This window comes from Thermochromatium tepidum ATCC 43061, assembly GCF_009664085.1.
In the GTDB taxonomy this organism is placed as follows: Bacteria; Pseudomonadota; Gammaproteobacteria; order Chromatiales; family Chromatiaceae; genus Thermochromatium; species Thermochromatium tepidum.
In genome coordinates, this window is sequence record NZ_CP039268.1 from 985,254 (window position 1) to 1,042,399 (window position 57,146).

Consider the following 57,146-nt stretch of genomic DNA (forward strand, 5'->3'; position numbering starts at 1 on the left):
CAGCCGCTGTCCCGGGGCCACGGCCCCAAGCAACCTCTACCGAATTACTCGCCAACCAACCTGAAGGAGCCGACCTTGAACGCCATGCCTGAATACATTGGAGACGTGCCCAATCTGTCCGGCCAGGAGGCCGAGGTCGCGCGGGTCGTTGCGCGCGGACGCGAGCGCGCGCTATTCGCCAAGCGGGGCGGGATCGATTTCGGTGCCATCCGGGCCGCTACCGCCATCGCGCTGCACCAGCATCAGCCGCTCATCCCCGCTGGCGGTACGGATCTGCGCACCGCTGCGCTCATCAGCAATCTCCAGTACATGATGGAGAACCAGCATATCGGCGACAACCACAATGCGCCGACCTTCGTCTGGTGCTACAAGCGCATGGGTGAATTCATCCCGCAGCTGATCCAGGAAGGCCGGTCGCCGCGGGTGATGCTTGAATACTCCGGCACCCTGCTGCATGGTCTGCGCAAGATGGGTGAGCATCATGTCATCGATGCCCTCAAGACCATCACCTGCAACCCGGACTATCACTGGGCGGTCGAGTGGCTCGGCATGCCCTGGGGTCATGCGGTCGCTCCCTCCACCCCAGTGCAGGACTACCGGCTCCATGTGCGCGCCTTCCAGCATCACTTCGCCGCCATCTTCGGCTGGGAGGCGCTGGAGCGGATCCGCGGCTTCTCGCCGTCCGAGATGGCGCTTCCCAATCATCCCGATGTCGCCTACGCCTTCGTCAAGACCCTGGTCGATTGCGGCTATCAATGGGTCCTGGTCCAGGAACATACGGTGCATCAGCTCGGCAGCGAGCGGCATCCCGAGCGCCCGCACATCCCGCACCGGCTGGTTTGCACCAACTCACACGGCGAGACGGCGAGCATCATCGCCATCATCAAGACCCAGGGGTCGGATACCAAGCTCGTGGCCCAGATGCAGCCCTGGTACGAGGCCCAGGGATTGAACCGGGTCGATCTGGCCGGGCACTCGATCCCGCCGCTCGTGACCCAGATCGCCGACGGCGAGAACGGCGGGGTGATGATGAACGAATTCCCGCCTAAGTTCATGGAGGTGGTGCGTGCCGCCAGCCATTCGCAGGTCCCGCTGATGAACGTCAGCGAGTATCTGGAACATCTGTTCGCACTTGGCATCCAAACGACTGATCTACCCGAGATTCAGCCGCTGTTCCACGCGCGCATCTGGTCGCGGATGCAGCCGGGTGAGGGACCCGAGAAACTCAATCGAGTGATCGAGGAGCTCAAGCGCGAGGATGGGCGCTTTCACATGGAAGGCGGGAGCTGGACCAACGATCTGTCTTGGGTCAGGGGCTATGAGAATGTGCTCGGCCCGATGGAAGAGGCAAGCTCGCGCTTCCATGAGCGGGTGTTGCGTCCCGGGATCCCGACCGATCACCCGGCCTATCGCAACGCGCTCTTTCATCTGATGGTCTCTCAGACAAGCTGCTATCGTTACTGGGGTCAGGGCCTCTGGACCGATTATGGGCGCGAGGTCTGCCGACGCACGATCGAGATCATCGAGCACGATTTTGCAAAACCTTAATGTTTCTTGGAGAAGATGATGGATGTCAAAACATCCTTGAAGAATCTGGACCTCGCCAAACAGCTCACCAATCCCTTCGGGCAGTTGATGAAGCTCTATCATCCCAGGGTCTGGCGTGAAAAGGGACTGATGTGGACCGGCGGGCTGTTCATCGTCACCTATCTGGTGGTGGTCCTAGTGCTCGGAATGATCTGGTCGCGCTCACCCAATACCTTTGACGTGCGTGCCAATGCGTTGGCGATGGTCGAGGGTGACGAGACGCGCCTGGTCACGGGCAGCTATACCACGGCGACCGCCATCCGCATCGCCAAGACCCTGCTGGACAAGCCGGGCGGCTATCTGAGCAACGACAGAACCCCGCCCGGCGTCTATCTTGACAACATCCCGAACTGGGAATTCGGCGCCCTGACCGAGCTGCGCGATCTGGCCAATGCGCTGCGCAATGAGCTCAGCCGCGCCCAGTCGCAATCGCTTGAGGACCGTGACCTGCAGATCGCCCAGCCACAGTTCAACTACAACTCAGACTCCTGGATCCTGCCATCGACCGAGTCGGAATACCGTAAGGGGATCGAGGCCCTTGAACGCTACATGCACCGGCTTTCCAGACGTGAGGCCCAGTTTTTTGCCCGTTCCGATAACCTGCGCGCCTATTTGCAGGTGGTCGAGAAACGATTGGGCAACCTGGCCCAGCGTCTGTCCTACGCGGTCGGTCAGGACGATCTAGATACCGATCTGGCCGGGGATCCGGGCGCGCGGCGCGCGAACGGCACCTCGGACCAGATGCACAGGCGCACGCCCTGGCTTCAGATCGATGATGTCTTCTTTGAGGCGCGCGGCTATACCTGGGCGCTCATTCACACCCTACAGGCCATGGCGCTGGACTTCGAGAACGTGCTCAAGACCCGCAACGCCCAGGTCTCGCTGGAGCAGATCATCAGAAAGCTGCAAAGCACTCAGGATCCGATCTGGAGTCCGCTCATCCTCAACGGCACGGGGTTCGGTCTCATGGCCAACCATTCGCTGGTGATGGCCTCTTACATCTCGCGCGCCAACGCTGCCATCATCGACCTGCGCCGGCTGCTGGAGCAGGGCTGAGGTTCGTCATCTGAGACCCGGGTCGCAGTCCCATGACGGCGGCCCAGACGGTCTCGTCCCCCTCGCCCGTGCGCGAGGGGCGGGTTCAATCAGCGCTTGCCAAGACGATGCAAGGTGTTTACAGAAAGGTCACACCGACCTGGAACAGCCGCTCGACCTCCTGGATACGGCGCTTGTCTTGCAAAAAGAGGATGACATGATCCTCAGACTCGATGACGGTCTCACCGTGCGCGATCAACACCTCGTCGCCGCGCACCAAGGCACCGATGCTGGCCCCCTTGGGTAGTTTCAGTTCTGAGATTCGCCGTCCGACCACCTTGCTCGAGGTCGGGTCGCCATGGGCGATGGCCTCGATCGCCTCGGCTGCACCACGGCGCAATGAATGCACCATGACCACGTCGCCGCGTCGCACATGTTTGAGCAGGCTGCCGATGGTGGCCTGCTGGGGCGAGATGGCGATATCGATGACGCCGGACTGGACCAGGTCAGCATAGGGTGGACGGTTGATGAGCGCCATCACCTTGCGCGCCCCGAGTCGCTTGGCCAGCATCGCCGAGATGATGTTGGCCTCGTCGTCGTTGGTGACGGCACAAAAGACATCCGTGTTCTCGATGTTTTCTTCCAGCAGTAGTTCCTGATCGGCCGCATCGCCATGGAGCACGATGGTGCGTTCTAAGTCCTCAGCGATCTGTTTACAGCGATTCAGGTCGCGTTCGATGAGCTTGACCCGGAAGTTTGGTTCGAGCGCCTTGGCCAGGCGGGTGCCGATATTGCCGCCACCGGCGATGATCAGACGCTTGTAGGACGGATCGAGCCGGCGCAGTTCGCCCATCACGGCGCGGATGTGTTCCGGCGCGGCGACAAAAAACACCTCGTCGTCGACCTCGATCCGGGTGTCGCCTTCGGGCTGGATGGCGTGGTCCTGACGATAGATGGCCGCGACGCGTGCCTGGATATGCGGCATGTGTTCGTGCAGGGTGCGCAGCTTCTGACCGACCAGTGGCCCGCCGTGGAAGGCACGCACCGCGACCAGACGGATCCGCCCACCGGCAAAGTCGAGCACCTGGAGTGTGCCCGGATTCTCGATCAAACGGATGATGTAATCCGTGACCAGGGCCTCGGGGCTGATGGCCACATCGATCGGCAGCGCCTCGGTGCCGAACAGCTTGGGCTGGTCGAGGAAGCTCTGGGCGCGCACCCGTGCGATCTTGGTCGGGGTATGGAAGAGCGTATGGGCCACCTGACAGGCGATCATGTTGGTCTCATCGCTGTTGGTGACGGCGATGATCATGTCGGCATCCTCGGCGCCAGCGCGCATGAGGACGTCGGGATGGGCGCCATGACCCTGCACCGTGCGCAGATCGAAGCGATCCTGGAGGTCGCGCAGCAGATCGGCGTCCTGATCGACCACGGTGATGTCGTTGGCCTCGCTGACCAGATTGGCGGCGACCGAGGAACCGACCTGACCAGCGCCGAGGATGATGATCTTCATGGAGTGATCGGTCTCCAGCGATCAGCTGGCAGTGGATCGCTGGCGGCTGGCGGTTGAACGCTCATCTCCGCTCCTTGATCTCGATCCCGAGCGAGCGCAGCTTGCGATAGAGGTGGGTGCGTTCCATGCCTGCCTCCTTGGCCATCTTGCTGACATTGCCCTGGTGCTTTTCGAGCTGATAGTCGAGATAGGCCTTCTCGAACTGTTCACGCGCCTGACGCAGCGGCTGATCGAATGAGACCAGGCCATCGAGTGTCTGGATCTGGATCGGCGGTGGGGCGCCGAGTGCGCTCTCGACCTCCTTTTGGGTGATCTCATCACCGGCCCCCAGGATCAGCAGCCGCTGGACGAGGTTCTTGAGCTCACGCACATTGCCCGGCCAGCTATAGTTGCGCAGAAAATTCTGGGCACCGACACTGAAGCGGCGGTAGGGCAGCTTCTCGTGGGTGGCAAAATAGTCGAGATAGAAATTGAGCAGATCTGGCACATCCTCGGCATGTTCGGACAGCGGCGGGATGTGCAGTGGCACCACGTTGAGGTGATAGAACAGATCCTCGCGGAAGCGTCCGGCGCGCACCTCATCTTCCAGATTGCGCTGGGTGATGGCGATGATGCGCACGTCGATGCGCACCGGCTCACTGCCGCCGACGCGCAGAAAGGAGCCGCTGTCAAGCGCCCCAAGCAACTTGGACTGGGCATCCCATTCCATGTCCGCCACCTCATCGAGCAGCAGGGTTCCGCCGGCGGCCTTCTCCAGGCTGCCGTAATGGGTGTGGTCGCCCTCCTCGACGCCGAACAGCTCGCGCGCGGCGTTGCCGCCGGCCAGTGATGAGACACCCAGATCGATGAAGGGGCGCTCGCGGCGGGCGCTCTGCGAGTGCAGATAGCGTGCGAAGGTCTCACGCCCGCTGCCGGCTTCGCCTGTGATCAGCACCCAGGTGTCATGCTGGGCAATGCGCTTGACCTGCTCGCGCAGACGCTGCATGACCGCGCTGCGTCCGACCGGCTCATGGACCAGGGGTGCACGCCGCTTGAGCCTGATGTTTTCCTGCTGGAGTTTGGCCGCCTCGAGCGCACGCTCGACCGTCAGCAACAGCTTGGCCATCGACAGCGGCTTTTCGAGGAAGTCATAGGCCCCGAGCCGGGTGGCCTCGACCGCCGTCTCCACGGTACCATGACCCGACATCATGATGACCGGACAGGGCAGGCCATCGTCCTCGGCCCATTCCTTGAGCAGTGAGATGCCGTCGATGTCGGGCATCCAGATGTCGAGCAGGATCAGGTCGGGACGGCGGTCGCGCAGGGCGTGTCGCGCGGCCTCGCCGTTCTCGGCCACGGCCACGGCATAGCCTTCATCCTCGAGGATCTCCTTGACCAGGCCGCGGATGTCGGGTTCGTCGTCGACGACCAGGATATGGATTGCGCTCATGCTTCGTGTTGCTCCCGAGCATGGACCGCCGGGGTAGCGGTCGCTTGCCAGACTGGGATCCGGACCCGGATCAGGGCGCCCGAATCGCGATTCTCGACGCTGATCATACCGCCATGTTCCTCGATGATCTTCTTGACGATCGCCAGACCCAAACCCGTGCCCTTGGTCTTGGTCGTGACATAGGGTTCAAACAGCCGGTCCATGAGCGAGGGGTCAAATCCCGGACCATTGTCGGCGACACTGAACTGCACATAGGGCTTGTCATCGGCCTGGATGAGCTCAGTTCTGACCTCGATCAGCGCCTCGGCACGGCCTTCCAGGGCCTCTTGGGCGTTTTTGATCAGATTATGGATGACCTGTCGCAGTCGCAAGGGATCACCCCGCACCCGGGCCTCGGGGGCGTCAAGCCTGATCCTGAGTGCCGGCACGCCAGCGCTGCGATAGAGATCCAGTACTTCGCGCGCCAATTGGTCGAAGACCAGGGGTTCGGCCTGGGGCCTGGGGCTCTTGGCATAGTCCGAGAAGTCGTTGACCATCGCCTTCATGGCCTCGACCTGTTGGATGATGGTACCTGTGGCGCGCTCGATGATCCGTGCGTCGGTCTCATCGGCCTTGGCCAGCAGCTTGTGACGCAGACGCTCGGCCGAGAGCTGGATCGGGGTGAGCGGGTTCTTGATCTCGTGGGCGAGCCGGCGCGCGACCTCGGCCCAGGCTGCATTGCGTTGGGCGATGATCAATGAGGTGATGTCGTCGAAGACCACCACGTGACCGCGCTGGTCTGAGTCTGGGAGTGGCAAGGGGCTGCCGCGGCACAGGAGGGTCTGACTGGTCTCGTCGCGCTGTAGCGTCACCTCGGCGCGCCAGGGCTGGGCCGCGGCGAGATGGCGGCGCACCGTCTCGGTCCAGGGCAAGAGCCAGGGGGCGACGCGCTCCAGAGACTCGAGCCCGATCGGTTCTGCGGTCTCTGCAAGCCCCAGGATCTGGAGCGCGGCCGGATTGGCGGTACGCAGTCGCTGCCGTTCGTCAAGGGCCACCACACCCGAGGATAGACGCCCGAGGATGGTCTCCAGATAGTTGCGCTGGGTCTCGATCGCCTGTTTGCTGCGGGCCGCGGCATCGCGGGCCTGGGCGATGCGCTGCGACATGGCGTTGAAGGAGGCGACCAGGAAGGTCAGTTCGTCGTCGTGACTGGGGAGTCGGATCTGCTGTCCATACTCGCCCTCTGAGATCGAGCGGGTGGCGCGGGCGATGTCGGCAATGGGGGCGACCAGCCGACGCGCGGTGTGGAAGGCAGCGATGAGCGCGGCCATGAGTCCGAATACGAGCACCAAAGAGAGCGTGAGCGAGAAACTCAGCTTGAGCGATTGGCGCAGATAGGCCAGCTCCGTATAGCGGTTGTAGGCGTTCTCAAGCCGGGTAGACAGCTCGGTGATGCGCTCCGAGGTCGGAAAGACGCCCTGGATCAGCATGTCCCGCCCGCGCGGATCCCGGACCAGGGTGCGCACCACCAGCTCGTTGCTCGGCGTGGTCTCGAGCCCGACATAGTTGGTGCCGGCCCGCACGCTGTGATGGATCTCGCGTTCGGTCTGACTGGGAACCAGTTGGGTCGGGTCTTCGTTCGCGGTCCCCAGCATCTGACCCCCGGGGCCATAGACGGTCAGTTCGATGGCCCCGGCGCGACGGCGCAGGTCGTTGAGGCTGAGCGCGATGGCGGTGGCCGAACGGTCCTCGATCCCGGCCAGCAATTGCTCGCTAATCTTGACCAGGAGGCGTTGATTGAGGTCGAGCGAGGCCTGATTGAGCACGAGGGCGTCTTGCATGGCGCGCCCGATCTCGACGTCGAACCAGCTATCGATGCCGCGCAGCAGGAACCCGAGCGAAAAATAATAGACCGCGCCCACCGGCAGCAGCGAGATCAGCGAGAACAACACCAGGATGCGGGCGGTCAAACGCGAGCCGGCCGCCTGCCGCCGATAGCGGCGCACCAGCTTGACGATGTTGACGATCACCAGCACCGCCAGTGCCAAGAGTCCGGCCAGGACCATCGACAGCAGCGGCAGGAAGGCGCGGCTGAGTGTCTCGGAGTTTTCCACCGCGTCGCGCATCAAGACCAGCACGACGAAGAGTCCGAGGATCAGCAGGGCGACCGGCAGGGTGCCGAGTCCACGATGCCAGTTTAGGGTTTTAGAGGCCAAGTCGTCCAACCGCTCGAGAGCTTCCAGGAGGGCTTGAGATAGGCCATGGGGCGCAGCGGGAGGGGCAGTTCCTCGATGTCCAGAAAGACCTTGATCTGGAGCTCATACTCTTCGTTCGGGTCGAGCCGATCGAGTCTGATGAGGGGCTGGTCGGTGAGCTCGCCTAAGGCGCGGATGGCCGCGTCGCGGGTGACGAAGTCACGCCCGTTGAGGCTCGGCAGACGATGGACTTCGTAGCGTTCGGAGAGCGGTCTGTAGCGGATGGTATAACGCCACTGTTCATCGACCAGACTGTCCTCCCAGAGCCAGGCTCTGGCGCGACGCACCTGGATGTGGAAGACCAGCGTCAGAGGCACGCCATGATCGAGTGCCTCGAGCACGGTGTCGTTGAACCCGAGCTCGACACCGGCGTTTAGCACCAATTGCCCGGACTCGGGCCGGATCTGGACCTGTTTGATCAAAAAACCCGAGCGTGCCTGGGGCGCACCGACGGCGAGCGCGGGCAGGAGGCTTAGAACCAGGATCAGCGCGACACGAGAGACCTTGCGCGGGGTCATGGTGTGTCCTTGGCCAGCAGGGCATAGAAGAAGCCGTCGTGCCCCCGGGCGGTCGGCAGAAGCTGGCGTCCAGGTGGACGCGGGCAACCCCAGTCGGTCGCGAGCTCAAGTGCGTGGGCCTCGGGATGGCGTGCGAGGAAGGTCTCGACCTGACACTCGTTCTCTGCGGCGAGCAGCGAGCAGGTGGAATAGAGCAACCGTCCGCCTGGACGCAGCAGCGACCAGACGGCCTCCAGGAGGCGCGACTGGGTGGCGACGAGTGCACCGATATCGTCGGGGCGGCGCAGCCATTTGATGTCGGGGTGACGCCGGATGACGCCGGTCGCCGAACAGGGGACATCGAGCAGGATGCAGTCGAAGGGGCGGGCGGTCCAGTCCCCGTGCGGAGCGGACGCATCGCCGACCCGTACCTGAGCGCTGAGTCCGAGTCGGTCGAGCGTCGTGCCGACCCTGGCCAGACGTGCGGCATCGTTGTCGATGGCGACCAGGTCCAAGGCGTTGCCGGCGCGTTCCAGGATGGCGGCCGTCTTGTTCCCAGGTGCGGCACAGGCGTCGAGCACCCGCTCGCCGGGCTGGGCGTCGAGCAGGCGCGCGGCCAGCTGTGCCCCGCTGTCCTGGATCGAGACCCAGCCATCGTCAAAGCCCGGCAGTTCGCGCATGGGTCGGGGCTGATCGAGCAGGATGCCGGTCTCCAATCCCGCGATGGCGTGCGCGCCGATGCCGGCGGCCTTGAGTTGGCCCAGATAGTCAGCACGCGTCACCCGCAGCGGGTTGACGCGCAGGGCCATAGGGGCACGTTCGTTGCTGGCTCGGACGATCGACTCCCAGTCATCCGGCCAGTCGTTCCTGAGCCGTTCGAGCAGCCAGTCGGGATAGAGCCAGCGTGACTCGGGTTGGGTATCGATCTGGCGGAGCAGGGCTTCATACTCGCGCTGGAAGCGTCGCAGGAGTGCGTTGACCAGGCTGGCCATCCGGGGCTTGCCAAGCACTCGGCTCGCCTCGACCGTGGCCGAGACGGCGGCATGTGGCGGTGTGTGCATGAAGCCGAGCTGATAGAGTCCGATCAGGATCAGCGCCTGGATGTCGCCATCGCGCGGCTTGAGCGGGCGTTCGAGCAGACAGCCGGCAATCAGCTGAAGACGCGGCAGCAGACGCAATGTGCCATAGACCATCTCCTGCACCAAGGCCTGATCGGCCGCTGAACCTGGTGTCGTGTCGGTTTGTCGGAGTCGCGCGAGCGACTGGCCGTGTTCGAGCACCGACTGTAGGGCGCGCGCCGCTGCGGCGCGCGGCTCGGCCCCCGGCGAGACGGCGATTGGAGGCGGGCGATGTCGGCGTTCAGTCAAGACGCGCTCCATCCAACTGTCGCGCATTGAGGTAGTCTGCCGCGCTCATGGGCCTTTTGCCCGCCGGTTGCAGGCAGGTGATACGCAGTGTGCCCGATCCGGTGGCGACCCGGATCCCGGTGCGATCGGCCCCAATGACGGTGCCTGGGGGTAGCGAGTCACTGGCGTCGCCCTCGGCCTCGGCCGTCCAGATCCGTAGTGTCGCACCCTCTAGCGTCGTCTGGGCAACCGGCCAGGGATTAAAGGCCCGCACTTGACGCTCGATGGCCTCGGCGGGCGTGTTCCAGTCGATCCTGGCTTCGTCCTTGCTGAGTTTGTGGGCATAGGTGGCCTGCGTTTCGTCCTGAGGTTCGGGGGCTGGCGAACCCGCGACGATTGTGGGCAGGGCCTCCAGGAGTGCGCGCGCGCCGAGTTCGGCGAGCCGATCATGCAGGGTGCCCCCGGTCTCGTGGCGTTCGATCGGTGTGGCGATCCGATGGAAGACCGGTCCGGTGTCGAGTCCGGCCTCCATGCGCATGATGCAGACGCCTGTCTCCGTATCACCGGCGAGGATGGCGCGTTGGATCGGCGCGGCGCCGCGCCAACGCGGCAGCAGCGAGGCATGGACGTTGACGCAACCGAGCCGGGGCGCTTCCAGGACTGCGCTCGGCAGTCGCAGACCATAGGCGACCACGACCATCAGGTCAGCCCCGAGCTTGCGCAGCTGCTCGATGGCCTCGGGATCGTCCTTGAGTCTCTCGGGCTGATACACTGCCAGACCGCGATCGAGCGCCAGTGTCTTCACTGGGCTCATCTGGAGTCTGCGTCCGCGTCCGGCCGGGCGGTCGGGCTGGGTATAGACACCGATCACTTCGTGCCCGGCATCGAGCAGGGCAGCGAGGCAGGGGACAGCAAAGTCCGGCGTGCCGGCGAAAATGAGGCGCAGCGGTTTCATCAAGTGGCTCGGCGGTCGGTGGATGGGCGATGAGGCGGCTCAGTGCTCAAATGACGCTGCGCTGTGGCTCGGTGTTCTGGCGCGTGCGTGCGGCCTCCTTGCGCTGTTTTTCGAGCTTGTGACGGATGCGCTGGCGCTTGAGGATGGAGATGTGATCGACAAAGAGCTTGCCGTCGAGATGGTCGATCTCGTGCTGGATGCAAACGGCGAGCAGTCCTTCGGCGTTGAGTCTGAAGGGGTTGCCGTTACGATCGAGCGCCTCGACGCTGACATGTGCGGCGCGGGTCACGGTTTCGAAGAAACCGGGGACCGACAGACAGCCCTCTTCCATCTGTTCCGTGCCCTCGCGCGCCAGGATGCGCGGGTTGATCAGACACATCGGGCTGTCGTGTTCCTTGGAGATGTCGATGACGAGGACCTGGCGCTGGACATTGACCTGGGTCGCTGCCAATCCGATGCCCGGGGCGGCGTACATGGTTTCGAACATGTCGTCGATGAGTCGGCGGATACGGTTATCGACCTGCTCGACGGGCTGGGCCTTTTGGCGCAGTCGCGGGTCGGGGAAGACGAGGATATCGAGTATGGCCATGCGAATTCTTGAGTCCAGCTTGAGTCAACGGGTGGTCGGGACGAAGCGGTGTGCGCTACTATCTCTCAGGATACTACATCCCATCGTGGGGACGGGAACATCCCGTTTCGACCATTGCGGAGGGTCCATGTGCGCCATGCAACGCCGTTTTGCCGTCATTTCAATCCTCATCGGCTCCCTGGCACTCCTGGCGCCGGGGGTGTTTGCGGTCGAGTTGGCGCCTGATGCGCCTCAGACCTATCGGGTGCGTCCGGGTGACACGCTCTGGGACATCGCCGGACACTTTCTGCGCGACCCCTGGCGCTGGTCCGAGGTCTGGCGCGCCAATCCGGACATCGAGGACCCCAATCGCATCTATCCGGGCGACCTGCTCGAACTGACGATGATCGATGGCCGTCCAGTGATCGGACGCGCCGGCCCGCCCCTGGTCAGGCTCAGCCCGCAGATGCGCGCCGAGGCCATCGAAGCACCCGTGCCGACTATCCGCATCGGCCCGATCGCCCCTTTCCTTTCCCAGCCCCATGTCACTGAGTCTGATACGCTCAAGCAGGCCTCCTATGTGGTCGGCTTCCCGGACGAACACCTTGTTGCCGGTACCCATGATGCGATCTATGTGCGCAAGATCCGCACGAGCGAAGTCAGCCAGTTCCAGGTGCTGCGTCCAGGCGATGCGTTGCGCGATCCCGATAGCGGCGATCTGCTCGGTTATGAGGCCGCCTTCGTTGCCAACGCCGTGCTGGAGCGCACGGGCGATCCTGCCAAGCTGCGCGTGACCCGGATGGAACGGGAGGTAGCGGTCGGCGATCGGGTCATCCCAGCCGACGCCGATCGACCGCTGACCGACTTCCAGCCACGTCCGGCCCCGCCGGAGACGCGCGGGCGTATCCTCTCGGTGATGAACGGTCTCGCGCAGATCGGACGGTACGACGTGGTCATCATCAATCGCGGCGCGCGTGATCGAATCGAACCCGGCCATGTATTCGAAGTCTTCAGCGGCGGCGATAAAGAACGCGATCAGGTCCGCAGTGGGCTTGCCAACACCGACTGGCTGATGGAGAGTCCCTTTTCGAGTGCGTTTTGGCTCGGTCGCGACTTTGAATTCAAGGGCTGGCGCACCGACGAACCCTCGCGCGACGCGAGCCTTCCGCTGCATCCGGAGTATCGGCGTAACAAGGCCGAATATGTCAAGCCTTTCGAGCGCGCGGGTGTGCTGATGGTGTTCCGGGTCTTCGATCGGGTCAGTTTCGGTCTCATCCTCGAAGCCACGCGCACGCTGCGGGTGGGCGACTGGATTGCCCCGCCGCCCGCCTGATCCCGTGCCGTCTCAAGCGCGCGACTGGTCGAGCGCGTCGATCGGTGACTGGCTCGCGCTTGTCCTGGCTCCAGGCATCGGGCCGCGCACCTTTGAGCGATTGATGGAGGGCTTCGGCTCACCGAGCGCGGTGCTGGCGGTCGATGACGAGCGTCTCGAGCGGATGGGGCTCAGGCCCGAGACCATCGCCGCCCTGCGTCGGCCCGATCAGGCGAGGATCGAAGGCATCCTCACCTGGGCCGAGCATCCAGACGCCCATCTCATTACGCGCGCCGATCCGCGCTATCCGCCACTCCTGACCCAGATTGCCGATCCACCGCCGCTGCTCTACGCGCGCGGCGATGTCGCTCTGCTGAGCGAGCCGCAGATCGCCATCGTTGGCACCCGCCATCCGACACCCGGCGGAGCCGAGATCACCGGTACCTTTGCGCGCCGGCTGGCCGGTCAGGGTCTAATCGTGACCAGTGGCCTGGCCGTCGGCATCGACGGCACGGCCCATGCCGCCGCCCTGGAGACAGGGCACAGTATCGCGGTGCTCGGCACGGGTCCGGATCTGGTCTATCCGGCCGTGCATCGCGATCTGGCGCGCCGCCTCGTCGGGCGTGGTGTGATCGTCAGCGAACTGCCGCCGGGGCAGGGGCCGCTGGCAAGCAGCTTTCCACGTCGCAACCGGCTCATCAGCGGTCTGAGTCTAGGGGTACTGGTGACAGAGGCGGCGATCAAGAGCGGCTCGCTGATCACGGCCCGACTGGCGTTGGAACAGGGACGCGAGGTCTTCGCGGTGCCGGGCTCGATTCGCAATCCGCTGTCGCGCGGCTGTCACGCTCTGATCCGCGAGGGCGCCAAGCTCGTCGAGGAACCCGAGGAGATCCTGGCCGAACTGGCCCCGCAGTTGCGCGCGCTGCTGGTCGAGCCCCAGGCCGAGCCTGCGCGCGCTGCCGAGGCGCCCGCTGCGATCCTGCCGCCCGAGCAGGCGCGATTGCTGGAGGCCATTGGCCATGATCCGGTCAACCTGGACGAGCTGACTGAACGCACGGGCTTGGCGGTCGAGCAGATTTCATCCATGCTGTTGCTCATGGAGCTCGAGGGTCATGTATCATCCCTGCCAGGTGGTCGCTATGCCCGCGCGCCGACTGTCGCCCTGACCCGTCAGCCCCGGGGCTGACACCATCCGTCGAGATTGCCGATGAACGAAAACATGGTCGATGTACTGATCTATCTGTACGAGAATTACATGCACGGCGAGGAGCGTCTGCTGCTCGAGCAGAGCGACCTCGAGGATGAACTGAGCCAGGCCGGTTTCTCTCAAGGCGAGATCGACAAGGCGCTGCGCTGGCTCGACGAGCTGGCGCTTGGGGTCGAGGCGGCCCATGAACATGGCCCCGTCACTCGCTCGATCCGTGTCTACAGCGAACGCGAATGCGCAAAGCTCGACCTGGAGGCGCGCGGCATGATCATGTCGCTGGAGCACAGCGGTATCCTGGATCCGATCAGCCGCGAGCTGGTGATCGACCGTCTTTTGGCAATCGACCATCCGCGGATGCTGGTCGATGAGGTCAAGTGGGTCGCACTCCTGGTGCTCATGAACCGCCCGGGGCGTGAGGAGGCCTTCGACCAGCTCGAGGCGATGCTCTACGCCGACGAGCCGGTCTATCTGCACTGAATGTCCGAACACTCACCAATCGCGTGTCGTTATTCCGTCCGTCCTGCATGAATCTCGTCATCGTCGAATCCCCAGCCAAGGCCAAGACCATCAAGAAATATCTCGGACCCAGCTTCGATGTCTTGGCCTCCTACGGCCATGTGCGTGATCTGGTCCCCAAGGAGGGAGCGGTCGATCCGGACCATGGTTTCGCGATGAAGTACCAGGTCATCGAGCGCAACGAGAAGCACGTCCAGGCCATCGCCAAAAAACTCAAGGACTGTGAGGCGCTCTATTTGGCCACCGACCCCGACCGCGAGGGCGAGGCCATCTCCTGGCACATCCACGAGCTGCTCAAGAGTCGGCGTCAACTCGGCGACAAGCCGGTACATCGCGTGGTCTTCAACGAGATCACCCAGCGTGCGGTCCAGGAGGCCATCGCGCATCCGCGCCAGATCTCATACGACCTGGTCAATGCCCAGCAGGCGCGCCGGGCGCTCGACTATCTGGTCGGCTTCAATCTCTCGCCCCTGCTGTGGAAGAAGATCCGGCGTGGACTCTCGGCCGGGCGGGTGCAGAGTCCGGCGCTGCGCCTGATCTGCGAGCGCGAGGCCGAGATCGAGTCCTTCGTCAAGCGCGAGTACTGGACCATCGAGGCCGATGCAGCCAAGGACCAACGTCCCTTCGTCGCCCGGCTCATTCGCTTCGGCGGCGAGAAGGTCGAGCAGTTCAGCATCACCGACCAGGCGCGCGCCACTGAGGTCAAGTCCGCGCTGGAAAGGGCCGCCACTGGCCGGCTCAGGGTCGAGCAGGTCGAGCGCAAGCAGCGCCGGCGCCAGCCCGCCCCGCCCTTCATCACCTCCACCCTTCAGCAGGAGGCCGCGCGCAAGCTTGGTTTTAGCGCCCAGAACACCATGCGTGTGGCTCAGCAGCTCTACGAGGGCGTGGATGTCGGCTCGGGTGCGGTCGGACTCATCACCTATATGCGCACCGACTCGGTGAATCTGGCCCAGGAGGCCATCGCCGAGATCCGTGCCTATGTCGCCGAACGCTATGGCGCGGCGGGGCTTCCGGACAGCCCGCGCCTGTTCAAGACCAAGTCCAAGAATGCCCAGGAGGCCCACGAGGCCATCCGTCCGACCTCGATCCGGCGCGAACCGTCCGCCGTCAAGCCTTATCTCACGGTCGAGCAGTTCAAGCTCTACGAGCTGATCTGGAGGCGCACGCTCGCCTGTCAGATGGCCCAGGCGCTCATCGATCAGGTCGCAGTCGACCTGAGTGCCGGCACGGATACTGGCCATCTGTTGCGCGCCACCGGCTCGACGGTGGTCGATCCTGGCTTCATGCGCGTCTATCTGGAAGGACGCGACGATGCCAAGGGGGCCGACGACGATGAGGAGCGGATGCTCCCCGAGATGCAGGTCGGCGACTGGGTCGAGCTGATCGCGATCCGTCCCGAGCAACACTTCACCGAGCCGCCGCCGCGCTATAGCGAAGCGACCTTGGTCAAGGCACTCGAAGAGTTCGGTATCGGACGCCCCTCGACCTATGCCTCGATCATCTCGACCCTCCAGGAGCGTGAATACGTGATCCTGGACAAGAAACGCTTTGTACCGACCGATATCGGGCGCGTGGTCAATCGCTTCCTGACCGACTATTTCACCTCTTACGTCGACTACGACTTCACCGCCCGTCTGGAGGACGAGTTGGATGCCGTCTCGCGCGGGGAGGAGGAATGGGTACCCGTGCTGGAGCGTTTCTGGCGTCCGTTCAAAGCGCTGGTCGACCACACGCAAGAGCACGTCAAGCGCAGCGATGTGACCCAGGAACGTATCAAGGAGACCTGCCCCAAGTGCGGCGGTCAGCTCGCGATCCGGCTCGGGCGCAATGGGCGCTTCATCGGCTGCACCCACTATCCTGAGTGCGACTACACCCGCGACCTCAATCCGGACAGGACCGAGCGCGAGGCAGCGCCCGAGGTCATCGAGGGCCGTTTGTGTCCATTGTGCGGATCGACGCTCGAGATCAAGCGCGGACGCTATGGTAAGTTCATCGGATGCAGCGCCTATCCGACCTGCAAGTACATCGAGCCGCTCGACAAGCCCGAGGACACGGGCATCAGCTGCCCGCAGTGCGGTCAGGGCAGGCTACAAAAGAAGAAATCCCGGCGCGGTAAGCTGTTCTATTCCTGCTCGACCTATCCCAAGTGCGACTATGCGGTCTGGGACGAGCCGCTCGCCGAACCCTGTCCGAGCTGCGGCTGGCCGATCCTGACGCTCAAGGCCACCAAGACCCAGGGCGTGTTCAAGGTCTGTCCGCGCAAGGAGTGTGGTTACCGCGCCCCGGTCGCGGAAGTGGAGGCCACGTCCGGCGCGCTGGACTGAAGATCCAACACGCCGCCAGGGTCTTGAGTCAAGGCGTGCCATCCGCACGGCTGGTTCCGATCGCCCATCCGTAATCCGCGACAGGCGCACCCTGTCATCAGGGCATGATCTGGATCGGCGTTCCGTCCTTCACCAGACTCCAGATTTCGTCCATATCCTGGTTTTGGACCGCGATACAGCCCTGGGTCCAGTCGCGGTTGGCATACTCTCGGCGCATGCTCTCGGACTGGATGTAGTTGGGCAGACCATGGAGCATGATCATGCCGCCTGGATTGCTGTAGCCGAGCTGGCGGCTGAGGGCGCGATCCTTCTCACTGGGGTAGGAGATATGGATGGCCTTGTAGAAATTGCTGTTTGGGTTCCGCCAGTTGAGGGTATAGGTCCCCTCGGGTGTGCGCTGGTCGCCCTCGCGATACTTGTGCCCGACCGGCGAGCCACCGAGCGCGACGCGATATTGACGCACTACCTGGCCACCACTGAGTAGCTCGAGCTGGCGCTGTGACTTTTTGACCACTACCTTGTCGACTGGCCCTGTGACTGGCCGCGTGGACGCCGAGGGGGCTGTGGTACTGCAACCGTTCAGCAGCATGACTCCAACCAGGCTCAGGGCCAGGCCGAGACCCGAGACGGCCAGCGGGTGGCGCTGGGCCGCCGCCGGACGGGACTCGCCCCGGACGGTTATGCGCGCAGATTCGCGATGGATATTGATAGAGTTGAGCCAGCTATCGACGTACATGGTCTCGCATCTCTTACAACATGTCTTAACGAAGAACATCGACGTATGATAAACGGCCTTCCAGGCGGAGATCGGGGCGGGGAAGTGTATGCAAGCACCCCGGCAAAATCCATCCGACCAGGCAATGAATAGGCATGATCTGTGCCGATAGGCGCGTTCAAGGCGAGTGAAGGGCGCGCACGAAGAGCGTCTTGAGATAGGCCATCTCCTGGATGGCGGGATGGAGCGGGTGATCCGGCCCCTGCTGACCGATCTCCAGCACCTGGAGTCGCCGTCTGGCGCTGTGTCCAGCCTGCTGTACCACACGCTGAAATGCATCACGCCCCAGGTGGAAGGAACAAGACGAGGTCACGAGCAGCCCGCCCGGCTCCAATAGCTCAAGACCGAGCCGATTGAGGCGTCGATAGGCCGCTGTGCCGTCCTGTTCGTCCTTGCGGCGTTTGATGAATGCCGGTGGATCGAGCAGCACGGTGTCGAACCTCTGCCCCTGATCGCGCAGCTCGCGCAGTACCTCGAAGGCATCGCCTTGTAGGGTGCGCACCCGCGCGCCCAGACCATTGCGTTCGGCATTGGTCCGGAGACGCTCCAGGGCATCGACCGAGGCATCGACACAGGTCACCTCCGAGGCCCCGAGGGCCGCGGCACGCAGACCCCAGGCGCCAACATAGCTGAAGACATCCAAGACCCGCTCGCCGACACCATAGCGGGCCAGACGCGCGCGGTTTTCGGCCTGATCGAAGAACCAGCCGGTCTTCTGGCCCCGGATGGGGTCGATGGCGAACTCGAGGCCGTGCTCGGTCAGGATCCAATCGTCTTCCGGCTGACCCAGGGCCCAGGTGACCGCCTGTTCGAGCCCCTCCAGCTCACGCACCGCCGTATCGTTACGCAGTACGATCGCCCGCGGGCGCAGCACCTGTTCCAGTGCCGCCAAGATCTCGGCACAGGCGCGCTCCATGCCGGCTGTGGTGATCTGGACCGCCAAACGGTCGCCATAGCGGTCGACGATCAGTCCTGGCAGTCCATCGCTCTCGCCGAAGACCAATCGGTAAAAGGGCGATGTGTAAAGCCGCTCGCGCAGATCCAGTGCCTCGTGCAGCCGTGCCAGCCACAAGGCCGGGCTCAGCGGATGCGCACGCTCACGGCTGACGACCCGGGCACAGATCAAGGAGTGTGGATTGGCATAGCCGTGACCGATCCAGCGCTCGCTCGCACTCAGGATCTCGACCGGCTGACCGGGCTGGAGCCCCTTTAAGGGGGTGAGCTTGGTATCGATCTCGTTGCTGTAGATCCAGCAATGTCCGGCAAGCAGACGGCGTTCCTGGTCTTTGCGCAGGATGAGTGACTGGGGATGCATGATGGGGCTTGGATCCGATAGCGGCTGTTCGTCGTTGATCGCCAAGACTAGCACCGAACGTCTTCGGCCCGAAGACCGGCGCAGACCTCAGTCGCCGCCTGTCTTTACTGGCTTAGCAACGGCTTGCTCGATGCGCTTGTCGCCACAGGGCAGATAGCCGGCCGCCGGTACCGGTGCCCCCTCGAGTGCCTCGTTGAGTGCGTCGCAGACGGTGCGCAATACCTTGATGCGCGCAAAGGGTTTGTCGTTGCCCTCGACCAGGGTCCAGCTGGCATGGCGCGTGCTGGTGCGCGCGATCATCTCGTTGACGGCCTTCTTGTAGAGCGGCCACTTTTCGCGATTGCGCCAGTCCTCAGCGGTGATCTTGTAACGTTTATAGGGCACGGACTCGCGCTCCCTGAAGCGTCTAAGCTGCTCGTCCTGGCTGATCTGGAGCCAGAACTTGACCAGGATGATGCCGCTATCGACCAGTTGTTCCTCGAATTGGTTGATCTCTGAATAGGCCCGGCGCCATTCGGATGGGCTGGCGAAGCCCTCGACACGCTCGACCAGCACCCGCCCATACCAGGAGCGGTCATAGATGGTCATGCGTCCGGCGCGCGGGATGTGGCGCCAGAAGCGCCACAGATAGTGATGGGCCTTCTCTTCGTCTGTAGGTGCGGCGACCGGGATGGAGCGATAGAGCCGGGCATCGACCGCCTGGGTGATGCGCCGGATGGCGCCGCCCTTGCCGCCGGCATCCACACCCTCGAACACCAGCACGGTCGAGCGCTGCTTGTTATAGGCCCTCCACGCCAGCTCGTTGAGTTCGGTCTGGAGGCGCTTGAGTTCGGTCTTGTAGTCCTCGCGCGGCAAGGCGCGTGTGAGATCGAGCTGATCGAGTAGGGTGATCTGGGCGCTGTCGCTCTCGGGCAGGTCTGGATCGTTCGGGATTCCGCTGGCCTCGTGTGCTCCATGCTCGGCGAGACGCGAACGGATGGCATGCAGCAGGGTCTTGCCGACGGTGAGGTCGCGATAGCGCCGATCGCTCGCCTCGACAAGATACCAGGGCGAACAGCCACGGTCGGTATGTCGGATGACGCGCTCGGCGACCTCTTCGAAGGCGGCATAGTGTTCGGAAAACCTGCTCTTCTCCGGCAGCATCTTCCAGCGGCTGCGATCGTCGCGCGAGAGCTCCTTCAGCCGTGCCTTCTGGTCGGACTCGGACAGATGGAACCAGAACTTGACGATCAGCGCGCCGTCCTGGATCAGCATCTGCTCGAAATCGACGATGCGGTTGAGCTCGGCGTCGAGTTCGGCGTCGCTGCACTGACCGTGAAAGCGATACTCGATCGGGGTCTGATACCAGCCGCCGAACAGGATCGCGATCTCACCGCGTGGCGGCATGGCGCGCCAAAAACGCCAGTACCTGGGGCGCTCGCGTTCCTCGTCGGATTCGTTCCAGAAGGCGAAGGTCTGAACCCCGCGCGTATCGAGCCATTCGTTGAGTCGATTGACCACCTCGCCCTTGCCGGCGGCCTCTACGCCCGAGACCAGCACGATCACCGGGATGGGTGTGTGTCTGAGCTCACGCTGGGCCTCCAAGAGCTGGGTGCGCAGTTCCTCCTGCTGCTCCTTGTAGTCCTGCTTGCTGACCGAACGACCAACCTTCGTTGCCTCGAACATCTTTAGGGTATCCCTCTATCTCAATTGCCGTGATCGTGGGCGAGCGTGTGGGCTTGATCGATTGGGTCTGGCCCGCGCGCCCGGACCGGATTTCGAGGCTCAAGGACTCGAATCGCTCGGCGGCGGACCGAACAGCCCCTCGAACTCCCCGCTGTCGAGCAGGCTGGAGCCGCCGCTCGCGGGCAGGACGACCTCGGCTGGGTCGCCCGCGGTCGGGGCGCCGTCCAGACTCCAGCTCACCAAGCCGGGGACGGCGATGATCAGGCCCACCATGAAGAGCTGAATCGCCAGGAAGGGCACGGCACCCCAATAGAGATCGCTCGTGCGCACGCTCGGCGGTGCAACCGAGCGCAGATAGAAGAGCGCAAAGCCAAACGGCGGATGCATGAAGCTGGTCTGCATATTGACCCCGATCAGCACCCCAAACCACACCAGATCGATCCCGAGCTTCGTGGCCACGGGCGCAAGCAGCGGCAAGACGATGAAGGAGATCTCGAAGAAATCGAGAAAGAACGCCAGCAGAAACACCAACAGATTGACGAAGATCAGAAAACCGAGCACGCCGCCTGGCAGCGAGGTCAGCAGATGCTCGACCCAAAGATCCCCGTCGACGCCGCGGAAGCTGAGACTGAAGACGCTCGCCCCAATCAGGATGAAGATGACGAAGCTCGTGATCCGGGCGGTCGCGGCCATGGATTCGATGAGCATGGCGCGCCCGAGCCGTCCCTTGACAGCGGCCAGGATCAGGGCACCGACCGCGCCCATGGCCCCGCCCTCGGTCGGGGTCGCCCAGCCGATGAAGATGGTCCCGAGCACCAAGAAGATGAGTGCCAGCGGCGGGATGAGCGCCAGCACCACGCGCCTGGCCAGGGCACGGCCATGCAGGGTGCGCGCCTCGGACGGCAGGGCCGGTGCGCGTTCCGGCCAGAGCTGGGTGTTGGCGAAGACATAGAGGGCATAGAGTCCGGTTAGGATCAGGCTGGGCAGGAGCGCGCCCTTGTACATGTCGCCCACCGAGCGCCCGAGCACGTCGGCCATCACGATCAGGACCAGCGAGGGGGGGATGATCTGGGCCAGGGTCCCGCTGGCGGCGATGACGCCGGTCGCCAGCTGCGGGTGATAGCCGTAGCGCAACATGATCGGCAGCGAGATCAGGCCCATCGCGATCACGGTCGCGGCGATGACGCCTGTGGTCGCCGCCAAGAGTGCCCCGACGAAGACCACCGCATAGGCCAGCCCGCCGCGCGACCCGCCGAAGATCTGGCCGATGGTATCGAGCAGGTCCTCGGCCAGTCCACTGCGTTCCAGGATCAGACCCATAAAGGTGAAGAAGGGCACCGCGAGCAGGATCTCGTTGCGCATGATCCCGAACACCCGGTCCGGCAGCGCCTGCAGCAGCGCCGGGGTGAGCATCCCGAGCTCGATCCCGATCCATCCAAACAGCATGCCCACCGCGGCAAGCGAGAAGGCGACCGGATAACCGGTCAGCAGAAACAGCACCAGGGCGCCGAACATCACCGGCGCCAGGTTGGCGGCGAGCCAGGCTGTCATCTCAATGTCCTCCGGTCGTCGGTTTGGAGAGTGGGCGGTGGCCGATCAGGGCGGCGAGCCCCTTGATGACCTCAGAGACCCCTTGTAGGGCCAGGAGCCCGAAGCCGACCGGGATGGCCAGCTTCATCGGCCACCAGGGGAGCCCGCCCGGATTGACCGAGGACTCGTTTTGATGGAAGGCGATGAGGAAATACCCCCAGGCGTCGATCGCGATCAGCAGACAGACCGGCAGCAGGAACAGCAGTCCGCCCAGGATCTCGACCAGTACCTGAGCGCGCACCGGCAGTCGGTTGTAGAGGATATCGACCCGCACATGCCCGCGCTCTTGGAGCGTCAGGGGCGCGTAGAGCAGAAAGATCAGCCCGAACATGAACCACTGACCCTCGATCATGGCGTTCGAGCCCCAGTCGAGGGTGTAGCGCAGGGTGGCGGTCAGGGCGCTGAGCAGCACGCTGAACAGCACCAACCACTGGACGAGCCGACCGATGTGGCGATTGAGCCGATCGATGCGGTGCGAGACAGCGAGTAGAAACTCCATGCGTTGGTATGACTCCAGGGTCAAGAACGATCAGGCACGGACACGATTGCGTCCCTCGGACTTGGCCCGATACAGCGCCTCGTCGGCACGCGCCAGCAGCAGGTTCGCGCTCTCGTCTGGCGGATGGGTGGCGGCCACGCCGAGGCTGATCGTCACATGGTCGGCGCCGTCCGAATAGGCATGCGGGATGCGCAGGTCATTGACGGCGGCACGGCAGGATTCGGCCAGGACGAGCGCGCCTTCCGTGTCGGTATCGGGCAGCAGCAGCACGAACTCCTCCCCGCCATAGCGCGCCGCCACATCGGCCGGACGCTGCAAACGTGCGCGCAGTGCGTTGGCGACGCGCCGCAGACACTCGTCACCCTGACCGTGTCCATAGTGATCGTTATAGGATTTGAAATGATCGACATCGACCATGACCACGGCCAGTGGTGTCCCCTCGCGAGCGGCACGCGCCCATTCCCGTTGCAGCGCTACATCGAAATAGCGCCGGTTGGGGATATGGGTCAGGCCGTCGAGCAAGGCGAGGCTTTCGAGCAGGTCGGTCTTGCGTTTGAGGTTGACATGGGTACGCACGCGCGCGCGCACGATCGGCAGATGGAAAGGCTTGGTGATATAATCGACCGCCCCCAGGCCCAGTCCGAGCGCCTCCTCCTCGGCCTCATCCTTGGCGGTGACGAAGATGACCGGGATGTGACTGGTGCGCGGATCACCCTTAAGACGCCGGCAGACCTCGTAGCCATCCATCTCGGGCATCATGACGTCGAGCAAGATCAGATCCGGCGGCGGCTCGCTGGCAGCGATCTCTAACGCTTTGGTACCGCTGGTGGCGACCCGCACGCGATAGTCCGATTTGAGGGTATCGGCCAGGACGCGGATATTGGCCGGCATGTCGTCGACGATCAGGATCGAGGGCAGCAGGTCTTCGGGGTTGGAACTGGGCGGACTCGACATCAGGACAGCTCCGGCGCGCTTAACAGGGGACGACAGACGGTCGATCTCAATCAGAACCCTATCATAAGTCGAAGGCCTCGATCGCCATACCGAACGGCGCGCTCGTCAGGGATCCGTCAGCACGGTCTGGCAGGCGAAGGGCATCTCGGACTCGGCTGCTCGCTTGGCCGGGCCCTTGTTTTTGGACTGACCGCTCAACACCGCGTCGCTCAGCCACCAGGCCAGATCCTCGCCGCAGCCATCGCCAGGCGGGATGGGCGACTGGTCCTCGCAGCTCGGGCTGTCGGCAGGACAGGCCAGACGCACATGGAAGTGGGCATCATGGCCCCACCAGGGGCGCACCTTGCGCAACCAGGTCCGATCGCCGCGCGCGCGGCGGCAGAGCTCCTGTTTGATGGCCGCGTTGACGAAGAGGCGATCGACGCGCGGATGCCGTGCCGCCGACTCGATCAGGGCGAACTGACTCGGACCCCAATGTTCGCTGACCGTGCGTCCATCGGGTGCGACCATGCTCGGCGGATCGGGGCGATCGTCCATCAGTTGCCGGGCCGCCGCGGGCGAGTCGGCCAGGGTGAACCAGATATCCACGTCGAGCCCATTCTGATGACTGCGGTGCGAAGAGGGCATGGGCCCGCCGCGCGGCTGGCTGAGGTCGCCGATCATGACCAACCGGGCGCCACGCTGTCGTTGGGCGCGTCCCAGATCCGTGATGAAACGGATCAGATCTGGATGGCCATAGTAGCGGTTGCGATCGCGGCGGATGCTGACATAGCCGGGTCCGGTCTCGGGCAGGGCATAGGCCCCGCCGATACAGCCGTTGGCCGCACTGCCGATGACCTGCGTCATACCGGACGATGGGGATCGGACCTCGCCCCAGGGGCTGGCTGAGGGTTGGGCCGTCAACAGGCCAAGACTCAGCGCCAAGACCGGGCGGATAGCGCGCATACGCGCCGCAGACATCTTGAACTCCTCCATCACAACGGAAAACCACCTGGCGGCATCCCACCCGGAGGAAAGCCACCGCCCGGTGGCAGGATCCCAGGCGGCAGTCGTCCTTGCAGCGAGCGCATCATCTTGGCCATGCCGCCGCCCTTCATCTTCTTCATCAGCTTCTGCATCTGCATGAACTGCTTGAGGAGTTGATTGACATCCTGTACCTGGGTGCCGGAACCAGCGGCGATGCGGCGCTTGCGCGAGCCCTTGATGATGGCCGGAAAGCGGCGTTCTTGGGGTGTCATCGAGTTGATGATGGCTATCAGCTTGCTCATTTCCTTGTCGCTGGCCTTGTGCTTGATGTGGTCCGGGATCTGGTTCATGCCGGGGAGCTTCTCCATCAGGCTCAGCATGCCCCCCATCTTGTTCATCTGTTCTAGCTGTTCCTTGAAGTCGGCCAGATCGAAGTCCTTGCCCTTCTTGAGCTTCTTGACCAGCTTTTCGGCCTGTTCACGATCGACCCTGGCCTGGACCTCCTCGACCAGCGAGACCACGTCGCCCATGCCGAGGATCCGCGAGGCCACGCGGTCGGGATGGAAGGGTTCGAGTGCGGTGGTGCGCTCGCCGGTGCCGAGGAACTTGATCGGCTTGCCGGTGATCTGGCGGATCGAGAGCGCCGCACCGCCGCGCGCGTCGCCATCGGTCTTGGTCAGGATGACGCCGGTCAGGGGTAGGGCCTGGTCGAATGCCTTGGCGGTATTGGCGGCGTCCTGACCCGTCATGGCATCGACTACGAACAGGGTCTCGATCGGCTTGATGGCCGCGTGGATGCGTTTGAGCTCATCCATCATCTCGGCGTCGATATGAAGCCGACCGGCGGTGTCGACGATCAGGACGTCCTTGAACCGCTTGCGGGCGGTGTCGAGCGCGCGCTGGGCGATCTGGACCGGATCCTCATCGCTCCGGCTGGGGCAGAACTCGGCACCAACCTCGCCGGCGACAGTGCGCAACTGTTCGATGGCCGCGGGACGATAGACGTCGCAGCTCGTCACCATCACGGACTTCTTCTGCTTCTCCTGCAGCCAGCGCGCAAGCTTGGCGACACTAGTGGTCTTACCCGAACCTTGCAGACCGGCCATGAGGATGACCGCCGGCGGCTGGGTGGCCAGATCCAGGCGCTCGTTGGCCACGCCCATCAGCTTGACCAGCTCATCGTTGACGATCTTGATCAGCACCTGCCCGGGCGTCAGGCTCTTGGTGACGGCCGCGCCGAGCGCCTGCGCGCGGATGTCCTCGATGAATTGACGCACCACAGGCAGCGCGACATCGGCCTCCAGGAGGGCCAGGCGCACCTCGCGCAGGGTATCCTTGATGTTGTCCTCGGTCAGACGCCCCTGACCGCGCAGATGGGTCAGGACCGTCTCGAAGCGATCCTGGAGTTTCTGGAACATGATCAAACCTCGATCAGGGCATCTCGCGCGAGACACCCTGGCCTGGATGAAGTTGGAAGACAGATGGCGAATGTTGCCATCGGTTTACGGCAAGGCGCTGTGAGTATAATGTAGAGCCTTCATTGCCCGATACGGTTTGCGACCGTCACTCGTTTCAAGACTTCATCCATGATCCACATCTTCCTCGCCTATCTCACCACGATCCTTTACCTGACTGCGACCACCTTCATCGGTATCCGTCTGTTCCATCCGGAGGGGCGGATTCTCCCTCGTAACCTGGCGATCTCGGTCGGCTTTGTTGGTCTGTTGCTCCATAGCTGGCTGCTGTGGGATGGGATCTTCAGTCATGGCGGTCTTAACCTCGGGTTCTATCATGCCCTGGCCTTGACCTCCTGGACCGTTATCGCATTGTTGTTGGTCTCCAGCCTGACCAAGCCGGTCGACAACCTTGGACTGATCCTGCTGCCAGCAGCGGCCATGAGTCTGCTTTTGGAGGCGCACATGGTCGATGTCGGGTTCATGCGCGAATCGGCGAGTACCGCGCTCAAGATCCATGTGTTGCTGTCGATGCTGGCCTACAGTCTGCTCACACTGGCGGCGGTGCAGGCGATATTGCTGGCGGTGCAGGATCATCATCTCCGCAACCGGCATCCAACCGGCTTCGTGCGCACCCTGCCGCCGCTCGAGACCATGGAGAGCCTGCTGTTTGAGATGATCACGGCCGGTTTCGTGTTGCTAACGCTGGCGTTGTTGAGCGGCTTTGCCTTCCTGGAGAATATGTTTGCGCAACATCTGGTGCACAAGACCGTGCTCTCGGTGCTGGCCTGGCTGGTATTCGGCGGGCTCCTGGTCGGGCGCTTCCGCAACGGTTGGCGCGGGCGCACCGCCATTGTCTGGGCCCTGGGCGGGTTCGCGATCCTGATCCTGGCCTATTTCGGCAGTAAGGCGGTCCTGCAATTTGTCTTGCAACGCGCCGGGTGACTTTACTATGATGCCTTGCCCTATGCGCCCTTAGCTCAGTCGGTAGAGCATCTGACTTTTAATCAGGTGGTCGCGCGTTCGAGTCGCGCAGGGCGCACCAGATAGAACAAAGGCTTACGCGGATCGTTTCGGTAAGCCTTTTTTCGTGTAGGCGGTTGGAAACGGCCTAGCCTTTGATTGGATGAGTTTCGGCGCTTATTCCCCACCAGCCGGGTGTGCCTCCGAGAGGCTACGACGAGGATCGTAGGTGTGCAAGCAACACTCGCCTCTTGATCCCTCGACCGGCAACAGCCGGACTGCTCGGTGCCGCAGGTGCGCATGGAGGACTGGGCCGGTTTATACTGGCTCGTCTTGCCATTTCTCTCGAACATCCATCATGCGCCGTACCGACGACCTCCGTATCCGCGACATCACCCATGTGCGTTCCCCGCGCGAGCTACACGAGGAATATCCGCTCTCCGAGACCGCGGCTGAGACCATCTACACTACCCGGCACGATATCCAGCGCATCCTGCACGGACGCGATGACCGGTTGCTGGTAGTGGTCGGACCCTGCTCGGTCCATGACCCGGAGGCCGCGCTCGAATACGCCGGGCGTCTCAAGCCGCTGCGCGAGGCGCTCTCCGAGCAGTTGCTGATCGTCATGCGCGTCTATTTCGAGAAACCCCGGACCACGGTCGGCTGGAAGGGTCTGATCAATGATCCCAATCTCGACGGCAGTTTCGAGATCAACAAGGGGCTGGGGATCGCGCGCAAGCTGCTGCTGGATCTCAACGAGATGGGGGTACCGACCGGGACCGAGTTCCTGGATCTCATCAGCCCGCAATACATCGCCGATCAGGTGAGCTGGGGGGCAATCGGCGCCCGCACCACCGAGAGCCAGGGTCACCGCGAGCTGGCCTCGGGGTTGTCCTGTCCGGTTGGCTTCAAGAACGCGACCAATGGGGACGTGAAGGTCGCCATCGACGCCATCCATGCCGCTGCGCGCCCCCATGTCTTTATGTCCGTCACCAAGGAAGGGAGGTCGGCCATCTTCAGCACCACAGGCAACGTGGATACACACATCATCCTGCGCGGCGGTCAGCGCCCGAACTATGACACCGAGAGCGTCAACATCGCCGCCGAGCAGATCTCGGCCTCGGGGCTCATCCCCAAGATCATGATCGACTTCAGCCACGCCAACAGCGGCAAGCGTCCCGAAAAACAGATCCTGATCTGTCAGGACGTCTCTGGCCAGATCGCGCGCGGCGACCGGCGCATCATGGGGGTGATGATCGAGAGCCATCTGGTCGCCGGTAATCAGAACCCCGCGCCACGTGACGAACTCGTCTATGGCCAGAGCATCACAGATGCCTGCGTCGGCTGGGACGACACCGAACCCATGCTGCACGAGCTGGCCGAGGCGGTCGCCAAGCGACGCGGCGACTGACCGCGCCATATCGATCACGCACGATGGAGTAGTTTTCGTTTTTGATCGAGGGTCTGTCTCGACGTCTTCAGAGGCCGTCTTACCGAAGCGGCTTGATTGGACGGTCACGACTTGGACACATAAAGGAGGCCTATCATGACAGCGATCTCTACCCAACCTGCCTATCCGGCACGGCTCCTTGGCCTCTGGCTGATGCTGACCACCGTTCCAGTCTCGGCCCAGATCTACAAATGCCGCCAGCCCGACGGGAGCCTCAGCTATCAGCAGACAGCCTGTGTCGCTCAGACCGAGCCTGAGCGCATCCCGGTCGACATCCGCGGACCGGACGGAAGCGAGCGCACCCCATCCAAGGTGGACTATTCGGTCGTGGCCCAGGCCGAGCATCTGCGCGCCGAGCGTGAGGCCCGCGAATGGGCGCATCTCCAGGCGCGACGCGAGGCCGAGGCGCAGGCCAGGGCGCTCAAGGCCGCTGCCAAGCCGGATCACAACACCGACTTTGACCCAGTCAAATGTGCCCGCCATCGGGGCGAGGTCGCCAAATGGCGCCGGAAGGTGAGAAGCAGCTATCGTAACCGCGACCAGAGGGATTACAACCAAAGCAAGCTCACGTATCACCAGGCCCTGGTCGAACGCTATTGTAAGTCATGAGTTCGCAGCGCTTGCGCTTGGAGTCTGCCAGGCCATTCGGCGGCAACCCCCGTGCCGAATGCTAAAGCCGCCGCAGATAGGCTTCGCCGCCAAGTCGCCGGCTCTGATCGAGAATCCACTCGGCCCGGCGCTGGAGCTGTCCGGATGGGTGATCGAGCCGATGGCTGCCGGGGGCAGGCAGTACGCCGATGAGGAGCGCCGCCTGTTGGCGTGTCAGCTCGCCGACTGAGCAGCCGAAATAACGTTGACTGCTCGCCTCGATGCCATAGGTCCCGGGGCTGAACTGGGCGATGTTGAGATAGACCTCGAGGATGCGCTCCTTTGGCCACAGGATCTCGATCAGGAGCGTGAACCAGCCCTCGACCAGTTTGCGTTCCCAGCCCGAGCCGGGCCAGAGAAAGAGGTTCTTGGCCGTCTGCTGGCTGATGGTGCTGGCCCCGCGCAACCGCCCGCCCTTAAGATAGGCGCGGATAGCGTGTCGGATCTCGATCAGGTCGAACCCGAGGTGATTCGGAAAGCGCTGATCCTCGCCGGCGATGGCCGCGAGCTTGATACTGGCGGGGATGTGTGTCCAATCGATCCAGATCTGCCGATAGTAGGGCGGGGTCTGATCCAGACGCCATACATTGAGCGCATGACGCAGCATGAAGGCCGAGACGGGCGGATCGATCCAGCGCAGACTGAGCACCAGCGCCAGGCTTATCAAGACGAACCCTGTCACCAGACGTCGGCTCCAGCGCCAGACTGATCGACCGAGAGGCATCAGCCGGGTCGCCATGCGCCTCATGCGATAGACCAAGACACCTGCTCAGGCCGGGCGCGGATTGAGCACCGGCAAGCCCGCCCAGCGGATCCGCCCCGACGCAGACCGCCCGACACCCGGGCCAAGACGCACCTGACGCAGAAAGGCGCGTTTCCAGCGTGAGAAGTCGAGCGGCGCGCCGCCATAGACGGCGGCGTCCAGTTGGCTCAAGAGGCGCGCAAGTTGCACCGGATCGACACCCGGCCGATGGGCTTGGATATACGCGATGACGCCGGGCTGGTTGCCTGTGCCCCTGAGCACATCCACACCGTGCTGAGCAGCGGCAAAGCGCGGATACCAGTCGTCCGGTCGGACGGCGTGATTGGCATGGCGTACCCGAGCGATGACATGCCAGCCGGACGGAAGCGCCCGCCACAGCCGCTCGCGCCCCCGCGTAAACAGGGTCGAGGGCGCCAGCGGACGCAGACGCGGTCCGATCCAGGTCGCCGTCAGTCGATAGCCGGCACTCAGGCCGCGTCCGGTCAAGCGCAACAGGTCGCGCCCCAGATCCAGCACCCGTCCGCGATAGAAGACCCCCAACCAGTAGCCGCCGATCAGCAGCAGGATGCCGGTGATCGGGATCCAGAGCCTGGCCCAGGGCGAGGCGGCCAGGGTCGCCGCCGAGAGGCCGAAGGGTCCACCGCCACGCACATCCAGCGTCTTGAGCGGCAGACGCGCGACCTCGCGCTGGCCCAGGTCGACGTTCCACCAGGCAAGACTCATCTCAGGCAGGGTGATGCGCCCGCCGGTCTGTGGTACCAGGGTGTAGTACTCGGTGCGGGTGGCGAGCAGTTCGCGTCCGTCCGGGGAGAGCTCGGTCGTGGTGAGTGTCTGTTCGCGATAGACCCGCAGGTTTGGACCTGTCAACTGATTCTCCAGGCTCGGGAGCTGGACGGCAATGCCGCCGACGGCCGCGATCTCCAGCGCCAGGGTCACGGGTTGCCCCGGTTCCAGCGGGCCTTCGCGATCGAGGCTGGATTTGAGTGTCAGCGACTTGAGCGGCAGCCAGGGGCGTACCGAGGTCATGGGGGGGCGCACCTGCAAACGAATGGGGCGCTCGGTGCTCAGTTCGTAGCGCTGGCTGAATCCCAGGCCGGCCAGAATCACCGTGACCTTGAGTGGCGGCAGTTCCAGGTCGCCGGTGCGCAGCGGAACCACCGTGAGCACGAAGCGATTGAGGATCTCCTGCTGACCCTGATGGGAGCGGGTCTCGGTGCTCGGCCCCTTGAGGGTCTTGATCAGGGCGTCACTCGTGTTCGGCAGTTCTAGATTGATGCTGCTTGGGTTGTCGCGACTGACGACCGCGAGCTGGAGGAGGGTCGGCTGTTGCAGATAGGGGTCGGCGAATTCCAACGACCATTCGAGCGTCGGGGCGCGGGCGGCGGTCGGTTGCGCCGAACCGGGCGCGTAACCCGAGGGATAGCCTTGGGGTGATTGAGCCGGCCAATGTCCCGGGGTAGACGACAGCGGTGGATAGCTGGGTGGCACGCCCTGGGCATGGCTCGGCGGGATGGGGCGGTATTGAGACGTGCCGGGTTGAGACGACAGCGGCGGTGGCGCCGACTGGGGTGAAGGTTGAACCGGCCAGGGCTGAGTCTGAGGCGGTTGCGGCTGAGCGGGCGCGGGGCTTCGGCTCGGCAGCGGCGGCTGATCGGGCGTCGGCCAAGCCGGGGGCTGTGGTTGGGTCGGTGTCGGCAGCGGCGGCTGACCGTAGTAGGGCTGGCCGTTATAGAACGGGGCGTAATACGGTGGTCGCGAAGGCCCCGGATAGGGTTGACCAGCGTAGGGCTGGGCAGCGATCGGGCCGCTTGCGGCGATCAGGGCCGCGACGGCCGGAAGCACCATGCGCCTGGACGTCTCGGTCGGGATCACCATGGGCGCGTCTCCCGCCATTGGCTGGTCGTTCCGGGCAGCTGGCGCATCTCCTCGATTCGGAACTGATTACGCATCAATAGGCTGGGATCACCCTGGATCTGCTGGAGCCGCTGTTCCATGATCGCCATGCCGGGTCCGCCCATGAGTCTGAGTCCGTCGAGCGCAGGCATCTGCCCCTTGCGCGTCTCGGACGCGCGCTCATCGCCGGGCTGGAGTCCGAGCTGGTCGAACTGGTTAACGGCCTCGGTCTGACTGGAGTCGAGCGAACCCGGAGGGTGCATGTCGGCGCGTTCGGAACGACCGCCTGCACGGCTGGGGCGACTGGACCCGGGTGGCTCGCCCTCGCCGCCGCCGGAACGCTCGTCGCGGCGCTCACGCCGACTGACCTCGCTGCCGCGTTCGTGCTCGTCGATACTGGGTTTTTGACCTGAGCGACCGGGCGCGGAAGGATCATCTTGTCGACCGCCCGGCTGATCCTTGCGCTGTTCCTGGCCGCCGCTGGCTTCGTCCGTGTCGGGTTTGGTCTGCTCGGACGTGCGCTTGCCGCGTTCCTCGCTCTCGGTGCCCGATCCGTCTTGGCGTCGTTCGAGTTCGCCCTCGGGGCGGATTTCGCGCTCGGCGCCGCGTGCATCCTGCTCGGTGGCGTCGTGGCCGTGTCTGGTCTGATCACGGTCGGCCTGCTGTTCGTCCGGACGCTCGCTGGACTGCCGGTCGCGTGTTTCGCCGCGCTCACCGCGCGTCTGATCGCTATCTTCGCCAGGTTCGCCGGCTGTACCTGTCGTCTCCTGAGTCTGGTCGCCGCGCCCGCCGGACTGCTCCTGGTTGTCGGCACCTGTACCCTGACTGCTGCCCTGCTCGCGACCGGCGCTGGTCTCAGACGACTCACCGCCGGACTCGCCCTTTTGCGATCTTTGCCCAGCTTGTTGGCCAGTGCCCTCCTGGCCTTCCTGTTGCTCGGACTCGGAACCGGATTCGCTCGATTCCTGCGGCTTGCCCTCGCCACCGGACTGCCGTTGCTCGCCCTGCTGCTGTTGGCTCTGTTGTCTCTGGCTGGACTGCTGTTGTTGGGACGACTGTTGCTGCTGGGACGATTCCTGTTTTTGCTGTTCGGTCGTTTGCTTTTGCTCCTGCTCCTTCTGCTCCTCGGCAAAGGATTCGCGCCCCTGGGATTCCCGGCGATGCCCGGTCTGATCTTTGCGTTCGTCTTGTGTCTGTTGCGCCTCTTGTTTGTCCTCCTCGGTTTTGGTCTCCTCGGTCCGTTTGCGGAATTGCTCCTGCTCCAGGCGCGCGAGCATGGCGCGGGTCAGGGCCAGATTGTAGGCGGCGTCATCGTGCGACGGATTGGAGGCGAGCACGGATTCATAGGCCTCGGCGGCGCCCGTATAATCGCCGAGCTTGAAGCGCGCGTTGCCTAGGTTGTAACGGGCCTCTTCGTCGAACGGGCCACCCTGGGCCTGAGCAAAGGCACGCTCGGCCTGTCGATACTCGCCCGCGCGATAGAGTGCCACGCCACGCCGATAGGGATCGCTGAACGACTCGGCGGCGCCCGCGTAATCACCGGCGCGATAGAGATCATAGGCGCGCTGCTCGTCGGTACGAAACCAGTCGGCCTGGGCGCTCGCCGAAGCCGCCCAGAACACGAGGGCAAGGAGCCTGAGTCCCGTCGCGTGCGCGCGACCTGCCCATGTCAGGGTCCGCAGGCGTCTTAATGGCTGGGGGCGGTGGGGCATCTGGTCTGTGGCGGTCAGGGGCTAAGGATGGACGCAAGAGCCGGGGAGGCCCGTCCGAAGGGGCCATCACCACACGGCTCGGCATACAGGCCTGGGAGGCGATAGGTGTGATCTGCCATCTTGGGCTCCTCGGCTGAGGGTAAGGATATCAGTATCCCACAATCCCGGGGCGACAGCACCTCAGGTGCGTCTAGGGCGCCGCGGCTTGCTGCATGGCAATCAATCCGGCATACCAGACCGGGTAGTCCCAGTGAAATCGCGCCCAAGACCAATCCTGGGTTGGATGATCCAGCAGACAGCGTAGGCTGAGTCCGGCCAGTCCCAGGATGACATGGACACCGGCCGTGATTCGGTCAGAGGTCTGACCCGGATCTGGTCCGGCCCATCCCATCAGGATCAGCGACGCGCTCTCCTGTGCTAGACCAAAGGCCGCGCCCGCCACCAGTCCACTGAGCAGGGTCGCACCCAGGGTACCAGCATCGAGCCGGCGGTTCAGGATCGGCAGCAACACCAGGATCCAGAGGCTGAGATAGGCCGCATCCGGTCCCCCCAGCGGAGGGCTCTCATGGCCCTGGAGTGCTCGCACCACCGCCTGCCAGAGATCCGAGACCAACAGGGTGACGAGGATCAGACCCAGGGCCGACCAGCGTATCCAGGGTCTGGCGTGGCCTGGAGACCAGCCGGCAGTCCCGAGCAGCACGATCCATCCACCGAGCAGGATCACTGTGCTCATGGTGGCTGCCCCGGGGTCGATGCCGGTTCCAACAACCCCGAGATCCGCTTCAGGATCAGTCGCTCGCATCCGTGCGGTAGCTGTCCATGCAACCGTTCGGCGTTCTCTAGTATGACCCGCGCGCGCTCCGTATCGCCCGACCAGCGATAGCCCAGCCCCACGATCAGGGCGAGCGCGACATGGGGCATCGTATCCTGACGCGCGAAGCGGTCGGCGAGATCGCGAAACTGGGTCTGATCCTCGGCCAAGGTCGGCAGGGCGCCCAGATCCTCGATCATGCGCCGGGTGCGGTCGAGACAGACGGCCCCAGTCTGGCGTGGTCGAGCCAACTGACGCGCTAGCACCTCGAGTCGCAGGCGACGTGCGTCCCAGAACCCCGGGTCGGCGGCGATCGCGGCATTGAGCGCTATTTCGGCCTCGTCGAGCCGATCCTGCTCCCAGGCGCTATCAGCCAGGATGAACCAGGCATCGGCGCTCAGCCGTTCGGGCAGATCCGGCACCGCCAGCGCCGCTCGTGCGGCCATGCGTGCCGCCTCAAAATCCAAGAGACGTCGCTGGAGACGCGCCAGCTCCAGATGGGCGCGGAAACGGATCAAGGGGTTCTCGGACCGCGTCAAGGGTTCGATCAGGGCGAGCTTGCGTGCCGGATCGCCACTGAGCGCCGCGAGCTGAAAGGCTAGACGTGCGTCATCGTCGATCGGACCCCAAAGATTGCGATAGCGCATGAAGACAGTGTCACCCGCCGCACGGCGCGACGCATCGTTCGTCGCCGGATTCAGGGCTGCAACACCGCGCTCGGCCAGCTCCGACCAAAGCGACTCCCAGGCCGCGATGGACTGGCGGGCCTCGACCGAATCACCGAGTTCAGCCAGGGCGGCGGATCGATCCGGGGCACGCGCCAGCCCCCAGAGCACGCCGCCCAAGACCATCAACAGCCCCAGGGTAGCCAGGCGCGGCATGAGTGGGGTACCCAGACAGCGCGGGTCCATCGGGCTACCAATAAAGGCTGTAATGCGTGAACTGCGCGACATGACGCCCGATCAGCAGGGGTTCGTCCGGGCGCTGGGTGAACCAGCGAAACCGCTGCCCCCTGGCCTGTAGCCGTTCATAGATCGGCACGAAGGTCTCCAGACCGTCGGGATAGACGATGAAGACGGGCGCGATCCGATTGCGTGCCGCGTCCTGGGCCAGCTCATCGACCAGTCGCTCGGTCTGTTCGACGCCCCAGGGCGTGGATTGGCTCAGGAGGGCGTCACGATCGAACCAGAAGCGCAACTGGAAGCCATCGATATCGCGTGTCACCAGCCACTCGGGCTGCCAGTCGAAGCGGCCCTGCCGAGTAGTGCCTGAGTGTGTATGCGGCGCTGCGGCCAGCGCGGCGACCACGGCCTCCTGATCCCAGACCGTCACGCGGTCGGCGAGCACGACATAGAAGCGCGAGAAGGGTGGAAAGCGCTCGCGCTGCGGCGCGACGAAGCGCAGCCCGGTGCTCGGACGGGCCGGGAGCTGGCTGGCCCCTTCGGTGAACTGGCGCGGTGCGGCCAGTGCAAAGAGGGTCAGGATCAGCAGGATCGCCAGCAGATTGGTGGCGATGTCGAGAAAGGCGCTCGGGGTTTGCTCCTCAGTCTCCATGACCGTCTCCATGACCGCGCCACTCGTTCAGCAGGCGGGGTAGGGCCTCGGGGGCCTTCGACAGCGGACGGAAGCTCAGCCGGAACGCGCGGCGTGTTTCTGCGTTTGGGTCGAGCCGACGGGTGAAGCGGCTGAAGGTGTCCTCGAAGGCGCGGCGGGTACCCAGGCAGTCTTGGGTGAGCGCAAAGACCAGGTTGCGGACGCCCTCACCCTGGGTCGCGAGTCGGGTGAGCAGTGCATCGAGTTCGGCCTCGCGATAGAGGCGGGGCTCGGCGTCGGGTCCGGCGTAGAGCATCACCGCGCCATCGGCCTGGCAGATGACCAGGTCGTCGATCGCCAGCGGTCGACCGGTCTCAGGCCGGTTGGGGGCTTGCAGGGAAAAGACGACGATCAGGATGCCGACGAAGGCCAAGACCAGGTCGAGAAAGGGCAGCAGATTCGGCTCCGGCATCAGTGATGGGGATGGGCGGCGATGCATCAGTCATCCGCGCGGCGCTCGGCGGCATCGGGGAACAGCCGGTCGAGCAACCGCTGGTAATAGAGCATGTCGAGCGTCTGGGCCCGCGCGCGCAAGACCAGAAGGGCCAGCATCAGGGGGATCACCAGCACCAGACCGACCAAGGTGGTGTCGAAGGCGAACTGGAGCCCAGCGAGTACGCCGTCGAATCCGCCCCCAGCGACATCCGTGACCGCGACACTGTCGGACAATCCGCCGATGGCCTGGGTGATGCCGAGCACTGTGCCGATGAACCCAAGCATGGGGAGTACCCAGATGGCAAAACCGATGGGGGCAAAGTTGTGCTGATGCTGCCGGTCGCGTATCAGGAGCAGGGCGTCGCTCAGATGGGTCAAGTCCTCGCGCGCCTGGGTTTGGTCAGGCCAGCGGCTCAGCCGAGCCGCCACCCACTCGGCGTCGGCCTGGTCGTGTCCGGAGAGAAAGTCGATCCAGTCCTGGAGGCGCGATGGGGTGGAGGGGGCGCCGGACCCGATCAGGCGGCGTCGCTCGCGCTGGAGCCCCAGATAGTGCAGGACGGCATAGAGCGCGCTGACCACGAACAGCGCGAGCATGAAACGGCAGTAGCCGTTGTCCAGATAGCGCCCGATCCAGTCGGGCAGGGCATCCGGTTTTAGAAAGTGCATCAGGGTCGGATAGAGCGCCAGGGTGATGAGCACGGCGACGGTCAGCGGCCGGGCAATCTGGCGCTCGGAGAACAGCCCGGCGGCCTGGTCGACAGGCGATGTCGGGGTCTTGGGTGTCACGGCGTCATTGCGCGATCGGCATCCGTTGAACGTCGCTCGCCGTCTTGACGATGACCTGCATGTTCTCATTCAGGCTCGTCAGATTGGCACTGACCTTCTGGAGATTCTCGATCGCCTTGTCGGCCTGACCCAGTTCATAGTAGGCAAGCACGATGTCGCGATCGGACTCGATGGCACGCATCAGTGCCAGCGAATTGGCACGCTCGGTGCTGATCTGATTGCGCAATTGGCGCCCGGTGTCGAGCCGGCCTTGCCAGGCCTGGGCGATCGGCTGGAAGGCCGGATTGGATTCGGATTTGGCGAGCGTCTCTTTGCGGCGTTCCTCCCAGAGCTTGAGTAGGGCGTCGAGCTCGGTCCAGATCTCGCTGTCCTCGGCCATGCTTGCATGGACGCGCCGGACCGATTCGAGCATGGCGTCGAGCACCTCGCCGCCCTTCTCGATCGAATCGCGGCTGGCCTGGATGCTGGCCTCCAGCCCGTTCAGATTTTCCTGGAGCTGGGTGGCCACGGCATTGACCTTCTCGAACAGTCGGCCCATGTCGGGCTGGTCGGCGGTTTGGGCGAGACCGGCAGTACCGGCGAGCGCCAGGAGACCGGCGAGCAGCAGGGCGGAGGGGTTCTTCATCATGGGCGGTTCCTCTCAATTGGCGATGGGGATCGAGGCTTGCAGACTCTGCTGGGTCTTTTGTTCGACGACCGCCATGGCCCGGGTGATGTCGTTTAGGCCCTCGACCACCGAGCGCGCAGCGGCGATGGCCTCCAAGACCTTGCCGATCTTCATCTCCTGCAGGATCACCCGGTGCTGGCGCATGATGGTCGAGAGCTTCTCCTGGGCCAGGGCGCGGCTCTGATTCAGACGTTCTTCGACGATGTCGTATTCCTGGATGGCGCGTTCGAGCTGGGCGATGCTCTGCTCGCGGTTGGGATAGTCGGGCGGCTGGCGCTCGTACCAGCTCTTGAGCACGATGGTCCCCTCCTTGGCGCGGTTGAGGGCGTCGGCGAAGTCGCTGTTGAGATCGAGCTTGTTGAGCACGCCATAGACCTCGTCGCGCAGGGTAAAGAACAGGCTATCGACCTGGGCCTCCTTCTCCTGCTCTGAGGTCAGGCGTGCGACCTCCTCGAGCTTCTCCATCGCCGTCTGGATGCGTGCGCCGAGCTGGGCGCTGGAGGCGCGGATGTTGGACATCTCGGCCTCGAGGATGAGGGTCGGATTGCTGCGGTTGGGGTTGCGGGTGCTGTACTGGCCCTCCTGTGCCCAGAGCGGCGCGCTCAGGAGCAGGGCGCATAACAGACCGAGCCGGAGTGGGACGCGCGCTGGCTTGAAACGGTCGGGCATCTGGATCCCTCGTGGTTGGTTGTTGCTTCTCGTCGATAGGCGGGGCCGCGACCCTCAGTGGCCACAGGCCTCGATGTTCTCCTGAAAGCCGTTGATCAGACGCGCGGTCTTGTTGCGCAGATAGGCCAGATCGCGTGCGATGTCGGTCAGGTCCGATTCGAGATTGCGGGCGCGGTCGGCCTCGCGCACCAGGCGCTGGAGGATGATGGGCCTGGACTCCTGGTTTAATTCCTTATCGAGACGCTTGATCAGCAATCCGGCACAGTTGTTGAGCGTGGTCGCTTCATCCATCCAGGCGTTGATCGGCAGTTGACCCAGCTGCTCGACCTCCTGGCGGTTGCCTTCGATGAAGGGGTCCGCGCAACCGGCCGTCATTTGACGCAGTTCGTTGCGCCACTTGCCTAGGAGTTTGTTGCTACGTTCGATGCGTTGCAGGATGCGGACATAGTTCTCGCCGAGGGCGTGATAGCGCTCGAACACCTGTGGATCGCCCCAGGGGCAGGTCGGCGCCTGATAGGACAGTGCGCTCGGGCGTGACCTGGGGGGGCCGGCCTCGGTCTCGGCGCCGGCAGGGGGGGGCGGTTGCGGGGCATCGAGCAGGACCGTCGGCGGTGCGCGGTCGAGGAGATGGTCATGCAGCCTTGTCCAGAGCGCATCAGGGAGCGCCCGCCAGTCGGGTCTGAAGGACCATAGGGCACCAACCGCGGCGATGAGCAGGATCAACAGGGTCAGGGACCAAATCAGCCGGCGTGGGCGGCGGCGCGGTGGGGGCGTGGATTCGAGCGGGATCGGAGGGGGCGGGGTTGGGGGATCGAGCCTCAGATCGCTCGACGGTGGGGCCGATGTCTCCCCCCACGGCCCCGCATCGGCGACGGTCACGCCAAAATGCTCGGCCAGGGTCTGGAGCCCGCCGCGAAAGCCCTGACCCACGGCGCGCAGCTTCCAGCCGCCGGCGTGGCGATAGAGCTCGGCGAGGATCAGCGCCTGCTCATCCTCGGCCTCGGTCAGCTCGAAGACGAGCGGCTCACCCGCCGCAGGCGCGGCCGTCAGTCGGGCACCGATCAGGTCGCGAAACGAGCCCTGCGCGAGTGCAGCGGCGATGACGAGGCGATCGATCACGCCCGGTAGGCGTTCCAGTTGCATGCGTATCTCGGCGCGACCGGACGACGGCATCGACAGCGCCACGACCCCGCCGGGGGCCTGGGGCTGGTTATAGAACACGAACCAGTCTTCGCTCGGAATCCGCCCGTCGGCACCGACGGCAAGACACACAGGGTCCAGGCTGTCGCACCCCGACGGCCAGCACAGTTCGACGCGCACCCCGCCCGCGCTCGATAGCGGCGCGTTCCCCCCCTTCGGCAGTGTCTTCATCGCGGTGCCTCGCACGCCAGAGAGTCCATGTGCCTTCCTCGATGGGTTATCGCTCGACGGTCGCACGTCGGAGTCGCCATGCTGCCGTAAGCCGTTCGGATACGCAACACGGCGCCTACTCCCACATCACGTTCTCGCCCGCGCGCGCGGCGGCGCTCAGCAGTTCGATCAGGGGCAAGGCGCGATGGGCCAGGCTGACGCGAGGGGAATCATCACCTGGGCGCGGCTCCGGGTCGAGGGTGGCCTCCGGATGCTCGGCAACGGCGCGCTTGAGGCGTTCGAGCGCCGCCGGCACGTCCTCGGCCAGCAGCGCGCCCGGCACCGTACCGCTGTGCCCCATCAGCTTGATGAGGGTGATGGCCACGTCACCGAACATGGTGAGGGTGGCATAGGCTGGGGTGTCGAAGCGGATCAGCATGGTCGATATCCTCGCGGGTATGGTCGATTGGTCGGCGTCGGGCCGAGTGTCCGACGAACCCGCATGATCCATCAAGACGGGCCTGGTCGCGCGGTTTAAAATGGATCGATTGTGTTCACCCTCCAACCCGCCGAGACACCATGACTGACGCCCCTGAGTCGCCCCGCACCCATTTCATCCGTCAAATCGCCGAGGCGGATCTGGCCTCCGGCAAGCATGACCGGATCGTCACCCGCTTTCCGCCCGAGCCGAACGGCTATCTGCACATCGGGCATGCCAAGTCGATCGTGCTCAACTTCGGCCTGGCCGAATCCCTAGGCGGGGTCTGCAATCTGCGTTTCGACGACACCAATCCGCACAAAGAGAGCCCTGAGTTCGTCACCGCGATCCAGAACGATGTGCGCTGGCTGGGCTTCGACTGGGGTGAGCGGCTCTATTTCGCCTCGGACTATTTCGAGCAACTCTACGGCTTCGCGATCGAGCTGATCGAAAAAGGGCTCGCCTATGTCTGTGACCTATCCGCCGCGGAGATCCGCGCCTATCGCGGTACCCTGACCGAGCCGGGCCGCAACAGCCCCTGGCGCGAGCGTTCGGTGGCCGAGAACCTGGATCTATTTAAACGGATGCGGGCCGGCGAGTTCCCGGATGGCGCGCGCACCCTGCGCGCCAAGATCGACATGGCCTCGCCCAACATCAATCTGCGCGACCCGGTGCTCTACCGCATCAAGCACGGCGTGGTCCATCATCAGACCGGCACCGCCTGGTGTCTGTATCCGACCTATGACTACACACACCCGATCTCAGACGCGCTCGAAGGGGTCACACACTCGCTCTGTACCCTGGAGTTCGAGGACCATCGCCCGCTCTACGACTGGGTGCTCGCCCATGTCTCGGTGCCAAGCCGCCCGCGCCAGATCGAGTTCAGCCGGCTCAATCTCGAATACACCGTGATGAGCAAACGCCGGCTGACCGAGCTGGTCAGCGAGGGGCATGTCGATGGTTGGGACGATCCGCGCCTGCCGACGCTCGCCGGGCTGCGTCGGCGCGGTTATACACCGGTGGCGATCCGCACCTTCTGCGAGCGTATCGGCATCACCAAGTCCGACAACCGGGTCGAGATGGCGATGCTGGAGAACGCAATCCGCGAGCATCTGGATGCCCATGCCCCGCGTCGGCTGGCGGTCCTGAATCCGCTCCGGGTGGTGCTCACCAACTATCCCAAGGGTCAGACCGAGTATGTCGAGCTGGCCAATCACCCCAAGGATCCCACACTGGGCACCCGCCTGTTGCCCTTCGGGCGCGAGGTCTATATCGACCGCAGTGATTTCGAGGAGACCCCGCCCAAGGGCTTCAAGCGGCTGGTCCCGGGCGGCGAGGTGCGGCTACGCGGGGCCTATGTGATCCGCTGCGATGAGGTGATCAAGAACGCAGACGGCGAGCCGGTCGAGCTAAGGTGTTGGGTCGATCTCGACACCCTGGGCAAGGATCCCGAGGGGCGCAAGGTCAAGGGCGTGATCCAGTGGGTCGCGGTCGAGCACGCCGTCTCGGCCGAGGTTCGGCTCTACGACCGATTGTTCAAGGTGCCCATGCCGGGTGCGGGCGGGAGCGACTATCGTGCCGATCTCAATCCGCAGTCCAAGCGGGTCGTGACCGGCGCCCGATTGGAGCCGAGTCTGCGCGATGCTCGACCGGGTGAGCGCTTCCAGTTCGAGCGCGAGGGCTATTTCGTCGTCGATCCGGACTCGACGCCCGAGCGTCCGGTGTTCAATCTCACCGTCGGTCTGCGCGACACCTGGGGCAAGGGCCAGTCCTGAGAAGGCCCCCGCGCTTCCTCGACCAACAACAGGATCCCCCCGACCGCATGGCCAGGGCTTTCGCTTCGCGCACCTGGTCATGCCGCGCCCAATATCGCCGCCAAAACGAATCTCAAGCGAGACGACCAAGCATTAATTAAGCACCGGATGGCCGAACACGATGATTGAACGCGACACGCGCCAAGCCGCGCTGCTTGCCCTGCACGCCGAGTTGGAGACCTGCTGCCGCTGCCCCAAGATGTACGGACCGGCGGTCCACAGCGAGTCGGTGTTATCGCCCGTGATGCTGATCGGGCAGGCCCCCGGCACGCGCGAGATCGAGCAGCTCAAGCCCTTCTGCTGGACCGCCGGCAAGACGCTCTTTAGCTGGTTCGCCCCGCTCGGACTCGACGAGACCGCCTTTCGCGCCCGCATCCTGATGAGCGCGGTCTGTCGCTGCTTTCCGGGCAAGAATCCCAAGGGCGGCGACCGAGTGCCGGATCGTGACGAGATCGAGCGCTGCGCGCGCTGGTGGCGCGGCGAGCTTGAATTGTTGCGCCCGCGTCTGCTGCTGCCGGTCGGCAAGCTCGCCATTGCGCAACTCATGCCGGTGCCGCGCCTCAACGATGTCATCGGCAAGCAGTGGACCTATCGCTCGCCCATGGGCTGGGTGGCCGACGTCATCCCGCTTCCGCATCCGTCCGGTGCCTCGACCTGGTTCAAGATGGAGCCGGGACGCAGGCTCCTGGCCCAGGCGCTCGATCTGATCGCCGCACATCCGGCCTGGAAAGCCGTCCTGGACGCCGAATCGCACCACGCCGCGCGCCCCTGAGCGCTCGTTGAATGTGACTAGGCGCGTGGCCTCAGTCGCCCGCCGCCTCGGCATCCATCAGTACCTCCAGATGACCAGAGGTGACGATCTTGGCGATCGGGAGATCCGCCCCGGCACGCCAGCGGGCCAGCGCCTCACGCTTGCCTCGCCCCGTGACCAGGATCAAAATGGCCCGACTCGATCCCAGGGCCTGGGGCGTCAGGGATACACGTTCGGGCGGTGGCTTGGGCGCATCATGGACGGGAATCACCAGGGACTCGTCCGGGATTGGGTGGCCTGGAAAGAGACTGGCGGTATGCCCGTCCTCGCCCAGCCCAAGAAGCACCAGATCCCAGGGGAGCCGGTCGCGGATCAGCTCGGCATAGTGCGCAGCGGCCGGCTCGGCACCCAGCTCGGCGCGGATCGGGTGGATATTGTCCGGTGGGATCGGCACCCGATCGAGCCAGACCTCTCGCGCGGCTAGACTGTTGCGCTCCGGATCGTCCGCCGGCAGACAGCGTTCGTCGCCGAAGAAGAGATGCCAGGATGCCCAATCCGCCGGCTGCTCGACGAGCAGGCGATAGACTGCCAGGGGGGTGCGTCCGCCGGCAAGCACCAGTTGAAAACGTCCGCGCTCGGCGATGGCGTGCTCGGCGGCGGCGAGCAGGCGGCGGGTCGCCGTCTCTGCGACCTGCTCGTCCGAGGCGAAACACTGGAATTCGGGACTGATGTCAGGCATGTTTGGATTATCCGATTGTCCGCTTGGCGTGGTTTGACTCAGCGAACGACCCTGTTTGGTCAGCTGGGCTTGCGTCAACCCGTTCATTATGATCATGGGAACTATGGACCAATGAAGATACTCCTGGTCGACGACTCCAGATCGGCGCGTTATGCGCTTAGGCTGCAACTTCAGAAGCACGGGGCCGAGGTCGAGATGGCCGAGTCGGCCGAGGAGGCCTTCGAGAAGCTCAAGGGCGCCCTTCCCGATGCGATCTTCATGGACCACATGATGCCGGGGCTCAATGGCTTTGAGGCCCTGGAGATCATCCGCAAGGATCCGCGCACGGCCGCCATTCCGGTCATCATGTGCACCTCGCACGAAGAACCCGAGTTCATCGCTACAGCTCAGGACAAGGGTGTCTTCGGTATCCTGCCCAAATCGGCGGCCCCCGAATTGCTGCCCGAGCTGATCAAGCGGCTGCAAGCCGAGATCGCCGCCCCCAGCGCTGCCGTGCCTGCAGCTGAGGTGGCGCCGGCGACCCAGGTGGCGCCACCGGGATTGTCGGAAGACGCCGTCATCAAAGTGTTTGAATCCCGTCTGCAAGAACGTCTGCCCCATCTGCTCGCGCCGATGCTGGAGGCCTTGAGGCGTGACTTGAGTGAGGCGATTCTCACTGAGACCAAGCACCTGCTCGATGAGCGTCAAGCCGCCGAGCAGTCGGCCAAGCGGGCGCTGCCGCCCCAGCCGACCATGGCCGATCTCCAGGCGATCTCGACGCGCCTGGCCACCGAGACCCTACCCGATCTCATCAAGCGCGCCATCCAGACCGAACGCGCTCATGTCCAGGAATGGGTCGACAAGCGAATCGCTGACGCCTTGACCCGGGCGACGGCAAACGTCGCCCAGGGGCACTCCGACGCTGACGAGATCGCCCGCAAGGCCGCGGCCATGGCGCGACGCGAGTCCAGGGAGGATCTGGAGGCCGCACTGGCGACAGCGCAGCAGTCCATCCAGTCGTTGGAGCAACGACTCCCGTCACTGGGTCCGGTCTATGCGCTCATCGCGCTGGCGATCGTGCTTGGCTTGGGGGCGGCGGGCGTGGTTTATTTTCTCCTCGCGCCAATGTGAGCCGCGCGGGTGAAACCTTCTTGATGCCTGATTCCGCGTCTACCTCATTCGACTTGATCCTGGGCTGGCGCGAATGGCTGGCCCTGCCCGAGCTGGGGATACCGGCGATCAAGGCCAAGGTCGATACGGGCGCACGCACCTCGACCCTGCATGCGTTCGAGGTCGATACCCTGAGGCGCGATGGACAGCTATATGCGCGCTTCAGCGTGCACCCGATCCAGCGACGCACCGATATTGTCGTCCAGAGCGAGGCCATGGTGATCGACCGGCGGCTGGTCGCGGATTCGGGCGGACATCGCGAGGAGCGCTATGTCATCTCGACCCGGCTGGTGCTGGCCGATCGGCAGTGGCCGATCGAGCTGACCCTGACCAATCGTGAGACCATGCTGTTTAGGATGCTGCTGGGGCGAACTGCCATCGCCGGACGCGCCCTGGTGGATCCGGCACGATCTTTTCTGACCGGACGGGTGCGTCAGAGCTGGGAGGTCTATGGAGCGACCGCTCGATGAGCATCGACTGAAACGACTTTGCCTGCGAGGGCCTCTACGACGAATCTCGTTTACTGCCCGAAGAGACGACTATTAAATGGAGGAGAGAGGATGATGAATGTCGCTTCACTGCCTGCGATCCTGTTCACCCTGGCCGGCTGGGCGCTGACCGTCCTGAGCGCGGCGGCCATGCTCTCTGGGCCTTACGATGGACGCACCTGTCAGACCGAGTGCGTCCAGATGCTCTTCTTCTCCGGCATGGTGGCCGGCGTTTTGGGGCTGATTCTGGCTATCGTCGGTTTGCGCTTCGTCGTCGGGCGTCGGCTCAGTCAGGTTACGCTGTGGCTGGCCGGTCCGCTGTGCGCCATCTTTGCGGCGATCCTTCTGATCGGCATTCTGGCCTGACTGACGTCCGGCCTGCCCCGCCCGAGTGAAACACTGATTTATTCTGCTCGCGGCTAAAGTTGCTCCTACCACCTATGGATTGGGTGGGAGTGGCCTTAGCCGCGATTCGGGGAGTCGCGATTGATTCAGTGTTTCCCTAAACGGTGGGGCTTGCTATCCGACACCCTGGTACCCTGATGGCCGAGGTGCCCAAACGCCCGCTGAGCGTTCGCCACCGATCGCCGTGATCCTCGCGTCGCCGATCATGGTGGCATGAACGACATGCCTCCCTTCGACATCTTCCACGCAAGTCACGGATCCATCGAGGCTTTCCGTGCCCCTACGTTTGGTACCTATCTCAAACCCGATTTCGATGGATTTTTCCAGCTCGGAAGGCTGGGGCAGGACCGTTAGACTAGCGCCCCTCGCTCTGGGGTCGCCCCGCTTCTCAGCCGTCGTGCAGGACTTCCGTGGACCCAACCTTTGTTCATCTGCATCTGCATTCCGAGTATTCGCTGGTCGATGGCCTGGTGCGTCTCAAGCCCCTGGTCAAGGCGGTCGCAGCGGCCGGGATGCCGGCGGTCGCCGTCACCGACCAGTGCAATCTGTTCGGGCTGGTGCGCTTCTACAAGGCGGCCATAGCGTCCGGGGTCAAGCCGATCGCCGGCGCCGATCTCTGGGTGCGCAACCCCGAGGACGCCAACCGCCCGTACCGACTGGTCCTGCTGGTCCAGGACGAGACGGGCTATCACAACCTGATGCAGCTCGTCTCGCGCAGCTTCATCGAGGGTCAACATCAGGGGTTGGCCCAGGTCGAACGCGACTGGATCCTGGAGGCGCATCAGGGCCTGATCGCGCTCTCGGGGGGGACGCGCGGCGACGTGGCCGAGGCCTTGCTCAGGGGTCGGGACGAGCTGGCCGAGCAGCGCCTCGATGCCTGGCTGTCGGTGTTCGAGGACCGCTATTACCTGGAGCTGATCCGCACCGGTCGCCCCCAGGAAGGTGAGCTGATCGAGGCCAGTGTGGACCTGGCGCTGCGGCGCGGTGTGCCCGTGGTGGCGACCAATGACGTGCGTTTCCTCCTCGCCGAAGACTTCGAGGCCCATGAGGCGCGCGTCTGCATCCATCAGGGCCGCACCCTTGACGACCCGCGCCGCCCACGCGACTACAGCGAAGAGCAGTATCTGCGGACCCCGGACGAGATGGCCGAGCTGTTCGCCGATCTGCCCGAGGCCCTGGAGAACACGGTCGAGATCGCCAAGCGCTGCAACCTGGAACTGAAGCTCGGCAAGACCTTTCTCCCGGTGTTCCCGGTCCCCGAGGGCATGACTACGGAGAGCTTCTTCATCGAGCAGTCGCGTCTGGGGTTGGAACGGCGTCTGGAGCGGATCCTCGATCGCAACGCACCCGAGTATGCCGCGCGGCGTCGGATCTATGAGGAACGGCTCGAGACCGAGCTCGCCGTCATCATCCAGATGGGCTTCCCCGGCTACTTCTTGATCGTGGCCGACTTCATCCAATGGGCCAAGGACAACGGCATCCCGGTCGGGCCCGGGCGTGGCTCTGGGGCCGGTTCCCTGGTCGCCTATGCGCTCAAGATCACGGATCTCGACCCGATCGCCCATGACCTGCTGTTTGAGCGCTTCCTGAACCCAGAGCGCGTGTCCATGCCCGACTTCGATATCGACTTCTGCATGGAAGGGCGCGATCGGGTCATCGACTATGTGACGCGCAAATACGGGCGCGAGGCGGTGTCGCAGATCATCACCTTCGGCACCCTGGCGGCCAAGGCGGTGGTGCGCGATGTCGGGCGCGTCCTGGGTTATCCCTATGGTTTCGTCGACAAGATCGCCAAGATGGTGCCCTTCGAGCTGGGGATGACCCTCGAAAAGGCACTCAAGGAGAGCGAGGATCTCCGGCGCGCCTATGAGGAGGACGAAGAGGTGCGCACCATCCTCGACCTGGCGCGCAAGCTGGAGGGCCTGACCCGCAACGCCGGCAAGCACGCCGGCGGCGTGGTGATCGCCCCGACCAAGCTGACCGATTTCGTACCGCTCTATTGCGAACCGGGTGGGTCGAATCTGGTCACCCAGTTCGACAAGGACGACGTCGAGCAGGTCGGGCTGGTCAAGTTCGACTTTTTGGGGCTGCGCACCCTCACCATCATCGACTGGGCGCTCAAGACCATCAATGCCGGGCGCGCCGCCCGGGGCGAGCCACCGCTCGACCTCGGGTGTATCGACCCGTGCGATCCCAAGGCCTTTGATCTGCTCAGACGCTGCGAGACGACGGCGGTGTTTCAGCTCGAATCGCGCGGGATGAAGGAGCTGATCAAGAAGCTCAGGCCCGACTGCTTCGACGACATCACGGCGCTGGTGGCGCTGTTCCGGCCTGGTCCGCTGCAATCGGGCATGGTCGATGACTTCATCGAACGCAAGCATGGGCGCGCCCCGGTTGCCTATCCGCACCCGGACCTGGAGCCGATCCTCAAGCCCACCTATGGCATCATCCTCTATCAGGAGCAGGTGATGCAGATCGCTCAGGTGTTGGGCGGCTATACCCTGGGTGGTGCCGACTTATTGCGAAGGGCCATGGGCAAGAAGAAGCCCGAGGAGATGGCCAAGCAGCGCGCGACCTTCGAGCAGGGGGCGCGGGCACGCGGGATCGACGGCCAGCTTGCGTCGCATATATTTGATTTGATGGAGTATTTTTCTGGTTACGGCTTCAACCGCAGCCATAGTGCCGCCTATGCCCTGGTCAGCTACCAGACCCTCTGGCTCAAGGCGCACTACCCGGCTGCCTTCATGGCGGCCGTGCTCTCGGCGGACATGGACAACACCGACAAGGTCGTCACCCTGATCGACGAATGCCGGATGATGAAGCTTCGGGTCGAGCCACCGGCCATCAATCGTTCCGACGAGTGCTTCAGCGTCGCCGATGACAGGACCATCGTCTATGGTCTGGGCGCGGTCAAGGGCGTGGGCGAGTCGGCGATCGCGGCCATCCTAGAGGCGCGTCGAGCCGGCGGACCCTTCCGCGACCTCTGGGACTTCTGCGGTCGTATCGATCTGCAACGGGTCAACCGCCGCGTACTGGAGTCGCTGATCCGCGCCGGCGCGCTCGATGAACTCGGACCCAACCGCGCCACACTCATGGACCATCTGCCGCCGGCGCTCAAGGCCGCCGAGCAGTCGCGCAACACCCGCGCCACCGGTCAGGTCGATCTATTCGGCCTGCTCGAACCCAGTGGACAGCCTGCGCCGGATCCGCAGCTCGCCTCTGAGATCCTCGCCGACTGGGAGGATGAGCAGCGTCTCCAGGGCGAGAAGGAGACGCTTGGACTCTATCTGACCGGGCATCCGATCGACCGCTACGAAGACGAGCTCAAGGCCATGGGCGCGGTGCGCATCGCCCGTTTGCTCGAGACCGATCGCGAACTCGGACGCCGCGACCTGCCTGTGCGCAGCGCCCAGTCAGGTCGCGAAAAATACACCGTCGTCGGACTGGTGGTCGGTGTGCGCCACGGCAAGACCCAGCGCGGACGTATGGGCTCGGTGCTCCTCGACGATCGCACCGGACGCATCGAGGCCACGGTCTTCTCTGAGCTCTATGAGCAGGTGCGTCAGCTGCTGGTCGCCGACCGGATCCTGAGCCTTACGGGCACGCTCAACTTCGACGAGTTCCGCGATACCTGGTCGCTGCGCGCCGACAGCGTGCGCCCCCTCGAAGAGGCGCGCGCGACCGCCGCCGACCACCTGCTCCTGACACTGGATCTGTCCGATTCGTCTGCCCATGCGCACGGACTGGAGCGGGTCGAGGAACTGCGCACGACCCTGCTTGCCCATCGCGACCTGGCGCGCGAGACAAGCCTGCCGATCCGCTTGATCTACCGTCGCCCCGGTGCGGTCGGCGAGCTTAAGCTGGGGAGCGCCTGGCGCGTCCGTCCGACCGATGCCTTGCTCAAGCAGTTGCGTGGGCTGTTGGGAGCCGGCAATGTCCGTGTCTCTTATGAGCGACCAGAGCAACCCGTCCAGCCAGTGCCCATGCCCGAGTTGCAGCCGGCACCGCGATTGCGGGCGGTGTCCTGAAAGGCCATCAGCGATCTGCGCGCAGGCAGGCTCGACCCAGGTCTCCCGGCGCATTCCCTAAACGCGCTTGAATTTACAGCTGGTCTGCATCAAGGCATGAGGTCTTCAATGTTGTTTGTTTGGATTTTGTCGGTGTATTGGCTTGGCCTGAGTCTGGAGTCCCAGGCCGCCGACTGGAGTGCGCGCCTATCGGACGGCTCCAGGGTCGAGGTGGATGCGGCCACGCGCCGCGCCTGGCGCTTGGATGGCGCTCAACGCACGCCACTTTGGGATGGCGTGCATCGTCTGGACGATGGCTCAGTCGTCATCGTCCGCGATGGCGTTGCGGTGCCGAACCCTGAGATGCTGGAGACCTGGAACGAGGCACCGCCGCACCGAGCGCGCGAGCCAAAGCAGGATACCGCCCCCTGTCTGGAATTGGTCAGCCGGGTCTGTGGCGAGGGTGGGCGTTCGGACTGTGCCGGCAGCGAGCCGTGCCGACTCGCGCGCGAGCTGTTGGAAATGTCCAAGGAGCCCTTGCCCTTGGAAGACGAGATCCAGGCCGAATCGTCCATCGGGGCTCAGTGTCGCGAGGCCATGGCCAATCCTTTCTTCACGCCCTGTCGCTGAGGTCGGCGCGATGATCCGGAGCAGCTGGGGCAGGCTCGCTTCCCCTTGAAGCGACCAAACAAAGACCCCCGAAGTCCGGGGTCGAGGCTTCGGGGGTAAACCCCGGCTGGGGGCCGGGGTTGAGACCGTCATCCAGGGGGGAGATGTCCGGTCCCGTTTCGCTCGTTTTGTCTGACCATCGGAATCGGATTTGGTTCCCAGCTCAGTGGGCGTCATCCCAGTTGGCGCCGCTGCCGATCTCGACCACCAGGGGCACGGCGAGCTCGGCGGCCCCCTCCATCGCCGCGCGCACCGCCTCACGGGTCTCCTCAAGTGCGGTCTCGGCGACCTCCAGCACCAGTTCGTCATGGACCTGGAGGATGAGTCGGGCCGGCGCCCCTGTCGTCTCGATCCAGACATCGACTGCGATCATGGCACGCTTGATGATGTCGGCGGCCGTACCCTGCATGGGTGCATTGATAGCGGTCCGCTCAGCGGCGGCGCGGCGGGTCTGGTTGCTGTGACCAATCTCGGGCAGATGCAGGCGACGACCAAACAGGGTCTCGACATAGCCACATTCGCGTGCCTGGTGACGGATGCGTTCCATGAACTCGCGCACCCCGGGATAGCGCTCGAAATAGCGCTCGACATAGGCCTGGGCCGCTGCACGCTCGATCCCGAGCTGATGGGCGAGCCCGAACGCCGACATGCCATAGATGAGCCCGAAATTGATCGCCTTGGCCGAACGGCGCTGCTCGCTGGTCACCGCCTCGGGCGCCAGACCCAGGATCTCGGCGGCGGTGGCACGATGGATGTCCAAACCCGCGGCGAAGGCGGCGAGCAGACGGGCATCGCCCGAGAGGTGGGCCATGATCCGCAGCTCGATCTGTGAATAGTCGGCCGCGAGCAGACGATGACCGGGTGCGGCGATGAAGGCACGCCGGATGCGTCGTCCTTCCTCGGTGCGGATCGGGATGTTCTGGAGGTTGGGATCGCTCGACGACAGCCGTCCGGTGGCCGTGACCGTCTGATGATAAGAGGTATGGATGCGCCCAGTGGCGGGGTCGATCAGGCGTGGTAGCTTGTCGGTATAGGTCGATTTGAGCTTGGAGAGGAGGCGGTGTTCGAGGATGATCCGGGGCAGCTCGTGGACTTGGGCCAGCTGTTCGAGCACCTCCTCGGAGGTCGAGGGGGCACCCTTGGGCGTCTTGGCGACCACCGGCAACCCCAGTTCCTCGAACAAGAGCGCCGCGATCTGCTTGGGCGAGCCGAGATTGAACCGCCGGCCCGCAACCCGCTGGGCCGTCTCCTCCAATTCGAGGATCCGGCGCGCCAGTTCGGCGCTCTGGGATTCGAGCTGCTCGGCGTCGATCAGCACCCCGGCGCGTTCCAGACGCGCGAGCACAGGCACCAATGGCATCTCGATCTCGCGATAGAGCCGTTCGAGTTTGGGCACCGCCGTCAGGCGCGGTTGCAAGACCTGGTGCAGTCGGAGTGTGACCTCGGCATCCTCGGCGGCATAGGGACCGGCCTGTTCTAGGGGGACCTGATCGAACCGGATCTGTTTGCTGCCTGTGCCGGCGACGTCCTTGAAACGGATGGTGTCATGGCCGAGAAAGCGCTTGGCCAGCGAGTCTAGATCGTGGCGCGCGGTGCTATCGAGCACATAGCTCGCGATCAGGGTGTCGTGGGCGATCCCGTGCAGCTCGATCCCATAGCGGGCGAGCACGGTGAGGTCGTACTTGAGGTTTTGGCCGACCTTGGGGCGGTCGGGGTCTTCCAGCACCGGTTTCAATCGCGCCAGGACCAGGTCGCGGTCGAGCTGCTGGGGCGCGCCCGGATAGGTATGGGCGAGCGGGACATAGGCCGCCTGGCCGGGTGCTACCGCAAACGAGATACCGACGAGCTCGGCCCGCCGGGCATCGAGCGCGGTGGTCTCGGTGTCCAGGGCGATGAGCTCGGCCGTCCGCAGCCGCGCCAGCCACGCCTCCAGGGCGGACTCGGTCAGGACCAGCTCGTACTGGGGTTCGTGACCGGTCTGATGCCTCTGGGTGGGCGGTGCGCCTGCGACCCCCATCCCATCGAGGGTGGCCAACAGACGGCGCAGTTCCAGACGTTCGTACCAGGCGCGCAGGGTCGCAATGTCTGGCGGGGTCGGTCGCAGATCGGTCGGACCGAAGTCGAGGGCGACATCGCGCTTGATGGTCAGGAGTTCGCGCGCCAGGGGCAACTGGTCGAGTGCCGTGCGCAACGACTCGCCGATCTTACCCTTGATGGAGGCGGCCTGAGCGATGACCCCATCGAGATCGCCGTAATCGGTGAGCCATTTGGCCGCCGTCTTGGGCCCACACCCGGGTACGCCTGGGATGTTGTCCACACTATCGCCCATCAAGGCCAGATAATCGACGATGCGTTCGGGCGGTACACCGAACTTTTCGCGCACCCCTGCCGGATCGAGCCAGGTCCCGGTCATGGTATTGACCAGGGTGACGTGCTCATCGACCAGCTGCGCCAGATCTTTGTCCCCGGTCGAGATCAGGGTCGGCAGACCCAGGGCCGCGGCCTGGGTCGACAGGGTGCCGATCACGTCGTCCGCCTCGACCCCGGGGACCACCAGCAGCGGCAACCCCAGGGCACGGATGATCGTCTGGAGCGGCTCGATCTGGGCGCGCAGATCCTCCGGCGGCGCCGGGCGATTGGCCTTATAGTCTGGATAGCGTTCATGCCGAAACCCCCGACCGCCGGCATCGAAGACCACACCGATGTAGTCGGGCCGCTGATCCTCGATCAGCTTGCGCAGCATATTGAGCACGCCGACCAGGGCCCCGGTCGGCTCGCCGCGCGAATTGGTCAGCTTGGGCAGTGCGTGATAGGCCCGGAACAGATAGCCAGAGGCATCGACGAGGAGCAGTGGATACTCTTGGGACATGGGGCAGGCGCTCGGGATAGTGGCGTTCATCAAGGGATTGAACGGTAGCACAGTCGTCTTGTATGGGTTTGCCGAGCGTCGTTAGAATGCCGTCGTACCCGAGGTCAAGGGGCTTGCGCAGCTTCCCCTTGGAGTACAAGGCCAAGCGCCGGGGCGGGTGGTGGTCGCGAATCTCTGGTTTGCCCGCCGCAAGACCTGCCCGGTCTGTGGTGCGGTGTAGAAAGACATGACGCTCGCCACAGGGCAATAGACCCTGCCCGGGGTGTGGCGCAGCCTAAGACCGGGACATGAATGCGGCCAGAAATTTCTGGCGTATGTATGGCTTGGCCGTCCTAAACGGCCCTACGGCGAGTTCCGCCGTGTCAGCCTGTGGATGAGGGCGGCTCTGGCTGCACCTGCAAGGGTGCAGTGAAACTGTCCTCAGTCAAGCAGGACATCAGCGTTGTTCCTGTTTGGGCAGGAATGAGGCAGTCTGATGGAACGGTATTCTCAATGTGGAGGATCTGAAGATGACGATGAAGCGACTCCTTCTGGCCTTGGCACTGGCCGGAGCCTCCGCGCTCGCCAGCTTACCTGCCAATGCCTTCTGGGGTTGGAACCCCTTCAGGTGGGGTGGTCCCTGGTGGGATGACCCCTGGTACGACCCCTGGTACGGCCCCTGGGGTGGCCCCTGGTACGGCTATCCCTACTATGGTGGCTACTATCCCTACGGTGTGCCCTTCTACGGTGTGCCCTATTGGGGCGTCCCCGTCTATGCCTATCCTGGCTACTACCCCTATCCGGGCTATGCCTATCCTGCCACCACCCAGCCAAGCACCAAGAGCTCTAAGAGCCAATAAGCGGCTCGACGTTTGATTCTGGTGTTTCCGCCCGTACCCTTGCCGGGTTCGGGCGGGGTTCTGGGCGGCGCCCACTCGGGTGGTAATTTCGCCGTCACGCGCGCCTCTTGCTATGATCTCCGCCCACTGATGGCGGCCCTCATCCCCGCCGAGGGCGACGGCTTGCTCGCCGCCAGGTGACTGGAGATCCGGATATGCGCTTGTTGGTAGGTGACATTGGTGGCACGAAGACGGCCCTTGGTCTGGCCGAGACGGATGGCGGATCCGTGCGACTCAGCGAGACCCGACGCTATCCAAGCGCCTCCTTTGGCTCGCTCGATCAGATCGTCCAGCGTTACCTGCTCGAGACGGGCGTCCACTGCCGGTTCGCGGTCTTCGCCGTCGCCGGTCCCGTGCACGACCAGCGCTGCGAAACGACCAATCTGCCCTGGGTGCTGGATGCCGAGTCCCTGGAGCAGGGCCTTGACCTGACCTGTGTGGAACTGATCAACGACCTGGAGGCGGTCGCTTGGGGTGTGCCCATCCTTGGCGCAGACGATCTGGCCGAACTCCATCCCGGCGATCCGCACAGTCAGGGCAATGCCTGCGTGGTCGCCGCCGGAACCGGACTCGGACAGGCCGGGCTGTTCTGGGACGGGCTGCGTCATCATGCCTTTGCCACCGAAGGTGGGCACTCGGACTTCGCCCCGGCAGATGACCTAGAGTTTGCGCTCCTGGCCCATCTCAAGTCGCGTTTCGGACGGGTGAGCTGGGAGCGGGTCGTCTCGGGTCCGGGGATCGTCAACCTGTTTGAGTTCCTGTGCTTTCATCACGGCGTTCAGGTACCGGACTGGTTGTCGGCGGCCATCAACGCCGGTGGCGACACGGCGGCCATCATCGCCCAGGCCGCAGCCGAGGAGCGCTGTCCGCTGTGTCGTGAAACCATGAATCTCTTCATGCGGCTCTACGGACGCGAGGCGGGCAATGTCGCACTCAAGCACATGGCGCTCGGCGGGGTCTATTTGGGCGGCGGGATCGCGCTGAAGAATCTCGCCTGTCTGCGCCGGGGCGGCTTTCTGGAAGGCTTCTTTGACAAGGGGCGCATGGGCTCGTTGATGCGGCGGATGCCGGTGCGCGTCATCCTCCAACCCAATACACCGCTGCTTGGCGCGGCGCGTTTCATGGCCTTGCAATGAGGATTGTGCGGCATCGGCGGCCTTGGGTGATGCTCTCGCTGGCGCTTGGGTTGCTCGGTGCCGCACCGTCCGAGGCGATCGAGCTAGAGGTCAGGGTCGAGGGGCTCCAAGGCGAGCTCGAGGCCAATGTCCTGGCGTTCCTGAGCATCCACAACGAGCGCGCCGAGACCGATCTGACCGCTGCGCGCATCGAGGCCCTGCATCGTCGCGCGCCGGATCAGATCCGCACGGCGCTTGCGCCCTTTGGATTCTATCGCGTCAAGATCGAGGATCGGCTCGAACCCCCGGCCGCTGCCTCAGGGACCTGGCGCGCCTACTATCGGATCGAGCCGGGTGAGCCGGTACGGATCGCTCGGGTCGATTATCGGATCACGGGTGAGGGCGCGACCGATCCGGTCTTTCCCAAGACCTTCCCCATGAAGGTCGGCGATGTACTGTTGCACGCCGTCTACGAGCAGGCCAAGTCCGACCTGCGCCATGCGGCCACCTCGGCCGGCTATCTCGACTATCGGCTCGATCGCCATCAGGTGCTCATCGATCTCCAGGCCTATGAGGCGCAGGTGTTCTTCTATCTGGAGACAGGTCCGCAATACCGTCTCGGCGCGGTGCGCTTCAAACAGGATCTACTCGACGAGGGGTTGCTGCGCCGCTATGTCCATTTCAAGCCTGGCGAGGTCTATAACCCGGACGTCCTGCTCGGGCTCCAGGGACGTCTACTCAGCAGCGAGTATTACAGCGATATCGAGATCATCCCGCTCAAGGACGAGGTCGACGCCGACAACCGGGTGCCGATCGAGGTCGTGGCCCAGCGCAACAAGGCCAACGAGTATCGGATCGGTCTGGGCTTTGCTACCGATGTCGGGCCGCGTCTGACCCTGGACTATCGCCGCCGCTATCTCACATCCCAGGGCGACAAGCTGCGCACCGAACTGAATCTGTCACCCGCGCTCTCGCAGTGGGATCTGGACTATCGCCTCCCGATCCAAGACCCGACCCGCGACTATATCCTCGTCAAACCGGTCGTGGCCTACTATGACAAGGCCATATTCCAGGGCTGGGCGCACAGTCTCCAGGTCGCGCACTCGACCCTGAGCCCGGGCGGTTGGCGACGCAACCTGGGCCTCGATTATAGCTATGAGGATCTCAGCCTCAACGAGGCCCCCCTGGAGGCGACGAGCGAACTGGCCCTCAGCGTCTCCTGGTCCAAGACGGTTGCAGACGACCCTATCTTGACCAACGATGGCTATCGGATCACCTACAGCCTGGTCGGATCCGTGCAGGGGCTGATCTCAGAGGCGTCCTATCTGAGCGGGCAGGTGCGGTTCAAGTGGGTGCGACGCTTTGCGCCCAACTATCGCTTGCTCACCCGCGCCGATCTGGGTGCGACCTGGGCCGAGCGTGTCACTGACCTGCCGGCCGGGCGACGTTTCTATGCCGGAGGCGACAGCTCCATTCGCGGCTGGGGATTCGATGCACTCGGGCCGAATGATCCTAAGACCGACGATACGCTCGGTGGGCGCTATCTCGCCGTGGGCAGCCTGGAGCTAGAGCGCCGCCTCCAGGGGCGCTGGAGCGCAGCCGTCTTCACCGATTTCGGCAATGCCTTCGATCCAGACTATAGCCAGGAGCTGGCTCAGAGCGTCGGCCTGGGACTGCGCTGGGCCTCACCGATCGGTCAGGTACGTTTCGACCTGGCCTTTGCCGTCTCCAAGGACGCAGATGCCGGTATCCCCCCCGCCCGACTGCATATCGTGATCGGGCCGGACCTCTAGTCGAGCACGCGACCGATGGACGATACCAAGCCCTCCGCGACACCCGAGACCGAACCGGAACAGGTCGCGCCAGCCCCCAAGCCGCGCCGCCGGCGCCGGCTCGTCTGGTTGGCCGGTTCAGTGCCGGCGCTGGTCCTGACGCTGGCGGCCGGACTCGGCATGTTGCTCGGCACCCAGACCGGGCTGCGCTGGGGTCTGGATCTGGCACAGCGTCTGGCGCCCGAGACGCTGACTGTGGGTCAGGTCGATGGGGACATCCTCGGTCATCTCCGGCTGTCGGACTTGGCGCTGAATCTGCCGACGCTGGGTCTGCGCATCGGCATGGTCGACCTCGAATGGTCGCCGCGTGCGCTCCTGTCTGGGGTGCTCGAGGTCGAGCATCTGGCGGTCCGCGATCTGGATGTGGTGCTGGCGCCCGTGACCAAGGACCACAAACCTCTGACCCTGCCCAATCTCCTGCTACCACTTGCTATTGCCGTTGGCGAGCTACGCCTGGAGCGATTGCGGCTC

The 57,146-nt window shown here is 64.3% G+C and carries 50 protein-coding genes and 1 tRNA gene (2 of these 51 cut by a window edge); 22 read left to right on the forward strand and 29 right to left on the reverse strand.

Translation table 11 applies throughout. From position 1 onward, the window contains the following. The 3 genes in view from E6P07_RS04595 to E6P07_RS04605 are tightly spaced (at most 18 nt apart) and all read left to right on the forward strand, a layout consistent with a single transcriptional unit that may run on beyond the window. Positions 1 to 92: the final stretch of a polysaccharide deacetylase family protein gene (locus E6P07_RS04595; protein WP_153974531.1), read on the forward strand. It extends 1,243 nt beyond the left edge of the window; only the last 92 of its 1,335 coding nucleotides appear in the window; its start codon lies off the left edge, out of view; it ends in the stop codon at positions 90 to 92. Continuing rightward, positions 76 to 1,548: a glycosyl hydrolase family 57 gene (locus E6P07_RS04600; RefSeq protein ID WP_153974532.1), complete on the forward strand. Its 1,473-nt coding sequence runs from the start codon at positions 76 to 78 to the stop codon at positions 1,546 to 1,548. The genes E6P07_RS04595 and E6P07_RS04600 overlap by 17 nt, the downstream gene beginning before the upstream one ends. Before the next feature lie 18 nt (positions 1,549 to 1,566). Continuing rightward, complete coding sequence (locus tag E6P07_RS04605; protein WP_153974533.1) at positions 1,567 to 2,643, forward strand: DUF2333 family protein; 1,077 nt, start codon at positions 1,567 to 1,569, stop codon at positions 2,641 to 2,643. Positions 2,644 to 2,761: 118 nt separating this feature from the next. On the opposite strand, the gene trkA is transcribed toward E6P07_RS04605, so the two are convergent. From trkA to def, 7 genes are all read right to left on the reverse strand, one after another. Continuing rightward, positions 2,762 to 4,135: a Trk system potassium transporter TrkA gene (gene trkA, locus E6P07_RS04610; protein ID WP_153974534.1), complete on the reverse strand. Its 1,374-nt coding sequence runs from the start codon at positions 4,133 to 4,135 to the stop codon at positions 2,762 to 2,764. A gap of 61 nt (positions 4,136 to 4,196) precedes the next feature. Further along, positions 4,197 to 5,564 carry a sigma-54-dependent transcriptional regulator gene (locus E6P07_RS04615; RefSeq protein ID WP_153974535.1) on the reverse strand — a complete coding sequence of 456 codons (1,368 nt, stop codon included), beginning with the start codon at positions 5,562 to 5,564 and terminating at the stop codon, positions 4,197 to 4,199. Further along, the gene (locus E6P07_RS04620; protein ID WP_153974536.1) at positions 5,561 to 7,759 is read right to left on the reverse strand and encodes a sensor histidine kinase; all 2,199 of its coding nucleotides are present in this window, start codon (positions 7,757 to 7,759) and stop codon (positions 5,561 to 5,563) included. The genes E6P07_RS04615 and E6P07_RS04620 overlap by 4 nt, the downstream gene beginning before the upstream one ends. Beyond that, complete coding sequence (locus E6P07_RS04625; RefSeq protein ID WP_153974537.1) at positions 7,741 to 8,316, reverse strand: DUF4390 domain-containing protein; 576 nt, start codon at positions 8,314 to 8,316, stop codon at positions 7,741 to 7,743. The genes E6P07_RS04620 and E6P07_RS04625 overlap by 19 nt, the downstream gene beginning before the upstream one ends. After that, positions 8,313 to 9,674 carry a 16S rRNA (cytosine(967)-C(5))-methyltransferase RsmB gene (rsmB, locus tag E6P07_RS04630; protein WP_170286806.1) on the reverse strand — a complete coding sequence of 454 codons (1,362 nt, stop codon included), beginning with the start codon at positions 9,672 to 9,674 and terminating at the stop codon, positions 8,313 to 8,315. The genes E6P07_RS04625 and rsmB overlap by 4 nt, the downstream gene beginning before the upstream one ends. Then, positions 9,655 to 10,596 (reverse strand): methionyl-tRNA formyltransferase, encoded by a 942-nt coding sequence (gene fmt, locus E6P07_RS04635; RefSeq protein ID WP_211363164.1) that lies wholly within the window; start codon positions 10,594 to 10,596, stop codon positions 9,655 to 9,657. Before fmt ends, rsmB begins: the two co-directional genes overlap by 20 nt. A gap of 46 nt (positions 10,597 to 10,642) precedes the next feature. Then, on the reverse strand, positions 10,643 to 11,185 hold the full coding sequence (def, locus tag E6P07_RS04640; protein WP_153974540.1) for a peptide deformylase: 543 nt from the start codon (positions 11,183 to 11,185) through the stop codon (positions 10,643 to 10,645). A 127-nt stretch (positions 11,186 to 11,312) separates the two neighbouring features. Here def and E6P07_RS04645 point away from each other — a divergent pair, with 127 nt between their 5' ends. From E6P07_RS04645 to topA, 4 genes are read left to right on the forward strand one after another with little or no spacing between them, the layout of a single operon-like run. Next, positions 11,313 to 12,497, forward strand: a complete 1,185-nt coding sequence (locus E6P07_RS04645) for a LysM peptidoglycan-binding domain-containing protein (RefSeq protein ID WP_153974541.1) — start codon at positions 11,313 to 11,315, stop codon at positions 12,495 to 12,497. A 4-nt stretch (positions 12,498 to 12,501) separates the two neighbouring features. Next, positions 12,502 to 13,662, forward strand: coding sequence for a DNA-processing protein DprA (dprA, locus tag E6P07_RS04650; protein ID WP_153974542.1), 1,161 nt, complete (start codon positions 12,502 to 12,504; stop codon positions 13,660 to 13,662). Between the two features lie 21 nt (positions 13,663 to 13,683). Beyond that, positions 13,684 to 14,160, forward strand: coding sequence for a Smg family protein (locus E6P07_RS04655; RefSeq protein WP_153974543.1), 477 nt, complete (start codon positions 13,684 to 13,686; stop codon positions 14,158 to 14,160). Positions 14,161 to 14,207: 47 nt separating this feature from the next. Next, entirely contained in the window at positions 14,208 to 16,523 is a 2,316-nt protein-coding gene (gene topA / locus E6P07_RS04660) for a type I DNA topoisomerase (RefSeq protein WP_153974544.1), read from the forward strand. 97 nt (positions 16,524 to 16,620) lie between these two features. Here topA and E6P07_RS04665 read toward each other — a convergent pair whose 3' ends face one another. The 8 genes from E6P07_RS04665 to ffh form a co-directional block, all read right to left on the reverse strand. Continuing rightward, a complete protein-coding gene (locus E6P07_RS04665) occupies positions 16,621 to 17,259 on the reverse strand; it encodes a L,D-transpeptidase family protein (RefSeq protein WP_246172926.1) in 639 nt (212 codons plus the stop codon). Between the two features lie 157 nt (positions 17,260 to 17,416). Next, positions 17,417 to 18,613, reverse strand: a complete 1,197-nt coding sequence (locus tag E6P07_RS04670; protein WP_153976137.1) for a class I SAM-dependent rRNA methyltransferase — start codon at positions 18,611 to 18,613, stop codon at positions 17,417 to 17,419. An 87-nt stretch (positions 18,614 to 18,700) separates the two neighbouring features. Further along, a complete protein-coding gene (pap, locus tag E6P07_RS04675; protein WP_153974545.1) occupies positions 18,701 to 20,278 on the reverse strand; it encodes a polyphosphate:AMP phosphotransferase in 1,578 nt (525 codons plus the stop codon). A 99-nt stretch (positions 20,279 to 20,377) separates the two neighbouring features. Continuing rightward, on the reverse strand, positions 20,378 to 21,829 hold the full coding sequence (locus E6P07_RS04680; RefSeq protein ID WP_153974546.1) for a TRAP transporter large permease: 1,452 nt from the start codon (positions 21,827 to 21,829) through the stop codon (positions 20,378 to 20,380). Between the two features lies 1 nt (position 21,830). Further along, positions 21,831 to 22,367, reverse strand: a complete 537-nt coding sequence (locus tag E6P07_RS04685) for a TRAP transporter small permease subunit (protein ID WP_153974547.1) — start codon at positions 22,365 to 22,367, stop codon at positions 21,831 to 21,833. A 30-nt stretch (positions 22,368 to 22,397) separates the two neighbouring features. Continuing rightward, positions 22,398 to 23,321, reverse strand: a complete 924-nt coding sequence (locus E6P07_RS04690) for a diguanylate cyclase (RefSeq protein ID WP_153974548.1) — start codon at positions 23,319 to 23,321, stop codon at positions 22,398 to 22,400. Positions 23,322 to 23,426: 105 nt separating this feature from the next. Further along, complete coding sequence (mepA, locus tag E6P07_RS04695) at positions 23,427 to 24,281, reverse strand: penicillin-insensitive murein endopeptidase (protein WP_153974549.1); 855 nt, start codon at positions 24,279 to 24,281, stop codon at positions 23,427 to 23,429. A gap of 14 nt (positions 24,282 to 24,295) precedes the next feature. Then, the gene (ffh, locus tag E6P07_RS04700; RefSeq protein ID WP_153974550.1) at positions 24,296 to 25,705 is read right to left on the reverse strand and encodes a signal recognition particle protein; all 1,410 of its coding nucleotides are present in this window, start codon (positions 25,703 to 25,705) and stop codon (positions 24,296 to 24,298) included. Positions 25,706 to 25,873: 168 nt separating this feature from the next. Between ffh and E6P07_RS04705 the strand changes: the two genes are divergently transcribed. From E6P07_RS04705 to E6P07_RS04720, 4 genes are all read left to right on the forward strand, one after another. Further along, positions 25,874 to 26,686 carry a cytochrome C assembly family protein gene (locus tag E6P07_RS04705; protein WP_153974551.1) on the forward strand — a complete coding sequence of 271 codons (813 nt, stop codon included), beginning with the start codon at positions 25,874 to 25,876 and terminating at the stop codon, positions 26,684 to 26,686. A 24-nt stretch (positions 26,687 to 26,710) separates the two neighbouring features. Next, a tRNA-Lys gene (locus E6P07_RS04710) sits at positions 26,711 to 26,786 on the forward strand. Between the two features lie 276 nt (positions 26,787 to 27,062). Further along, a complete protein-coding gene (locus tag E6P07_RS04715; RefSeq protein ID WP_281346824.1) occupies positions 27,063 to 28,115 on the forward strand; it encodes a 3-deoxy-7-phosphoheptulonate synthase in 1,053 nt (350 codons plus the stop codon). Positions 28,116 to 28,250: 135 nt separating this feature from the next. Continuing rightward, positions 28,251 to 28,763: a DUF4124 domain-containing protein gene (locus E6P07_RS04720; RefSeq protein WP_153974552.1), complete on the forward strand. Its 513-nt coding sequence runs from the start codon at positions 28,251 to 28,253 to the stop codon at positions 28,761 to 28,763. 61 nt (positions 28,764 to 28,824) lie between these two features. Here E6P07_RS04720 and mtgA read toward each other — a convergent pair whose 3' ends face one another. The 12 genes from mtgA to E6P07_RS04780 form a co-directional block, all read right to left on the reverse strand. Next, entirely contained in the window at positions 28,825 to 29,526 is a 702-nt protein-coding gene (mtgA, locus tag E6P07_RS04725) for a monofunctional biosynthetic peptidoglycan transglycosylase (RefSeq protein ID WP_246172927.1), read from the reverse strand. A gap of 45 nt (positions 29,527 to 29,571) precedes the next feature. After that, entirely contained in the window at positions 29,572 to 31,440 is a 1,869-nt protein-coding gene (locus E6P07_RS04730) for a BatD family protein (protein WP_153974553.1), read from the reverse strand. Next, positions 31,434 to 33,080 (reverse strand): tetratricopeptide repeat protein, encoded by a 1,647-nt coding sequence (locus E6P07_RS04735; protein WP_162008605.1) that lies wholly within the window; start codon positions 33,078 to 33,080, stop codon positions 31,434 to 31,436. The genes E6P07_RS04730 and E6P07_RS04735 overlap by 7 nt, the downstream gene beginning before the upstream one ends. Before the next feature lie 280 nt (positions 33,081 to 33,360). Further along, positions 33,361 to 33,903 (reverse strand): hypothetical protein, encoded by a 543-nt coding sequence (locus tag E6P07_RS04740; RefSeq protein WP_153974555.1) that lies wholly within the window; start codon positions 33,901 to 33,903, stop codon positions 33,361 to 33,363. Continuing rightward, positions 33,900 to 34,892, reverse strand: a complete 993-nt coding sequence (locus E6P07_RS04745; protein ID WP_246172928.1) for a hypothetical protein — start codon at positions 34,890 to 34,892, stop codon at positions 33,900 to 33,902. Before E6P07_RS04745 ends, E6P07_RS04740 begins: the two co-directional genes overlap by 4 nt. A gap of 4 nt (positions 34,893 to 34,896) precedes the next feature. Further along, positions 34,897 to 35,547 (reverse strand): hypothetical protein, encoded by a 651-nt coding sequence (locus E6P07_RS04750; protein ID WP_246172929.1) that lies wholly within the window; start codon positions 35,545 to 35,547, stop codon positions 34,897 to 34,899. Beyond that, positions 35,525 to 36,013 carry a hypothetical protein gene (locus E6P07_RS04755; RefSeq protein WP_153974557.1) on the reverse strand — a complete coding sequence of 163 codons (489 nt, stop codon included), beginning with the start codon at positions 36,011 to 36,013 and terminating at the stop codon, positions 35,525 to 35,527. The genes E6P07_RS04750 and E6P07_RS04755 overlap by 23 nt, the downstream gene beginning before the upstream one ends. Then, positions 36,013 to 36,795, reverse strand: a complete 783-nt coding sequence (locus E6P07_RS04760; RefSeq protein ID WP_153974558.1) for a MotA/TolQ/ExbB proton channel family protein — start codon at positions 36,793 to 36,795, stop codon at positions 36,013 to 36,015. Before E6P07_RS04760 ends, E6P07_RS04755 begins: the two co-directional genes overlap by 1 nt. 4 nt (positions 36,796 to 36,799) lie before the next feature. After that, positions 36,800 to 37,420: a hypothetical protein gene (locus tag E6P07_RS04765; RefSeq protein WP_246172930.1), complete on the reverse strand. Its 621-nt coding sequence runs from the start codon at positions 37,418 to 37,420 to the stop codon at positions 36,800 to 36,802. Positions 37,421 to 37,435: 15 nt separating this feature from the next. Continuing rightward, positions 37,436 to 38,131 carry a hypothetical protein gene (locus E6P07_RS04770; protein WP_153974560.1) on the reverse strand — a complete coding sequence of 232 codons (696 nt, stop codon included), beginning with the start codon at positions 38,129 to 38,131 and terminating at the stop codon, positions 37,436 to 37,438. Positions 38,132 to 38,185: 54 nt separating this feature from the next. Further along, complete coding sequence (locus tag E6P07_RS04775) at positions 38,186 to 39,502, reverse strand: TerD family protein (RefSeq protein ID WP_153974561.1); 1,317 nt, start codon at positions 39,500 to 39,502, stop codon at positions 38,186 to 38,188. Between the two features lie 115 nt (positions 39,503 to 39,617). Continuing rightward, on the reverse strand, positions 39,618 to 39,920 hold the full coding sequence (locus E6P07_RS04780; protein WP_153974562.1) for a DUF1840 domain-containing protein: 303 nt from the start codon (positions 39,918 to 39,920) through the stop codon (positions 39,618 to 39,620). A 140-nt stretch (positions 39,921 to 40,060) separates the two neighbouring features. Here E6P07_RS04780 and E6P07_RS04785 point away from each other — a divergent pair, with 140 nt between their 5' ends. Both E6P07_RS04785 and E6P07_RS04790 read left to right on the forward strand, forming a co-directional pair. After that, the gene (locus E6P07_RS04785; protein ID WP_153974563.1) at positions 40,061 to 41,734 is read left to right on the forward strand and encodes a glutamine--tRNA ligase/YqeY domain fusion protein; all 1,674 of its coding nucleotides are present in this window, start codon (positions 40,061 to 40,063) and stop codon (positions 41,732 to 41,734) included. A gap of 160 nt (positions 41,735 to 41,894) precedes the next feature. Beyond that, positions 41,895 to 42,545 carry a uracil-DNA glycosylase family protein gene (locus E6P07_RS04790; protein ID WP_153974564.1) on the forward strand — a complete coding sequence of 217 codons (651 nt, stop codon included), beginning with the start codon at positions 41,895 to 41,897 and terminating at the stop codon, positions 42,543 to 42,545. A gap of 31 nt (positions 42,546 to 42,576) precedes the next feature. Here E6P07_RS04790 and pgl read toward each other — a convergent pair whose 3' ends face one another. Beyond that, entirely contained in the window at positions 42,577 to 43,263 is a 687-nt protein-coding gene (gene pgl, locus E6P07_RS04795) for a 6-phosphogluconolactonase (RefSeq protein ID WP_153974565.1), read from the reverse strand. A 111-nt stretch (positions 43,264 to 43,374) separates the two neighbouring features. On the opposite strand from pgl, the gene E6P07_RS04800 reads away from it, so the two are divergent. The 5 genes from E6P07_RS04800 to E6P07_RS04820 all read left to right on the forward strand — a co-directional run bounded on the left by E6P07_RS04800 (position 43,375) and on the right by E6P07_RS04820 (position 49,942). After that, positions 43,375 to 44,373 (forward strand): response regulator, encoded by a 999-nt coding sequence (locus E6P07_RS04800; protein ID WP_153974566.1) that lies wholly within the window; start codon positions 43,375 to 43,377, stop codon positions 44,371 to 44,373. Positions 44,374 to 44,396: 23 nt separating this feature from the next. Beyond that, positions 44,397 to 44,882 (forward strand): ATP-dependent zinc protease family protein, encoded by a 486-nt coding sequence (locus tag E6P07_RS04805; RefSeq protein ID WP_153974567.1) that lies wholly within the window; start codon positions 44,397 to 44,399, stop codon positions 44,880 to 44,882. A 93-nt stretch (positions 44,883 to 44,975) separates the two neighbouring features. Next, on the forward strand, positions 44,976 to 45,266 hold the full coding sequence (locus E6P07_RS04810; RefSeq protein WP_153974568.1) for a hypothetical protein: 291 nt from the start codon (positions 44,976 to 44,978) through the stop codon (positions 45,264 to 45,266). 449 nt (positions 45,267 to 45,715) lie between these two features. Continuing rightward, positions 45,716 to 49,333: a DNA polymerase III subunit alpha gene (gene dnaE / locus E6P07_RS04815; protein WP_153974569.1), complete on the forward strand. Its 3,618-nt coding sequence runs from the start codon at positions 45,716 to 45,718 to the stop codon at positions 49,331 to 49,333. Between the two features lie 108 nt (positions 49,334 to 49,441). Then, positions 49,442 to 49,942 (forward strand): hypothetical protein, encoded by a 501-nt coding sequence (locus tag E6P07_RS04820; RefSeq protein WP_153974570.1) that lies wholly within the window; start codon positions 49,442 to 49,444, stop codon positions 49,940 to 49,942. A 202-nt stretch (positions 49,943 to 50,144) separates the two neighbouring features. Here E6P07_RS04820 and polA read toward each other — a convergent pair whose 3' ends face one another. Further along, positions 50,145 to 52,850 (reverse strand): DNA polymerase I, encoded by a 2,706-nt coding sequence (gene polA, locus E6P07_RS04825; protein ID WP_153976141.1) that lies wholly within the window; start codon positions 52,848 to 52,850, stop codon positions 50,145 to 50,147. Positions 52,851 to 53,365: 515 nt separating this feature from the next. Here polA and E6P07_RS04830 point away from each other — a divergent pair. From E6P07_RS04830 to E6P07_RS04845, 4 genes are all read left to right on the forward strand, one after another. Then, complete coding sequence (locus tag E6P07_RS04830; RefSeq protein WP_343031243.1) at positions 53,366 to 53,689, forward strand: sulfur globule protein CV3; 324 nt, start codon at positions 53,366 to 53,368, stop codon at positions 53,687 to 53,689. Between the two features lie 194 nt (positions 53,690 to 53,883). Beyond that, positions 53,884 to 54,864, forward strand: a complete 981-nt coding sequence (gene glk, locus E6P07_RS04835; protein WP_153974572.1) for a glucokinase — start codon at positions 53,884 to 53,886, stop codon at positions 54,862 to 54,864. A gap of 29 nt (positions 54,865 to 54,893) precedes the next feature. Continuing rightward, positions 54,894 to 56,636 (forward strand): autotransporter assembly complex protein TamA, encoded by a 1,743-nt coding sequence (locus E6P07_RS04840; protein WP_246172989.1) that lies wholly within the window; start codon positions 54,894 to 54,896, stop codon positions 56,634 to 56,636. 15 nt (positions 56,637 to 56,651) lie between these two features. Then, positions 56,652 to 57,146 carry the start of a translocation/assembly module TamB domain-containing protein gene (locus E6P07_RS04845; RefSeq protein ID WP_153974574.1) on the forward strand. Its footprint extends 3,255 nt past the window's final position, so only the first 495 of its 3,750 coding nucleotides appear in the window; the start codon lies at positions 56,652 to 56,654; its stop codon lies off the right edge, out of view.

What these genes read in the sequence shown, in the direction of transcription:
- E6P07_RS04605 (WP_153974533.1), top strand. Translation starts at nt 1,567, where the DNA reads ATGGATGTCAAAACATCCTTGAAGAATCTGGACCTCGCCAAACAGCTC.
- trkA (WP_153974534.1), bottom strand. Translation starts at nt 4,135, where the DNA reads ATGAAGATCATCATCCTCGGCGCTGGTCAGGTCGGTTCCTCGGTCGCC.
- E6P07_RS04615 (WP_153974535.1), bottom strand. Translation starts at nt 5,564, where the DNA reads ATGAGCGCAATCCATATCCTGGTCGTCGACGACGAACCCGACATCCGC.
- E6P07_RS04625 (WP_153974537.1), bottom strand. Translation starts at nt 8,316, where the DNA reads ATGACCCCGCGCAAGGTCTCTCGTGTCGCGCTGATCCTGGTTCTAAGC.
- rsmB (WP_170286806.1), bottom strand. Translation starts at nt 9,674, where the DNA reads ATGGAGCGCGTCTTGACTGAACGCCGACATCGCCCGCCTCCAATCGCC.
- fmt (WP_211363164.1), bottom strand. Translation starts at nt 10,596, where the DNA reads ATGAAACCGCTGCGCCTCATTTTCGCCGGCACGCCGGACTTTGCTGTC.
- def (WP_153974540.1), bottom strand. Translation starts at nt 11,185, where the DNA reads ATGGCCATACTCGATATCCTCGTCTTCCCCGACCCGCGACTGCGCCAA.
- E6P07_RS04645 (WP_153974541.1), top strand. Translation starts at nt 11,313, where the DNA reads ATGTGCGCCATGCAACGCCGTTTTGCCGTCATTTCAATCCTCATCGGC.
- E6P07_RS04655 (WP_153974543.1), top strand. Translation starts at nt 13,684, where the DNA reads ATGAACGAAAACATGGTCGATGTACTGATCTATCTGTACGAGAATTAC.
- topA (WP_153974544.1), top strand. Translation starts at nt 14,208, where the DNA reads ATGAATCTCGTCATCGTCGAATCCCCAGCCAAGGCCAAGACCATCAAG.
- E6P07_RS04665 (WP_246172926.1), bottom strand. Translation starts at nt 17,259, where the DNA reads ATGTACGTCGATAGCTGGCTCAACTCTATCAATATCCATCGCGAATCT.
- E6P07_RS04670 (WP_153976137.1), bottom strand. Translation starts at nt 18,613, where the DNA reads ATGCATCCCCAGTCACTCATCCTGCGCAAAGACCAGGAACGCCGTCTG.
- pap (WP_153974545.1), bottom strand. Translation starts at nt 20,278, where the DNA reads ATGTTCGAGGCAACGAAGGTTGGTCGTTCGGTCAGCAAGCAGGACTAC.
- E6P07_RS04680 (WP_153974546.1), bottom strand. Translation starts at nt 21,829, where the DNA reads ATGACAGCCTGGCTCGCCGCCAACCTGGCGCCGGTGATGTTCGGCGCC.
- E6P07_RS04685 (WP_153974547.1), bottom strand. Translation starts at nt 22,367, where the DNA reads ATGGAGTTTCTACTCGCTGTCTCGCACCGCATCGATCGGCTCAATCGC.
- E6P07_RS04690 (WP_153974548.1), bottom strand. Translation starts at nt 23,321, where the DNA reads ATGTCGAGTCCGCCCAGTTCCAACCCCGAAGACCTGCTGCCCTCGATC.
- mepA (WP_153974549.1), bottom strand. Translation starts at nt 24,281, where the DNA reads ATGTCTGCGGCGCGTATGCGCGCTATCCGCCCGGTCTTGGCGCTGAGT.
- ffh (WP_153974550.1), bottom strand. Translation starts at nt 25,705, where the DNA reads ATGTTCCAGAAACTCCAGGATCGCTTCGAGACGGTCCTGACCCATCTG.
- E6P07_RS04705 (WP_153974551.1), top strand. Translation starts at nt 25,874, where the DNA reads ATGATCCACATCTTCCTCGCCTATCTCACCACGATCCTTTACCTGACT.
- E6P07_RS04715 (WP_281346824.1), top strand. Translation starts at nt 27,063, where the DNA reads ATGCGCCGTACCGACGACCTCCGTATCCGCGACATCACCCATGTGCGT.
- E6P07_RS04720 (WP_153974552.1), top strand. Translation starts at nt 28,251, where the DNA reads ATGACAGCGATCTCTACCCAACCTGCCTATCCGGCACGGCTCCTTGGC.
- mtgA (WP_246172927.1), bottom strand. Translation starts at nt 29,526, where the DNA reads ATGCCTCTCGGTCGATCAGTCTGGCGCTGGAGCCGACGTCTGGTGACA.
- E6P07_RS04730 (WP_153974553.1), bottom strand. Translation starts at nt 31,440, where the DNA reads ATGGTGATCCCGACCGAGACGTCCAGGCGCATGGTGCTTCCGGCCGTC.
- E6P07_RS04740 (WP_153974555.1), bottom strand. Translation starts at nt 33,903, where the DNA reads ATGAGCACAGTGATCCTGCTCGGTGGATGGATCGTGCTGCTCGGGACT.
- E6P07_RS04745 (WP_246172928.1), bottom strand. Translation starts at nt 34,892, where the DNA reads ATGGACCCGCGCTGTCTGGGTACCCCACTCATGCCGCGCCTGGCTACC.
- E6P07_RS04750 (WP_246172929.1), bottom strand. Translation starts at nt 35,547, where the DNA reads ATGGAGACGGTCATGGAGACTGAGGAGCAAACCCCGAGCGCCTTTCTC.
- E6P07_RS04755 (WP_153974557.1), bottom strand. Translation starts at nt 36,013, where the DNA reads ATGCATCGCCGCCCATCCCCATCACTGATGCCGGAGCCGAATCTGCTG.
- E6P07_RS04765 (WP_246172930.1), bottom strand. Translation starts at nt 37,420, where the DNA reads ATGAAGAACCCCTCCGCCCTGCTGCTCGCCGGTCTCCTGGCGCTCGCC.
- E6P07_RS04770 (WP_153974560.1), bottom strand. Translation starts at nt 38,131, where the DNA reads ATGCCCGACCGTTTCAAGCCAGCGCGCGTCCCACTCCGGCTCGGTCTG.
- E6P07_RS04775 (WP_153974561.1), bottom strand. Translation starts at nt 39,502, where the DNA reads ATGAAGACACTGCCGAAGGGGGGGAACGCGCCGCTATCGAGCGCGGGC.
- E6P07_RS04780 (WP_153974562.1), bottom strand. Translation starts at nt 39,920, where the DNA reads ATGCTGATCCGCTTCGACACCCCAGCCTATGCCACCCTCACCATGTTC.
- E6P07_RS04785 (WP_153974563.1), top strand. Translation starts at nt 40,061, where the DNA reads ATGACTGACGCCCCTGAGTCGCCCCGCACCCATTTCATCCGTCAAATC.
- E6P07_RS04790 (WP_153974564.1), top strand. Translation starts at nt 41,895, where the DNA reads ATGATTGAACGCGACACGCGCCAAGCCGCGCTGCTTGCCCTGCACGCC.
- pgl (WP_153974565.1), bottom strand. Translation starts at nt 43,263, where the DNA reads ATGCCTGACATCAGTCCCGAATTCCAGTGTTTCGCCTCGGACGAGCAG.
- E6P07_RS04800 (WP_153974566.1), top strand. Translation starts at nt 43,375, where the DNA reads ATGAAGATACTCCTGGTCGACGACTCCAGATCGGCGCGTTATGCGCTT.
- E6P07_RS04805 (WP_153974567.1), top strand. Translation starts at nt 44,397, where the DNA reads ATGCCTGATTCCGCGTCTACCTCATTCGACTTGATCCTGGGCTGGCGC.
- E6P07_RS04810 (WP_153974568.1), top strand. Translation starts at nt 44,976, where the DNA reads ATGAATGTCGCTTCACTGCCTGCGATCCTGTTCACCCTGGCCGGCTGG.
- E6P07_RS04820 (WP_153974570.1), top strand. Translation starts at nt 49,442, where the DNA reads ATGTTGTTTGTTTGGATTTTGTCGGTGTATTGGCTTGGCCTGAGTCTG.
- polA (WP_153976141.1), bottom strand. Translation starts at nt 52,850, where the DNA reads ATGTCCCAAGAGTATCCACTGCTCCTCGTCGATGCCTCTGGCTATCTG.
- E6P07_RS04830 (WP_343031243.1), top strand. Translation starts at nt 53,366, where the DNA reads ATGAAGCGACTCCTTCTGGCCTTGGCACTGGCCGGAGCCTCCGCGCTC.
- glk (WP_153974572.1), top strand. Translation starts at nt 53,884, where the DNA reads ATGCGCTTGTTGGTAGGTGACATTGGTGGCACGAAGACGGCCCTTGGT.
- E6P07_RS04840 (WP_246172989.1), top strand. Translation starts at nt 54,894, where the DNA reads ATGCTCTCGCTGGCGCTTGGGTTGCTCGGTGCCGCACCGTCCGAGGCG.